Source organism: Citrobacter sp. A316 (genome assembly GCF_002042945.1).
In the GTDB taxonomy this organism is placed as follows: domain Bacteria; phylum Pseudomonadota; class Gammaproteobacteria; order Enterobacterales; family Enterobacteriaceae; genus Citrobacter; species Citrobacter portucalensis.
The window spans coordinates 287,686-345,356 of record NZ_MVFZ01000002.1 but is presented as its reverse complement, the minus strand read 5'-3'; the positions used below and the strand labels follow the sequence as shown (position 1 = coordinate 345,356).

General features: G+C 53.4%; 53 protein-coding genes (1 of these 53 running past the window's edge). 28 read left to right on the top strand and 25 right to left on the bottom strand.

Annotated features, from left to right (window positions below):
- The 4 genes in view from BZK41_RS03675 to BZK41_RS03660 are tightly spaced (each overlapping or abutting the next) and all read right to left on the bottom strand, a layout consistent with a single transcriptional unit that may run on beyond the window.
- Nucleotides 1-666: the 5' portion of an FAD/NAD(P)-binding oxidoreductase gene (locus BZK41_RS03675; RefSeq protein ID WP_079937207.1), read on the bottom strand. The gene continues 591 nt to the left of window position 1, outside the view; the window shows 666 of its 1,257 coding nt (coding positions 1-666); the start codon lies at nt 664-666; the stop codon falls past the left edge of the window.
- Complete coding sequence (locus BZK41_RS03670) at nt 653-907, bottom strand: (2Fe-2S)-binding protein (RefSeq protein WP_079937206.1); 255 nt, start codon at nt 905-907, stop codon at nt 653-655. The genes BZK41_RS03675 and BZK41_RS03670 overlap by 14 nt, the downstream gene beginning before the upstream one ends.
- Nucleotides 904-2,007 carry an FAD-dependent oxidoreductase gene (locus BZK41_RS03665; RefSeq protein ID WP_079937205.1) on the bottom strand — a complete coding sequence of 368 codons (1,104 nt, stop codon included), beginning with the start codon at nt 2,005-2,007 and terminating at the stop codon, nt 904-906. Before BZK41_RS03665 ends, BZK41_RS03670 begins: the two co-directional genes overlap by 4 nt.
- Nucleotides 2,004-2,945: a 4-hydroxyproline epimerase gene (locus BZK41_RS03660; protein ID WP_079937204.1), complete on the bottom strand. Its 942-nt coding sequence runs from the start codon at nt 2,943-2,945 to the stop codon at nt 2,004-2,006. Before BZK41_RS03660 ends, BZK41_RS03665 begins: the two co-directional genes overlap by 4 nt.
- Before the next feature lie 308 nt (nt 2,946-3,253).
- Between BZK41_RS03660 and BZK41_RS03650 the strand changes: the two genes are divergently transcribed.
- The 8 genes from BZK41_RS03650 to tssD all read left to right on the top strand — a co-directional run bounded on the left by BZK41_RS03650 (nt 3,254) and on the right by tssD (nt 11,427).
- Nucleotides 3,254-4,069, top strand: a complete 816-nt coding sequence (locus tag BZK41_RS03650; protein ID WP_008786078.1) for an AraC family transcriptional regulator — start codon at nt 3,254-3,256, stop codon at nt 4,067-4,069.
- A gap of 138 nt (nt 4,070-4,207) precedes the next feature.
- On the top strand, nt 4,208-5,128 hold the full coding sequence (locus BZK41_RS03645; protein WP_003830108.1) for a dihydrodipicolinate synthase family protein: 921 nt from the start codon (nt 4,208-4,210) through the stop codon (nt 5,126-5,128).
- A gap of 14 nt (nt 5,129-5,142) precedes the next feature.
- Complete coding sequence (locus BZK41_RS03640; RefSeq protein WP_079937202.1) at nt 5,143-6,750, top strand: aldehyde dehydrogenase (NADP(+)); 1,608 nt, start codon at nt 5,143-5,145, stop codon at nt 6,748-6,750.
- Nucleotides 6,751-6,761: 11 nt separating this feature from the next.
- Nucleotides 6,762-8,363, top strand: coding sequence for an APC family permease (locus BZK41_RS03635; RefSeq protein ID WP_079937201.1), 1,602 nt, complete (start codon nt 6,762-6,764; stop codon nt 8,361-8,363).
- 11 nt (nt 8,364-8,374) lie between these two features.
- Entirely contained in the window at nt 8,375-9,385 is a 1,011-nt protein-coding gene (locus BZK41_RS03630) for an Ldh family oxidoreductase (protein ID WP_079937200.1), read from the top strand.
- A gap of 768 nt (nt 9,386-10,153) precedes the next feature.
- Nucleotides 10,154-10,603: an STM2901 family protein gene (locus BZK41_RS03620; RefSeq protein ID WP_003830103.1), complete on the top strand. Its 450-nt coding sequence runs from the start codon at nt 10,154-10,156 to the stop codon at nt 10,601-10,603.
- Nucleotides 10,597-10,923: a DUF1493 family protein gene (locus BZK41_RS03615; protein WP_003830102.1), complete on the top strand. Its 327-nt coding sequence runs from the start codon at nt 10,597-10,599 to the stop codon at nt 10,921-10,923. Before BZK41_RS03620 ends, BZK41_RS03615 begins: the two co-directional genes overlap by 7 nt.
- Before the next feature lie 18 nt (nt 10,924-10,941).
- Nucleotides 10,942-11,427 carry a type VI secretion system tube protein TssD gene (gene tssD / locus BZK41_RS03610; RefSeq protein WP_003830101.1) on the top strand — a complete coding sequence of 162 codons (486 nt, stop codon included), beginning with the start codon at nt 10,942-10,944 and terminating at the stop codon, nt 11,425-11,427.
- 55 nt (nt 11,428-11,482) lie between these two features.
- Here tssD and symE read toward each other — a convergent pair whose 3' ends face one another.
- Nucleotides 11,483-11,845, bottom strand: a complete 363-nt coding sequence (gene symE / locus BZK41_RS03605; protein WP_079937199.1) for an endoribonuclease SymE — start codon at nt 11,843-11,845, stop codon at nt 11,483-11,485.
- Between the two features lie 776 nt (nt 11,846-12,621).
- Here symE and BZK41_RS03600 point away from each other — a divergent pair.
- The 3 genes from BZK41_RS03600 (at nt 12,622) to pdxY (ending at nt 16,317) form a co-directional block, all read left to right on the top strand.
- Entirely contained in the window at nt 12,622-13,992 is a 1,371-nt protein-coding gene (locus BZK41_RS03600; RefSeq protein WP_016155590.1) for a tyrosine phenol-lyase, read from the top strand.
- A gap of 190 nt (nt 13,993-14,182) precedes the next feature.
- Entirely contained in the window at nt 14,183-15,448 is a 1,266-nt protein-coding gene (locus BZK41_RS03595; RefSeq protein WP_003830097.1) for an aromatic amino acid transporter, read from the top strand.
- A gap of 11 nt (nt 15,449-15,459) precedes the next feature.
- On the top strand, nt 15,460-16,317 hold the full coding sequence (gene pdxY / locus BZK41_RS03590) for a pyridoxal kinase PdxY (RefSeq protein WP_079937198.1): 858 nt from the start codon (nt 15,460-15,462) through the stop codon (nt 16,315-16,317).
- 500 nt (nt 16,318-16,817) lie between these two features.
- On the opposite strand, the gene BZK41_RS03585 is transcribed toward pdxY, so the two are convergent.
- The gene (locus tag BZK41_RS03585) at nt 16,818-18,371 is read right to left on the bottom strand and encodes an L-lactate permease (protein ID WP_079937197.1); all 1,554 of its coding nucleotides are present in this window, start codon (nt 18,369-18,371) and stop codon (nt 16,818-16,820) included.
- 388 nt (nt 18,372-18,759) lie between these two features.
- Here BZK41_RS03585 and dld point away from each other — a divergent pair, with 388 nt between their 5' ends.
- The 4 genes from dld to BZK41_RS03565 all read left to right on the top strand — a co-directional run bounded on the left by dld (nt 18,760) and on the right by BZK41_RS03565 (nt 23,425).
- Entirely contained in the window at nt 18,760-20,505 is a 1,746-nt protein-coding gene (dld, locus tag BZK41_RS03580) for a D-lactate dehydrogenase (RefSeq protein ID WP_023157191.1), read from the top strand.
- A gap of 74 nt (nt 20,506-20,579) precedes the next feature.
- Entirely contained in the window at nt 20,580-21,299 is a 720-nt protein-coding gene (locus tag BZK41_RS03575) for a (Fe-S)-binding protein (protein ID WP_001102107.1), read from the top strand.
- Nucleotides 21,300-21,309: 10 nt separating this feature from the next.
- Nucleotides 21,310-22,737, top strand: a complete 1,428-nt coding sequence (locus BZK41_RS03570; RefSeq protein WP_003830092.1) for a LutB/LldF family L-lactate oxidation iron-sulfur protein — start codon at nt 21,310-21,312, stop codon at nt 22,735-22,737.
- Entirely contained in the window at nt 22,730-23,425 is a 696-nt protein-coding gene (locus BZK41_RS03565) for a lactate utilization protein C (protein WP_079937196.1), read from the top strand. Before BZK41_RS03570 ends, BZK41_RS03565 begins: the two co-directional genes overlap by 8 nt.
- 49 nt (nt 23,426-23,474) lie before the next feature.
- On the opposite strand, the gene gntP is transcribed toward BZK41_RS03565, so the two are convergent.
- Nucleotides 23,475-24,818 (bottom strand): gluconate permease GntP, encoded by a 1,344-nt coding sequence (gntP, locus tag BZK41_RS03560; RefSeq protein WP_003033260.1) that lies wholly within the window; start codon nt 24,816-24,818, stop codon nt 23,475-23,477.
- Between the two features lie 261 nt (nt 24,819-25,079).
- Here gntP and uxuA point away from each other — a divergent pair, with 261 nt between their 5' ends.
- The 5 genes from uxuA to BZK41_RS03535 all read left to right on the top strand — a co-directional run bounded on the left by uxuA (nt 25,080) and on the right by BZK41_RS03535 (nt 30,806).
- Complete coding sequence (gene uxuA / locus BZK41_RS03555) at nt 25,080-26,264, top strand: mannonate dehydratase (protein WP_079937195.1); 1,185 nt, start codon at nt 25,080-25,082, stop codon at nt 26,262-26,264.
- Between the two features lie 80 nt (nt 26,265-26,344).
- The gene (locus BZK41_RS03550) at nt 26,345-27,820 is read left to right on the top strand and encodes a fructuronate reductase (protein ID WP_079937194.1); all 1,476 of its coding nucleotides are present in this window, start codon (nt 26,345-26,347) and stop codon (nt 27,818-27,820) included.
- 175 nt (nt 27,821-27,995) lie between these two features.
- Nucleotides 27,996-28,769 carry a Uxu operon transcriptional regulator gene (gene uxuR / locus BZK41_RS03545; protein WP_008786090.1) on the top strand — a complete coding sequence of 258 codons (774 nt, stop codon included), beginning with the start codon at nt 27,996-27,998 and terminating at the stop codon, nt 28,767-28,769.
- Between the two features lie 627 nt (nt 28,770-29,396).
- Nucleotides 29,397-29,606 carry a hypothetical protein gene (locus BZK41_RS03540; protein ID WP_079937193.1) on the top strand — a complete coding sequence of 70 codons (210 nt, stop codon included), beginning with the start codon at nt 29,397-29,399 and terminating at the stop codon, nt 29,604-29,606.
- A 192-nt stretch (nt 29,607-29,798) separates the two neighbouring features.
- The gene (locus BZK41_RS03535) at nt 29,799-30,806 is read left to right on the top strand and encodes a porin (RefSeq protein ID WP_079937192.1); all 1,008 of its coding nucleotides are present in this window, start codon (nt 29,799-29,801) and stop codon (nt 30,804-30,806) included.
- 62 nt (nt 30,807-30,868) lie between these two features.
- On the opposite strand, the gene BZK41_RS03530 is transcribed toward BZK41_RS03535, so the two are convergent.
- The 8 genes from BZK41_RS03530 to BZK41_RS03495 form a co-directional block, all read right to left on the bottom strand.
- Nucleotides 30,869-31,270: a hypothetical protein gene (locus tag BZK41_RS03530; RefSeq protein WP_079937191.1), complete on the bottom strand. Its 402-nt coding sequence runs from the start codon at nt 31,268-31,270 to the stop codon at nt 30,869-30,871.
- 191 nt (nt 31,271-31,461) lie between these two features.
- Nucleotides 31,462-32,649 carry an MFS transporter gene (locus tag BZK41_RS03525; protein WP_079937190.1) on the bottom strand — a complete coding sequence of 396 codons (1,188 nt, stop codon included), beginning with the start codon at nt 32,647-32,649 and terminating at the stop codon, nt 31,462-31,464.
- Between the two features lie 94 nt (nt 32,650-32,743).
- Complete coding sequence (locus tag BZK41_RS03520; protein WP_048227158.1) at nt 32,744-32,995, bottom strand: DUF3343 domain-containing protein; 252 nt, start codon at nt 32,993-32,995, stop codon at nt 32,744-32,746.
- Nucleotides 32,992-33,759, bottom strand: a complete 768-nt coding sequence (yjiL, locus tag BZK41_RS03515; protein WP_079937189.1) for a putative 2-hydroxyacyl-CoA dehydratase activator YjiL — start codon at nt 33,757-33,759, stop codon at nt 32,992-32,994. Before yjiL ends, BZK41_RS03520 begins: the two co-directional genes overlap by 4 nt.
- A 9-nt stretch (nt 33,760-33,768) precedes the next feature.
- Nucleotides 33,769-34,920 (bottom strand): double-cubane-cluster-containing anaerobic reductase, encoded by a 1,152-nt coding sequence (locus BZK41_RS03510; protein ID WP_079937188.1) that lies wholly within the window; start codon nt 34,918-34,920, stop codon nt 33,769-33,771.
- Nucleotides 34,921-35,015: 95 nt separating this feature from the next.
- The gene (locus BZK41_RS03505; protein ID WP_003830072.1) at nt 35,016-35,480 is read right to left on the bottom strand and encodes a GNAT family N-acetyltransferase; all 465 of its coding nucleotides are present in this window, start codon (nt 35,478-35,480) and stop codon (nt 35,016-35,018) included.
- A 13-nt stretch (nt 35,481-35,493) separates the two neighbouring features.
- Complete coding sequence (locus BZK41_RS03500) at nt 35,494-36,774, bottom strand: DUF445 domain-containing protein (protein WP_003830070.1); 1,281 nt, start codon at nt 36,772-36,774, stop codon at nt 35,494-35,496.
- 75 nt (nt 36,775-36,849) lie between these two features.
- Entirely contained in the window at nt 36,850-37,776 is a 927-nt protein-coding gene (locus tag BZK41_RS03495) for a LysR family transcriptional regulator (protein ID WP_003845596.1), read from the bottom strand.
- Nucleotides 37,777-37,995: 219 nt separating this feature from the next.
- On the opposite strand from BZK41_RS03495, the gene BZK41_RS03490 reads away from it, so the two are divergent.
- Together BZK41_RS03490 and metC are read left to right on the top strand one after the other, a co-directional pair.
- Nucleotides 37,996-39,228 carry a dicarboxylate/amino acid:cation symporter gene (locus tag BZK41_RS03490; protein WP_003830065.1) on the top strand — a complete coding sequence of 411 codons (1,233 nt, stop codon included), beginning with the start codon at nt 37,996-37,998 and terminating at the stop codon, nt 39,226-39,228.
- 30 nt (nt 39,229-39,258) lie between these two features.
- The gene (gene metC, locus BZK41_RS03485) at nt 39,259-40,449 is read left to right on the top strand and encodes a cystathionine beta-lyase (RefSeq protein ID WP_079937187.1); all 1,191 of its coding nucleotides are present in this window, start codon (nt 39,259-39,261) and stop codon (nt 40,447-40,449) included.
- 79 nt (nt 40,450-40,528) lie between these two features.
- Here metC and mdtM read toward each other — a convergent pair whose 3' ends face one another.
- The 3 genes from mdtM to BZK41_RS03470 all read right to left on the bottom strand — a co-directional run bounded on the left by mdtM (nt 40,529) and on the right by BZK41_RS03470 (nt 43,610).
- Nucleotides 40,529-41,770 (bottom strand): multidrug efflux MFS transporter MdtM, encoded by a 1,242-nt coding sequence (gene mdtM, locus BZK41_RS03480; protein ID WP_079937186.1) that lies wholly within the window; start codon nt 41,768-41,770, stop codon nt 40,529-40,531.
- A 325-nt stretch (nt 41,771-42,095) separates the two neighbouring features.
- Nucleotides 42,096-42,746 (bottom strand): LysE family translocator, encoded by a 651-nt coding sequence (locus BZK41_RS03475; protein WP_079937185.1) that lies wholly within the window; start codon nt 42,744-42,746, stop codon nt 42,096-42,098.
- Nucleotides 42,747-42,794: 48 nt separating this feature from the next.
- The gene (locus BZK41_RS03470; protein WP_079937184.1) at nt 42,795-43,610 is read right to left on the bottom strand and encodes an AraC family transcriptional regulator; all 816 of its coding nucleotides are present in this window, start codon (nt 43,608-43,610) and stop codon (nt 42,795-42,797) included.
- Between the two features lie 230 nt (nt 43,611-43,840).
- Between BZK41_RS03470 and BZK41_RS03460 the strand changes: the two genes are divergently transcribed.
- A complete protein-coding gene (locus BZK41_RS03460; protein WP_079937183.1) occupies nt 43,841-44,767 on the top strand; it encodes an Rpn family recombination-promoting nuclease/putative transposase in 927 nt (308 codons plus the stop codon).
- A 99-nt stretch (nt 44,768-44,866) separates the two neighbouring features.
- Here BZK41_RS03460 and BZK41_RS03455 read toward each other — a convergent pair whose 3' ends face one another.
- Complete coding sequence (locus BZK41_RS03455; protein WP_079937182.1) at nt 44,867-46,279, bottom strand: PLP-dependent aminotransferase family protein; 1,413 nt, start codon at nt 46,277-46,279, stop codon at nt 44,867-44,869.
- 177 nt (nt 46,280-46,456) lie between these two features.
- Here BZK41_RS03455 and BZK41_RS03450 point away from each other — a divergent pair, with 177 nt between their 5' ends.
- The 4 genes from BZK41_RS03450 to BZK41_RS03435 all read left to right on the top strand — a co-directional run bounded on the left by BZK41_RS03450 (nt 46,457) and on the right by BZK41_RS03435 (nt 49,361).
- Nucleotides 46,457-46,621 (top strand): DUF1127 domain-containing protein, encoded by a 165-nt coding sequence (locus tag BZK41_RS03450; RefSeq protein WP_072033891.1) that lies wholly within the window; start codon nt 46,457-46,459, stop codon nt 46,619-46,621.
- A 147-nt stretch (nt 46,622-46,768) separates the two neighbouring features.
- Nucleotides 46,769-47,233: a MarR family transcriptional regulator gene (locus BZK41_RS03445; RefSeq protein WP_079937181.1), complete on the top strand. Its 465-nt coding sequence runs from the start codon at nt 46,769-46,771 to the stop codon at nt 47,231-47,233.
- Nucleotides 47,234-47,239: 6 nt separating this feature from the next.
- A complete protein-coding gene (locus BZK41_RS03440; RefSeq protein WP_079937180.1) occupies nt 47,240-48,307 on the top strand; it encodes an HlyD family secretion protein in 1,068 nt (355 codons plus the stop codon).
- On the top strand, nt 48,297-49,361 hold the full coding sequence (locus tag BZK41_RS03435) for a DUF2955 domain-containing protein (protein ID WP_079937179.1): 1,065 nt from the start codon (nt 48,297-48,299) through the stop codon (nt 49,359-49,361). Before BZK41_RS03440 ends, BZK41_RS03435 begins: the two co-directional genes overlap by 11 nt.
- Before the next feature lie 104 nt (nt 49,362-49,465).
- On the opposite strand, the gene yjiA is transcribed toward BZK41_RS03435, so the two are convergent.
- From yjiA to BZK41_RS03415, 4 genes are all read right to left on the bottom strand, one after another.
- Nucleotides 49,466-50,422: a GTPase gene (gene yjiA, locus BZK41_RS03430; protein WP_079937178.1), complete on the bottom strand. Its 957-nt coding sequence runs from the start codon at nt 50,420-50,422 to the stop codon at nt 49,466-49,468.
- Nucleotides 50,423-50,434: 12 nt separating this feature from the next.
- Complete coding sequence (locus tag BZK41_RS03425; RefSeq protein ID WP_003830038.1) at nt 50,435-50,629, bottom strand: YbdD/YjiX family protein; 195 nt, start codon at nt 50,627-50,629, stop codon at nt 50,435-50,437.
- Between the two features lie 50 nt (nt 50,630-50,679).
- A complete protein-coding gene (gene btsT, locus BZK41_RS03420) occupies nt 50,680-52,830 on the bottom strand; it encodes a pyruvate/proton symporter BtsT (RefSeq protein WP_079937177.1) in 2,151 nt (716 codons plus the stop codon).
- Nucleotides 52,831-53,119: 289 nt separating this feature from the next.
- Complete coding sequence (locus BZK41_RS03415) at nt 53,120-53,662, bottom strand: hypothetical protein (protein WP_003830032.1); 543 nt, start codon at nt 53,660-53,662, stop codon at nt 53,120-53,122.
- A 191-nt stretch (nt 53,663-53,853) separates the two neighbouring features.
- Between BZK41_RS03415 and tsr the strand changes: the two genes are divergently transcribed.
- Complete coding sequence (gene tsr, locus BZK41_RS03410) at nt 53,854-55,515, top strand: methyl-accepting chemotaxis protein (RefSeq protein WP_079937176.1); 1,662 nt, start codon at nt 53,854-53,856, stop codon at nt 55,513-55,515.
- 86 nt (nt 55,516-55,601) lie between these two features.
- Here the strand turns inward: tsr and BZK41_RS03405 are convergent, their stop codons facing one another.
- Nucleotides 55,602-56,117, bottom strand: coding sequence for a GNAT family N-acetyltransferase (locus BZK41_RS03405; protein ID WP_079937175.1), 516 nt, complete (start codon nt 56,115-56,117; stop codon nt 55,602-55,604).
- 52 nt (nt 56,118-56,169) lie between these two features.
- A complete protein-coding gene (locus tag BZK41_RS03400) occupies nt 56,170-57,531 on the bottom strand; it encodes an MFS transporter (protein ID WP_061067180.1) in 1,362 nt (453 codons plus the stop codon).
- Nucleotides 57,532-57,671 lie beyond the last annotated feature (140 nt).

The following is a 57,671-nucleotide window of genomic DNA, read 5'->3' as shown; positions in this document are numbered from 1 at the left end:
TGACTGAAGACAGGGATCACCCTGCGCATGGATGACCTGGCTTGCCGGATGATAACGGGCTGGAAAGAGCTCGCCGAACTGACGCAATTTTTCAGGCCAGCGCCAGAGCCCGGTTGCGAAACGGGTCAGTGCGCTCATCGGTGCCTGTTCGATGATGGCGACGATATTCCCGCCTGCGCGTTTCACCGTACTGGCAACCGCCAGCAGAAGAGGACCGCTGCCTGCAATGACCACGCGTTCCTCCTTGAGCTGCAGGCCGTGTTTTATCTGCGCCTGTAAGCCTCCGGCCCCCGTCACATTGGGTAGTGTCCAGCCGGGAAAAGGCAGCGAGAGTTCTCTGGCGCCGCAGCATAAAATCAGCCGCTGCCAGCGGATTTCGCCGCAGTCGTCTGCGGTTTCGAAGACTACGGAATGTGGGGTGGGGCGAGCAATTAGCCGGGCACCGTTCAGCAGCGTAATGTGGGGATGTTCCGCCACCGCCTGACGAAGCCGTCTGGCGTGCCGGGGGAGTGAGACCTGCGGCCCGTCGCGCCAGATTTGCCCGCCGGGGCGCGGGTTGTCATCAAGGATGATCACCGATTTTCCACAGCGTGCGGCAGCCAGTGCCGCCGACAATCCGGCTGGCCCTGCGCCAAGGATCAGAATCTCACAGTCAACGCTTTGCATGATGGCTCCTTTCAATCACCATTTCGGGCTGGCATTCCGTCTGGCAGGCCAGCACCCGGTGTCCGTTCACCGTGACGCGGCACTCCTGGCAAACACCCATTCCGCAGAAGGGCGCGCGCAGTTGACCGCTCACCGAACGGCGGGTCGCGCCGTTGCCCACCAGGGCCAGTGCTGCGGCAATACTCATTCCGACGGGAACCTCACAGCTCTGGCCGTCGATAATTACGTTCAGGGTCGTCATGCGATGGCCTCCTGCTTGTGCAGGCGAGCGGGGAGCCAGGCGTCCGGGGATACCGCCGGGCGCTCGCCAAGGATCTGGGCGCAAAGTAACTCGGCGGTTGCTGGCGCGGTTGTGACGCCCAGTCCTTCATGCCCCAGCGCCAGCCAGATACCCGGACGTGCAGGATGTGGGCCAATCAGCGGGTTGCCGTCAGCCGATGCCGCCCGAAAACCGCTCCAGCAACGGATGATATTTAGTGTCTCCAGAGAGGGTAAAAAATGGCGTGCTCGCGCCAGCATCTGTGCCAGCAGGGGGAGGTCAACCTCGCGGTCAGTGTTATCAAACTGGCGGGAGGAGCCAATCAGCAACTGTCCGGTGGGGCGTGGCTGAATGTTAAATGCCACTGAGGTGCCGCCTGCATGGGCGCTGGCACCGTATCCCAACTCTACCAGCTGGTGGCTGAGCAAGGGGCCGTAGCGGTCGGTGATCGCCAGCTGACCTTTTTTGGGTCTGAGCCAGTTTTCACCCAGTAGCGTGTTGGCACTCAGACCGCTGGCGATGACGATGGCGCGCGCGCGCAGTCGTTTGCCGCTGTGTAGGGTGACGTAAGGGGCATCAACAGAGAGGGCGCTATCCCGAAGATGCGTTAAATCGGCACCGTTAATAAACCAGCGGGCGACGTTTGGGGCGTAAACTATCCCGTCGCCGGGGACCCACAGCCCGCCAGCGAGTCCGGCGGTGAGCAGCGGTTCGCGTGCGGCAAGCCGATCGCGGGTCTGCATTTCGCTGACAACCTGGTATCGTGCCATCCGTTGTTGCTTTTCTTCTGCCAGCGCAAGCTCTTGCGGCGTTTCCGCCAGCCACAGCGTGCCGCATCCGCGCCAGGCACAGCTTTCCGGCATCCGGGGCGTCAGTTTGCGCCAGCTCTCCAGAGACCAGGCGGAGAGTGCGAGCTCCGCAGGATCGTCATCCATGCACACCAGGTGGCCCATACCCGCCGCCGTCGCGCCTGCATTGCCGTCATCAATCAGCGTGACTCGCTGCCCGCGAGCGGCCAGTTGCCAGGCGCAGGCGGCCCCGATAATCCCGGCACCGATGACGATGACGTCACTTTCGATCACAGAGAGATCCCCCAGCAGAACGGATCTTCAGGATTGAGGATCAGCTTGTTATCACCACAGACCCATGCCTCTCCGCGGATCGTCGGGACGATCTTGTCGCCATGCGGCACGAAATGCGCCGTAAACTCGCTGCCGATGATGCTCGCCTGCCGCCATGATTCTCCGGATTTGAGTTTTCCGTCCTCTGCCAGGCAGGCCAGTTTGGCGCTGGTGCCGGTGCCGCAGGGCGATCGATCCCAGGCTTTACCGGGGCAAAGAACAAAGCTGCGGCTGTCCGCGCGATCATCTTCTGCAAACAGTTCGATATGATCGATAATGCCGTCATGTTCACCACGGATGCCTGCACGATCTAACCCTTCACGGATTGCCCATGCGTACTCCGTCAATTCAGGGATCTTTTCCGGCGAGACCGCGAACGGATGATCGTTGACGAGGAAAAACCAGTTGCCGCCCCAGGCGATATCACCCGTTACCGTACCGTGGACGGTTTCAACCTGTACCTGCTTACGCCAGCGGTAGGCCGGCACGTTTTCGACCGAGACGCTGCCATCTTCATGCAGCGTGGCGGTCACATCGCCCACCGGCGTTTCAATCAGATGTTTACCGGGTTGAATGCGCCCAAGCCATGCCAGCGAGGCAATCAGCCCGATGGTGCCGTGACCGCACATGTTCAGAAAGCCGCAGTTGTTAAAGAAAATGACTCCCGCCGTGGCCTGTGGCGAAACCGGTTCACAGAGCAATGCACCGACCAGCACGTCGTTACCGCGTGGCTCAAGAATAATGGCTTTACGCCAGTCGTCGTAGTCGCGGGAAAAGCGCTCCCGACGCTCGCTCATGCTCCCCGTTCCCAGATCCGGAAAGCCGTCGATGACCAGGCGAGTGGGTTCACCGCCGGTGTGAGAATCAATCACTCTCAGTTCACTGTACTGCGCTGTCATAGGATCTCCGGGAAGTTAATATTTTGTTGCTAAATGCTGACGCAAGCCTTGCGTCCCGGCTTGATCGCTTTCGTCACCGCAAATGACGAAATCAGCATAATGGCCGCCGTCATCGTTAAGTCGTTATCATATTTATTTGTTATTAATCATTTCGTTAGTGGTGTGGTAAACCAAAAAAGGCAACCGCGCCAGTGGCTGGAAAAGGGGAAGTTATAAATCTACGGCAGGATCGCAAAACGCAGTAAGGATGCTTGCTTGGTTAACAAAAAGTTAATAAATATTCAGATCACTAATCGGGAGGAAGCATGATGTCCTGTGTGATTAATGATGTGCGGGCCCCGTCGCCGGTGCCGGAAGTGGCTGAACTTAGCCAGATATGTGAGGGGTTGGCGCGCCAGCGTCCGGACAATATCCAGACATTGCTCCATGCGATGGCATTGATTGCGCCGCTGCTCAATGCCATTCCGAATGTGGTTTTTTTTATCAAAGATGTGCAGGCCCGCTATTTGATGGTCAATATGACCCTGGCACGACGCTGCGGGTTTAAGACGGTGGTTTCTCTGCTGGGTAAAACCTCTGCTGATGTTTTCCCTTCAGCGCTTGGGCTGGGCTATACCGAGCAGGATATGCGGGTGCTGCGCGAAGGGGTAACGCTGCGCGATCAGCTGGAAATGCATCTCTACAACGGTCGTGAACGCGGCTGGTGTTTGACTCAGAAGCTGGCGCTGCGGGATGCGCAGGGCCAGGTCATCGGTATGGCGGGGATTTCACACGACCTGCAGGAAGCGCAGGCGCGTCACCCGGCGTGGCAGCGGCTGGCGATCGTCGACGATCATATCCGCAACCATTATCACCGTCCCATCGCGATGGAAGAACTAACCGCCCTGAGCGGCATGTCGGTGGCGCAAATTGAGCGCTACTGTAAGCGTATTTTTCATCTCACTCCGCGCCAGATGATCCACAAAGTTCGGCTGGAAAAAGCCACCGAACTGCTGGCGGGCGATACGCCGATTACCGATATTGCGTTGCAGTGCGGTTATACCGATCACAGCGCGTTTAGCCGCCAGTTTAAGGCGATGACGGGCTCTACGCCGCGTGATTTTCGCATTACGCTTGCCGGGTAAGACATACTCACTGTGCTAATTTCGTCATCAAAGAGGAAGAAAACCACCAAGCAGTCGGTCGCCTGAAACGTCAATCTGTCAGTGAATATTCACCATTCATTCACTTTCAATTAACAAATTGACGACAAGGAACCGAACATGAGCAAGAAAGCCATTCACTGGAGCGGTGTATTCCCGGCAGTCAGCACCCAGTTTCGTAGCGATTATTCCCTGGATCTGGATGCCACCCACACGGTGATGAAAAACCTGGTCAAGGATGGTGTTTCTGGCCTGGTGGTGTGCGGCAGCGTGGGGGAGAACACCTCTCTGACCACGCAGGAAAAGCTGCAGATCATCGAAGTAGCGAAAGATGCTGCGGGCGGTCAGATCCCGGTCATTGCGGGGGTGGCCGAATTCACCACCGCGTTTGCACAGAAGATGGCGAAAGAGGCAGAGCGCGTGGGCGTCGACGGTATTATGGTGATGCCTGCGCTGGTGTATTCCTCAAAACCGCATGAAACAGCGGCCCACTTCCGCAGTGTGGCTACGGCTACCGACCTGCCTATCATGGTGTACAACAACCCGCCGATTTACAAAAACGACGTGACGCCGGACATCCTGGCGACGCTGGCCGACTGCGACAACATCGTCTGCTTCAAAGACTCCTCCGGCGATACCCGCCGTTTTATCGACTTACGCAACTCCGTTGGCGACCGCTTTGTGCTGTTCGCTGGGCTGGATGATGTGGTGGTCGAGAGCATTGCCGTTGGGGCGGAAGGCTGGATCTCCGGAATGTCGAACGCCTTCCCGCGTGAAGGGGAGACGTTGTTCCGCCTGGCGAAACAACAGCGTTATGAGGAAGCGATGGCGCTTTACCGCTGGTTTATGCCGTTGCTGCATCTGGATGCGCGTCCGGATCTGGTGCAGTGCATCAAGCTTTGTGAAGAATTGCTGGGGCGCGGCAGCGCCATTACCCGTCCACCGCGTCTGGCGCTGGAAGGGGATACCCGTGCGCAAGTGGTGGCGATTGTTGAGAAGGCGCTGGCGACCCGTCCACAGCTGCCGGATGTCGGCCTTTAAGTAAAGGAGTGATGATGACGCTACCTCTCTCTGTTTCGGGTCAGCAGTTTATCGCCGGACGTCGCGTGGCAAGCGGTGAGGCGACGCTGCCAAGCCTGCGTGCCGCTGACGGCAAGCTGACCGGATACCATTTTTACCCGGCCTCTCGTGAGGAGGCCGCCGCCGCGGCGGAGGCGGCTGACCAGGCGTTTCCTGTCTATTCACAGACTGCGCCGGACGTGCGTGCCCGCTTTCTCGACACCCTTGCCGACGAGCTGGATCTGCTCGGTGAGGATTTTTTCGCCATAGCCCACCAGGAAACGGCGCTGCCGCTGGCGCGGTTACAGGGAGAGCGTACCCGTACCAGTAATCAGCTGCGCATGTTTGCCGGGGTGCTGCGTCGGGGTGATGCCTTTGGCGTACGTATTGATACCGCACTCCCTGACCGCCAGCCGCTGCCGCGCCCGGACCTGCGTCAGTATCTGACCGCGCTTGGCCCGGTGGCGGTGTTCGGGGCCAGCAATTTTCCGCTGGCCTTTTCTACGGCAGGGGGCGATACCGCATCCGCGCTGGCGGCGGGTTGCCCGGTGGTAGTTAAGGCCCATCCCGGGCATATGGCGACGGCGGAATTGACTGCACAGGCGATTGTGCGTGCGGTCGCGGCATCTGGCCTGCCTGCGGGCGTTTTTAACATGATTTTCGGTACCGATATTGGCGCGGATCTGGTTCGCCATCCGGCGATTCAGGCGGTGGGCTTTACCGGTTCACTGCGCGGCGGTAAGGCGCTCTGGCAGCTGGCGCAGCAGCGTCCGCAGCCGATCCCCGTCTTTGCGGAAATGTCGGCCATTAACCCGCTGATTATTCTGCCGCAGGCCGTCGCCACACGGGCAGAAACGCTGGCTAACGAGCTGGTGTCCTCTTTCACTTTGGGATGTGGGCAGTTTTGTACCAAGCCGGGGCTGATCCTTGTCTTACGCGGCGAGGGTATGTCCCGCTTCACGCAGTCATTGAAGGACGCGGTTGACCAGGCACCGGTACAGATCATGCTGAATGCCCCGACGCTTGCCCATTTTGAAGATGGTGTCAGCGCGCTTGAGGCACATCCGCATATTCAGCGTTTGGCAGGGTCTGATGAATCGGTCATCGGCTGCGCGCAGGCTCGGCTGTATCAGGCTCCGGCTTCACTGCTGCTGGCACAGGATCCACTGTTACAGCAGGAGGTGTTTGGCCCGCTGGCGGTGTTGGTCGAGGTTGCCGATGAGGCGGAGTTGCAGTCCATTTTGCGCGTGATTCCGGGCCAGTTGACGGCAACCGTGCACGCCGAATCTGATGATGGGCCGCTGGCGCAGCGCCTGCTGCCAGCCCTCACTGAAAAAGCGGGACGCGTTTTGTTTAACGGTTATCCGACCGGCGTTGAGGTCTGTGATGCCATGGTGCACGGCGGTCCGTGGCCTGCCACCACCGATGCTCGCGGTACTTCGGTAGGGACGCAATCCATCGACCGTTTTTTACGCCCGGTATGCCTGCAAAATGTGCCTGCCGCGCTGCTTCCGCCTGCTGTCCAGGATGACAACCCTCTGAACCTGCTGCGCCTGATTAACGGGCAGTGGACCCGGGAAGCCATTTCCCCCTCTGTTGACTAAAGGGCATGACCATGACGATTCACTCTACGCACCAAACACAGGCCCGCGTTGCTGAGGTGGGTAAATTTAAAAAGCAGCTAACGCTAACCGACCTGACGTTTATTGGGCTTGGGGCTATCTTCGGTTCCGGCTGGCTGTTTGCCGCAAGCCATGTAGCATCGATTGCCGGACCTGCGGGCATTGCCTCGTGGGTCATCGGCGGGATTGCCGTTCTGCTGCTGGGGATTGTCTATTGTGAGCTGGGCGCGGCACTGCCTCGTGCCGGGGGGATTATCCGTTATCCGGTTTTTTCCCACGGTGAGTTGATGGGGTATCTGCTTGGATTTATTACGCTGATTGCGTTTTCAAGCCTCATCTCCATAGAGATTGTTGCCGCGCGGCAGTATGCGGCAGCATGGTTCCCGATGCTGACTCAAACTGGCTCAAGCGACCCAACGCTGCTGGGATGGATAGTGCAGTTTTTGCTGCTGTGTTTGTTCTTCGGGCTGAATTACTACAGCGTAAAAACGTTTGCCCGTTCCAATAACATCATCAGTATTCTGAAATTTTTGGTGCCGTTGGCGGTCGTTGTGACGCTATTTACCTTTTTTAAACCTGAGAACCTGCACGTTCAGGGGATTGCACCCTTTGGTATGTCGGGCGTTGAGGCTGCGATTAGCGCCGGTGGGATCATCTTCGCCTACCTGGGGTTGACGCCAATTATTTCGGTGGCGAGTGAAGTAAAGAATCCACAGCGTACCATCCCGGTGGCGCTGATTTTATCCGTGGTGCTGTCGACGATTATTTACGTGCTGTTGCAGTTGGCATTTCTTGGCAGTATTCCGACCGATATGCTGGGTGGCGGCTGGGCAGAGATCAGCAAGCAATTTTCGCTGCCGTACCGGGACATCGCCATTACGCTCGGTATGGGCTGGCTGGCGTTTATGGTGGTGTGCGACGCGATTGTCTCCCCAAGTGGTACCGGCAATATCTACATGAACGCCACGCCGCGCGTGATTTATGGCTGGGCCAAAGCAGGCACCTTCTTTAAGACGTTTACCCACATCGATAAAGAGTCTGGTATTCCGCGTCCGGCGCTGTGGCTGACCTTTGCATTGTCTATCTTCTGGACATTGCCGTTCCCGTCATGGGAACAGTTGATAAGCGTGGTGTCGGCGGCGCTGGTACTGAGCTACGCCATTGCCCCGGTCACGGCGGCGGGGCTACGCCGTAATGCACCGGATTTGCCGCGCCCATTCCGCGTGCGGGCCTTCGGGATTATCGGTCCGGTGTCGTTTGTGATTTCGGCGCTGATTGTATTCTGGTCTGGCTGGGGCACGCTGTCATGGCTGCTGGGGCTGCAGATTGTGATGTTTGTCGTCTATGTACTTTGCAAATCAAAAGTGCCGGTGCATACCGTGAGTCTGGCACAGCAGGTGAAGTCGTCTCTGTGGCTTATCGCCTTCTACGCGCTGATTATGCTCTTCTCCTGGCTGGGCAGTTTTGGGGGCTCAGGGGTGATTGGTCATCCGTGGGATACGGTGGTGGTAGCGGTGATGTCGCTGGGAATTTACTACTGGGGCGAGCGAACCTGTCTGCCGCAGGCTAACTTTACTGGTGATGAAGAAGAGTAAAGGAGTCGGTCATGGAGATGGTAAACCTCTCGTTAACAGAGGCTTATGCGCTGGCATATAAGGTGCTGCGCGGGAACGGATTCAGTGAAGTGCATGCCGTGGCGATCGCGACAAACGTGACCCACGGTGAGCGTGATGGCTGTGCCTCGCATGGTTTGTGGCGGTTGCTGGGGATTGTGGAGACGCGACGTAAAGGAAAGGTGTCACCTGACGCTGAGCCGGTTATCACCGATACCGCGCCGGCCATTGTGAAGGTGGACGCCGGTGGGGCATTTTCCCTGCTGGCATTCGAGCGCGCGCTTCCACTGCTGATAGAAAAGGCGCGCCACAGCGGTATTGCTGCCCTGGCGATTAACCGCTGTGTGCACTTTTCGGCGTTGTTTGCCGACGTTGAGCCGCTCACCGAGGCGGGGCTGGTGGCGCTGGCGACGACACCCAGCCATGCGTGGGTTGCTCCCGCAGGCGGGACGCAGCCGCTTTTTGGCACTAACCCGATAGCATTTGGCTGGCCGCGTGAAGAAAAACCCCCGTTTATCTTCGATATGGCCACCAGTGCAGCGGCACGGGGTGAGATCCAGCTCCATCAACGGGCAGGAAAAGCGGTGCCGGAAGGGTGGGGGATTGACGGTGACGGTCAGGCCACCACCGACGCGCAGGCGATCCTCGACGGTGCGATGTTGACGTTTGGCGGGCATAAAGGGTCGGCACTGGCGGCGATGGTGGAACTGCTTGCCGGACCGCTCATCGGCGATATGACCAGCGCGGAATCGCTGGCGTGGGATAAGGGGGCTGGCGGGTTGCCCTATGGTGGCGAGCTGATTCTGGCCCTGGACCCGGCCCGCTTTCTGGGATGGGAGGCTCCGCAGCATCTGGCACGTGCCGAGAGACTCTTTGCCGATATGCAGTGGCAAGGGGCGCGTTTGCCGGGCGAGCGTCGCTATCTTTCCCGTACGCGTACAACTCGCGACGGTGTGGAAATAGCCCATTCTCTGTTCAAGGATATATCCGCGTTAGTGAAATAATTATCGCGAGAACAGGAGGGATGATGTCCCTCCTGTTATACGTGTATCGTTACATATTCCTTTTTCACACTGTATTTCGAGCGTAAAGTCGCCCTGCCAGGATCTATGCAGAGAGGGAAATCGGGTATGGTGACGGAGAATTCACAGAGTATTAAACATAACTGTTCAGGTAGAATTCGGTAAGCCAGAATTAACATGATTAATCCTTACCATTATTTATACGTAAAGGTAAGTAAATCATAACGATAACCCATATAAAAATGCCAATAATTTTTATGGGCCAGGGTTCAAACAAGGCGAAACAGGCGAGGATTCCTGCGCTCAGCAATGGTCCGGATAATAGGTCAAGTACTCCATCCAATAGACGCATTTTCGTGGGTAAAAACCTGCTTACGATAGAAACGATAATATAAATACTCCCTACGATGATAATAACGGCAAGGGTTTTATCTTGCCATGAATCGAATTAGAACAAGCAAATTAAACATAAGGTAACTACATAACCGCTAAGAGTTATATTTATTATCGGAATAGTAAACTTACTCATATCATTATGCCTCGGTAGTTTTATTTACATTATTGTTATGAATGTTTTCTTTACCAGATATAGCACTCAATCACTACATTATGTCTTCCTGGTACATTACTACTAACGGCATGATATTTATTTTATCTGAAAATAGACTTTATACGGTAGTCATCTTTATTCTTCGTGATTCCCCTGGAGTACGATAAGCAAGCAAATCATTGAGGGAAGAAGGGGGACTGATGGATACAGTAGAGGAACTCAACGGAACATACTTTTATAAAGGGGTCTGTAACATTTCTGCAGGTGAGCTATTTTTCTGGATCTTCCTCGATAAAATTGATGAACAATTTGGGGGAATTAAAGATGTGGTAACAATGTCATGTATCATTCTTGGGTTACCATTGCTGAAAACACGGGGTAAACCATATGGGGCAACACAAGGCACATCAATTGCCTCCAAATATTCTCGTGAGTTTCTTAACGTTACATTGTCCGTCAGGCTTCCTACCATCACCAATGCCAGTATCAAATATTTAAAACCAATGATGACTAACAATCTTGGGGCATTCGTTGGACGAACAATTCCTGTGATTGGTTGGGCATTACTCGCAAGTGATGTCGCCCAAATTGTCTATAAAACGGTGAATACCTACAACACCATTGCCAGAGAGGAAGATCGCGTATGGTGACTGATAACGAGGTATTAGAATTTTTTCGGGGAGAGTTATCTCTCGCGGTAACGTTTACTTTCAAGCCTATCCCGATTGAACTTGATACGCCGCTGCAAGGTTACGCTGAATGGGATGAATTACCGTATGCCATTGAAGATTTTGGAGAGAAATATAACGTTGATGTTTCAGTCATTGATTTCGAGGCCTATTACCCGTGGGAAAGAGAGTCGGTCTATCGAAAGTGGTTTACCAAAGAACCCATCAAACAAGTGTCAAAACCGCTTACTGTGCGTATGTTCGCAGAATCAGCCAGAGCAGGTCACTGGTTATATGATTGATTACAAGGAGTTTTAAAAATGGCTGTACCCGTTCATTTATTTTTAAAAGATGATGGTGGCGCGATGATTCGTGGAGGTTCAGATGTCCGGGGACGTGAAGGCAGTATTGAGCTCCGTGGTCTGACACATAACCTTAGCATTCCAACAGATGGTGCCACCGGGAAGCTAACCGGCACACGCCAACATGGCCCATTTCTATTTGACAAAGAGATCGACTCCTCCAGCCCATACCTTTACAAAGCAGTTGCGACAGGTCAGACACTTCAAAGTGCGGAACTTAAGTTCTATCACATAAACGACGCAGGCCAGGAAGTGGAATATTTTAATACCCTACTTGAAGGTGTAAAAGTTGTATCAGTGACACCAATCGTGCATGACACACGTACGGTAACGGGAACCGGGCATTTGGAAAGCGTACAACTGCGCTATGAAAAAATCACCTGGTGTATTGTAGATGGCAATATTCAATATACCGACGCCTGGAACGAACGTACTACGGCATAACAAAGATGGCGCAATAACCCCTAATAAAGGCGCCACAGGCGCCTCAAGGACACTCTTACCCCTTCAACGTTTTCCCCGCAATCACCGCGATAAACTCCAGCACCTGTTTTTGTTTGCGTGCTGACAGCTTTTCTACTTTGCGCAGCGATTTCATCAGCGCTGACTCTTCGGGCTGGGGCGTTTGGGCGGTGAGCACGATGCAACCTTGCATTACGCGCACATCAACGCGGGTGCCGGTGTCGAATCCGGCGGCTTTCAGCCACTGTCCTTTCATTACAATGGATGGAAACTGGACGTACTTCACCGGCAAACGGCTGTAATCGGGATAACGGCTCGCATATCCCACCTTCAGGCGACGGTTATCTGTGGCGTGCACTTCTGGATCAAACGAAACTGCAATACAATTCGTATCAGTCATGGTGGCTATTCTCGTGAAATAGTTACTGTGATTAGCGATGCGCAGGTGTTGGCGCACCTTCGCATCGCGCTAATAAAACCCCTGTAAATTACGCCAGTAAACTGGGGGAAGTCCAGATGTAAATAAGATGAAATAAGCGCGAATAGCACGCTTTCGGAATAAATAGAAAACGCCTTTACCCCAATAAATCCGGTATTATTCACCGTATAAATCCATTCCCCTCCAGTCCGCCAAATACGGCCATTTCCAGAAAATAGCGCTCCTCTGCATCAGGCCAAAAATGCGATCTAACTCACTGAAGCAAATAGCAAACTCTGAAACAACACCGTTTTGTACACTTTGCTTTACACTTTTAGTGATGTAAATCACAAATATCACTCCGTGAAGTGATCCGACTCTCACAAAATGAGGTGTACTCATTCAGCAATACATTACGATCACAGCCTGGAAAGTTAAGTTTTCAGTATTTCCGCTCTCCGCAGACACACTACGACGAATGGCAAATCGAAACGCAAAAAAAAACTTGTTGAATATTAACGGGTAAAAAAAGGCGTGTGATTTGCATCACTCACATTTACAGCTTTTTAAATTATTGCCAGTGATTAATGTTGACCGGGCTATTTCCATAATCAATCAAATCTTGCATAGTGCCTCCACATTATTTCTCCCCCTGGCTCAGGAGGCGAATAGTTATATTTCATCAGAATTTATTGATGAACCAGGTATGCTTTACTTCACATTAATACGTACATGACCACTGTTACTGGAGAAACAAAATGAATTATCCGGCAGAACCCTTCCGTATTAAAAGCGTTGAAACTGTATCTATGATCCCGCGTGATGAGCGCCTTAAGAAAATGCAAGAAGCGGGTTACAATACTTTCCTGTTAAATTCGAAAGATATTTATATTGACCTGCTGACCGACAGTGGCACCAACGCAATGAGCGACAAGCAGTGGGCCGGAATGATGATGGGTGATGAAGCGTACGCGGGCAGCGAAAACTTCTATCATCTGGAAAGAACCGTGCAGGAACTGTTCGGCTTTAAACATATTGTTCCGACTCACCAGGGCCGCGGCGCAGAAAACTTATTATCACAACTGGCTATTAAACCAGGGCAATATGTTGCTGGTAATATGTATTTCACTACTACCCGTTATCACCAGGAAAAAAATGGTGCGGTGTTTGTCGATATCGTTCGTGACGAAGCGCACGATGCCGGTCTGAATATTGCGTTTAAAGGTGATATCGATCTTAAAAAATTACAAAAGCTGATTGATGAAAAAGGCGCAGAGAATATTGCGTATATTTGCCTGGCAGTGACGGTTAACCTCGCGGGCGGCCAGCCGGTCTCCATGGCGAACATGCGTGCGGTGCGTGAACTGACGGCAGCACACGGCATTAAAGTGTTCTACGACGCTACCCGCTGCGTGGAAAACGCCTACTTTATCAAAGAGCAAGAGCAGGGCTTTGAGAACAAGAGCATCGCCGAGATCGTGCATGAGATGTTCAGCTACGCCGACGGTTGTACCATGAGTGGTAAAAAAGACTGTCTGGTGAACATCGGCGGCTTCCTGTGCATGAACGATGACGAAATGTTCTCTTCTGCCAAAGAGTTAGTCGTGGTGTACGAAGGGATGCCATCTTACGGCGGTCTGGCCGGACGCGACATGGAAGCCATGGCGATTGGCCTGCGTGAAGCCATGCAGTATGAGTACATCGAGCACCGCGTGAAGCAGGTTCGCTACCTGGGCGATAAGCTGAAAGCCGCTGGCGTACCGATTGTTGAACCGGTGGGCGGTCACGCGGTATTCCTCGATGCGCGTCGCTTCTGCGAGCACCTGACGCAAGATGAGTTCCCGGCACAAAGTCTGGCCGCCAGCATCTATGTGGAAACCGGCGTACGCAGTATGGAACGCGGAATTATCTCTGCGGGCCGTAATAACGTGACCGGTGAACACCACAGACCGAAACTGGAAACTGTGCGTCTGACTATTCCACGTCGTGTTTATACTTACGCACATATGGATGTCGTGGCTGACGGTATTATTAAACTTTACCAGCACAAAGAAGATATTCGCGGGCTGAAGTTTATTTACGAGCCGAAGCAGCTGCGTTTCTTTACTGCACGCTTTGATTACATCTAAAAAATAGTTATGGCCCCATCACATGATGGGGCTTTTTTGTATTCTTTTTCCATGAACAGGAAGCCTTTGCGGTGCCCGTTACCGTGACATAACTAAAAAAAAGAAAACCCTGACTCCGACATTTTTATTATCCGCATGATGTACAAATGACAGCTGTAATTATAACGAATAGTCTACAGGAACATTTATCATGGATATTAATGCCATTGAGCGACAGAGTAGTACCCCCGGACTGATTAGCGGAACCATGTTGGTTATCGCAACCGTAGTGGGTGGCGGGATGTTCTCCCTGCCGATTGCGATGGCCGGCGTATGGTTCCCCGGTGCGTCTGTTATTCTTCTGTTTATCGCCATTATGATGTTATTAACCGGTCTGATGCTGGTTGAAGTTAATCTGCATTATGGCGCCGGTGCCAGTTTTAATACCTTTACTCAGGATTTATTAGGCCGTAAGTGGAATATCGTGGTCGGTATCGCTTTCGGCTTTGTGCTGTATATTCTGACCTATGCCTATATTTCCGGATCGTCAGCGGTGATGGCGCAAACCGTGTTCAAATACAGCGGCGTGCGCTTTCCGGCGAATATCTCGGTGGTGATCGTCAGTATGCTGGTCGGCGCGATTGCCTGGTATAGCTCCTTGCTGGTCGGACGTATCACTACCGTGTTGATTATCGGTAAGTTTATTGCGTTCTTTGCTACTTTCTCTGGACTGGTTGGTCATATTGAGGTGGCGAAACTTGTCGACAGCGTGGCGGTGGCGCTGCCCAACTCACAGTACCTGCCTTACATTCTGATGACGCTGCCGTTCTGTATTATCTCGTTTGGTTTTCACGGTAACGTGCCGAGCCTGGTCAAGCTGTATGGCAAGAGTGGGGTCCCGAATATCACGCGTTCGATTATCATCGGTACGCTGTTTGCCCTGCTGCTGTATATCTTCTGGCTGGGCGTCACGATGGGTAACATCAGCCGTTCCGCGTTCCCGCCAATTATCGCCAAAGGCGGCAATATCGATGTGTTTGTCGAGGCCATCAGCGAGCTGTTCACCAGCCGCTATATGGATCTGATCCTGACCTTCTTCGGCAACTTCGCAGTAGCCAGTTCTCTGCTGGCGGCGACGCTTGGCTTGTTCGATTATATCGCCGACCTGTTTCACTTCCCGGATGACGGCATGGGCCGCCTGAAAACCGCGCTGGTGACCTACTTCCCGCCAGCCGCCGTGTGCTTCTTCTTCCCGAACGGTTTTGTGCACGCGATTGGCTACGCCGGTCTGGCCTTTACCATCTGGAGCGTGATCCTGCCGCCGTTCCTGGTAAAAGCCGCGCGGAAACGTTTCCCGACCGCCAGCTATACCGCGCCTTGTAATAACACCGTGCTTAACCTGGTGATTGTCTGCGGAGCGGTTGTCTATCTGACGGTTGTTCTCGACGTATTTGGTCTGCTGCCAACGTTTCGTTAGACGGAGTTAAAATGAAAAACGTGTTGTCTGTTCAGTCGTCAGTCGTTTATGGCTATGCCGGAAATAAAGCCGCTGTGTTGCCGATGCAGCTCTCGGGGATCGATGTCTGGCCGTTTTACACCGTACAGTTTTCCAACCACACCCAGTACGGGATGTGGCAAGGCATGGCGATGCCGCACGGCGAGCTGAGCGCCATCATCAGCGGGCTGGATGATCTGCAAAAGCTGGCGCAATGCGACGCCGTGCTGTCCGGGTATCTCGGGGATAAACGCCATTGTGAAGAGGTGAAGCATGCGGTCACCACCATTCGTCAGCGTAATCCGCAGGCGCTCTATTTTTGCGATCCGGTGATGGGCGATCCGCAAAAAGGCTGCATTGTCGCGCAGGGCGTAGAGTCCTTTTTTGTCGATGACGCCATTCAACTGGCTGACATTATGGGGCCGAATCTCTATGAACTGGGCGTGCTGACGGGCAGACAACTGCGTGGTTTTGATGAGGTGGTGGAAGCAGCGCAGCAGCTGGTGGCGTGGGGTGTGAAGAAGGTACTGGTGAAGCATCTCGGCGACTGTTCGTGGGACAAACAGGCGTTTGAAATGCTGCTGGTGACGCCGGAACAGGCATTACACATTGCCCGACCGCTGTATACCTTTGCCAAAATGCCGGTGGGCGTTGGGGATCTGATTTGCAGCGTGATGCTGGCCTCACTGCTCAATGGTTATGAGGACAAGCTGGCGCTGGAGCGGACTACCAGTGTCGTCGATGCGGTGATGCGACTGACAAAAGAGCATGATTCGTACGAACTGCGGCTGATAGATGCGCGTCACCAGATAATGGATCCGCAGATTCGCTATCAGGCAACGGTGATCTGACGCCGCAAGGAGGCCCTATGTTTCTGACATTGCTGCGGCTTCAGCATCCTTTGGTCTACCGTTTCGCGTGGCTTCGTCTGTGGGTAGCGGTGTTAAGAGCATGCGGTCTGCGTAAGAGAAAGGGGTGAGCATTTTATGCTACTGTCGCTGCCGGATGCGGCTAGCGCCTTATCCGGCCTACAAATGAGCGTGAAACACAGGCCTACAAATGAGTGTGAAACGTAGGCCTGATAAGCGAAGCTCCATCAGGCATAAGTGCCCGGTATTACACGCGGAAGTAGCGTGGTGGAATCAACGCGGAAAAGGCGTCGAACTTCTTCACCATCTTTTTCCAGAACAACATAACAACAATCCTCGATTTGAAACATCGGCGCTATTTTAGTCAGCGCCGACAAATCGTAAAGCCTGTCGCCTTGTTCCGTTCCTGGGGCGGTGTAAACCTTTTTGGTCACTGTGTCGTCAAATACGATTGCCGCGAATTTGACGGGGTTGACAATGGCTTACGCCATAAACCAGTAATAAAAGAGGCCAACCTTTAAGCCGAGGATCACAATGTAGGCGCAGCAGTATTTCATGGTGCCAGACATGATCTGGTTGGCCTGACCGTCCATTTTGGTGGCAGAAACCGCGATGGCGATGCTTTGCGGCGAAATCATTTTCCCCCCGGTAGCGCCAGAGGTATTGGCCGCTGCCAGCCAGTTGGGATCGATATGTAACTTGCTGGCAGCTATGGTTTGCAGCTTGCCGAACAGAATGTTCGAGTTGGTATCGCTGCCGGTAACGAATGTGCCCAGCGCGCCAATTACCGGGGCGAGGAAGACGTACGAGCTGCCGGTCAGATCGACAATCGACTGAGCCAGCGTGGAGATAATCCCGCTGAGATCCATCACCGTGGCCAGCGCGACGATCGCCATAATTGCGACGATAGAGTTTTTAAGCTGGAAAATCGTTTTGATAAATACTTCCAGCATCCCGCGTGCGGACGCTCCCTGAATAAAACCGCCGATAATGGTCGCAAAGATGATCAGCATCCCTGGTGTGGTCACCCATTCAACTTTTAACGCCATTGTTTTGCCGTCAGCCAACGTGAAATGCAGCACCGAAGCCAGTTGGGACGCCGCGCCTTTTATTGTCGGGAACAGCGGCGAACACAGCAGGATAAACACAAAAATAAACAGATAAATAGAGCCAACCCGGAACAACACTTTTGCCGAGCGCGGCGTGGTTTCGCGGGTATGGCTGACCTCAATGCGCCATTCGGGATCGGTTTTCCCTTTGCGCAGGCGACTGACCATCGCCACGGCAAACAGGCTGACCAGGCTACCGGCAAAGGCGGGTAATTCCGCGCCAAGATGGATGGCGACAAAATATTGCGGAACCAGCGTGGAAATGCCGCAAATCAACGTGATCAGAAATACGCCGCGAATGGCTTTCAGGCCGCCGCCAATAATGCAGACAATGACAAACGGCAGCAGGATATTAAACAACGCGAGCTGCAGAATAATAGTTCCGCCTAAGGTATAAACCGGCAGATTAACCTGCTCTGCCAGAATAGAAACCGGGATCCCAACCGCGCCAAATGCGGTCGGAACGGTATTTGCCACGAGAGAGGCAATCGCCGCCTTCAACGGGTTGAATCCCAGCGCAATGAGAATGCCGATCGGAATAGCGACCGCTGTGCCATAGCCCGCCGCGGCTTCAAGAAATCCACCAAAACACCATGAAATCAGCAGCACCTGAATACGCTTATCTTCGCTAATGCTGGCGAGAATATCGCGCAGAATATCCAGCGCTTTGGTCGCCTGCATGACGTTATAACTGAAGATAGCGCCGAGGATAACAATTACGATCGGCCATAGTCCCTTCAGTGCGCCATAGCCTATCGCGGCTTTCAGATTCTGTACGGGCATCTCCCAGAATATTGCCGATAGTGCAGCGGTGAATACCAAAGAGATCAGTACGGAATAATGGATGGGCATTTTTAATTTCAGTATTAAAAATACCATCAGCAGCAAAGGAGAGAGTGCCAGAGCAAACATTAAATATTCGTGCATTACAATTCCCGATTTACTTTTTTAGACTTAACTATATTTAGGGGGAAGGAAGCTACCTTAATAATAAAATAAAAAATGCAAACTGAATCGCTTCAGTGAAATAAAGTCACAAAGGTTAATAATTGTATAAATAATGTTATTTTTTTATTAAATATGAATAACCACTAAATATAATAATACCCATTAGAGTTAATCATTAATAGGTATGAAACGGTCTTTGCAATAAATGAAATAAGCGTTTTGGCATCCAGTAAAAGAACGGAGTATGAATTATGTGGTAGTGGTAATTTCATTAAAAAAATGTGAGCGGTGCCGAAAGAAATAAAATGGGGTATTGCATGTGGATATTGATTGAGGGAATATTCTGTTTTGTCATACAAATGAACTTATGGCCATTTTCACTGGCCCTGATATAAGGAGCGGAGAGCCGCCCTCCATGAAACATACTGATAATAAGACCTTTTTGACAACTCTTACCCAATTGGTTGGCCCTGCTCATATCCTCACCGAACCGTCAAAAACTGCGCGTTACCGTAAGGGTTTTCGCTCGGGTCAGGGTGATGCTCTGGCGGTGGTTATCCCCGGCTCTTTGCTTGAACTCTGGAAAGTCCTTAGCGCCTGCGTTGAGGCCGATAAAATAATCCTGATGCAGGCGTCGAACACTGGCCTGACTGAGGGTTCGACGCCCAATGGTAATGATTACGACCGCGAGATCGTCATTATCAGCACGCTGCGGCTGGACAGTCTGCATGTGCTGGATGAGGGTAAGCAGGTGCTGGCTTATCCGGGCACCACGCTGTATTCGCTGGAAAAGGCGCTGAAACCGTTTGGCCGTGAGCCGCATTCGGTGATTGGCTCTTCGTGCATCGGCGCGTCGGTTATCGGCGGTATCTGTAATAACTCCGGCGGTTCTCTGGTCCAGCGTGGCCCGGCTTATACCGAGATGTCGCTGTTTGCCCGTATTGATGAACAGGGACGCTTGCAGCTGGTCAATCACCTCGGCATTGAGCTAGGTCAGACGCCAGAGCAAATCCTTGCCCGGCTGGATAACAATGCGATTGAAGCCGTGCTCGTCAACCATGACGGGCGTCACGCGCACGATCACGACTATGTTAGCCGCGTGCGGGACATCAATGCCGACACGCCAGCACGTTACAACGCTGACCCGGATCGCCTGTTTGAATCCTCTGGCTGCGCGGGCAAGTTAGCGGTGTTTGCCGTACGTCTGGATACCTTTGAAGCCGAGAAGAACCAGCAGGTCTTTTATATCGGTACCAATCAGACTGATGTCCTGACTGAGATTCGCCGCCACATCCTGGCGAATTTTACAAACCTGCCGGTTGCTGGGGAGTATATGCACCGCGATATCTATGATATTGCAGAGAAATACAGCAAAGATACCTTCCTGATGATCGACAAACTTGGCACGGACAAAATGCCGTTCTTCTTCAACCTGAAGGGGCGTACCGAGGCCATACTTGAGAAGGTGAAGATCTTTCGCCCGCACTTTACCGACCGCGCGATGCAGGCTTTTAGCCATCTGTTCCCGAGCCATCTCCCGGCGCGGATGAAGACCTGGCGCGATAACTATGAACACCATCTGATGTTGAAAATGTCCGGCGAGGGTGTGGCCGAAGCCCAGGCATGGTTAACGGACTATTTTAAATCGGCCGAGGGCGCGTTCTTTACCTGTACCGCGGAAGAGGGCAGTAAGGCGTTTCTGCATCGTTTTGCCGCCGCGGGTGCTGCCATTCGTTATCAGGCCGTTCATTCTGACGAGGTTGAGGATATTCTCGCGCTGGATATTGCATTACGCCGCAATGATACCGAATGGTATGAGCATTTACCGGCGGAAATTGACAGTCAGTTGGTGCATAAACTCTATTACGGCCATTTTATGTGCCATGTATTCCATCAGGATTATATCGTTAAAAAAGGCGTAGATGCCCACGCGTTAAAAGAACAGATGCTGGAATTACTGCGCCAACGCGGAGCGCAATATCCGGCGGAACACAATGTCGGCCATCTGTATAAAGCGCCGGAAAATTTGGCACGTTTTTATCAGGAAAATGATCCGACCAACACTATGAACCCAGGTATTGGTAAAACCAGCAAACATAAAAACTGGGCATGAAATACGACTGAACTTTTGCTTGATATCGCGATATCAAGCGCAATAAACAGAAATGAAGCAATGGAGTAGTTATTGTGAATGTAAATTTCTTTGTTACCTGTATTGGTGACGCACTGAAATCACGGATGGCACGAGACTCCGTATTGCTGCTGGAAAAACTGGGTTGTCGCGTTAATTTCCCCGAGAAGCAAGGGTGTTGCGGTCAGCCAGCCATCAACAGCGGTTACATCAAAGAGGCGATCCCCGGGATGAAAAACCTGATCGCCGCGCTGGAAGACAACGACGATCCGATTATCTCCCCGGCGGGCTCCTGCACCTACGCGGTTAAAAGCTACCCGACGTATCTGGCCGATGAACCGGAATGGGCGCTGCGTGCTGAGAAAGTTTCCGCGCGTATGCAGGATCTCACCTCCTTTATCGTCAACAAACTGGGCGTGGTGGACGTTGGTGCCAGCCTGCAGGGGCGCGCTGTGTATCATCCTTCCTGTAGCCTGACCCGCAAACTGGGGGTGAAGGAAGAGCCGCTCACGCTGCTGAAAAACGTGCGCGGACTGGAGCTGTTGACGTTTGCCGATCAGGACACCTGCTGCGGCTTTGGCGGAACGTTCTCGGTCAAGATGGCCGAGATATCCGGTGAGATGGTGAAAGAGAAAGTCTTACATCTGATGGATGCAAAGCCGGAATATTTGATTGGCGCAGACGTCAGCTGCCTGCTGAACATTGGCGGCCGACTGCAACGGGAAGGCCAGCCGGTCAAAGTGATGCATATTGCTGAAGTGCTGATGAGCCGCTGAGGGGAAAGAGATGTCGATAAAAACCAGCGATGTAGAATTTAAACTGCGCATTCGTCAGCAGATAGAAGATCCGATCATGCGTAAAGCCGTGGCTAATGCGCAGGAGCGTATCGGCGCAAATCGGCAAAAAATGGTTGATGAGTTAGGCCACTGGGAAGACTGGCGCGATCGCGCCAGCCAGATCCGCGATCACGTTCTGAGCAACCTCGATGCTTACCTGTATCAACTCTCCGAGAAAGTGACGGAAAACGGCGGGCACGTCTATTTCGCCAAAACCAAAGAAGATGCCACTCGCTACATTTTGCAGGTTGCGCAAAGTAAAAATGCGCAGAAGGTGGTGAAGTCCAAGTCGATGGTGACCGAAGAGATCGGCGTCAACCATGTGCTGCAGGATGCTGGAATCCAGGTGATCGAAACCGATCTCGGGGAATATATCCTGCAACTGGATCAGGATCCGCCTTCGCACGTCGTGGTCCCGGCGATTCATAAAGATCGCTATCAGATCCGCCGCGTGTTGAATGAACGTCTGGGGTATGACGGCCCGGAAACCCCGGAAGCCATGACCTTGTTCATTCGTCAGAAGATCCGTGAGGATTTCCTCAGTGCTGAAATCGGCATCACCGGCTGTAACTTTGCCGTGGCGGAAACCGGCTCGGTGTGTCTGGTGACTAACGAAGGCAACGCACGCATGTGCACCACGCTGCCGAAAACGCACATTGCGGTGATGGGCATGGAACGTATCGCACCGACCTTTGCCGAGGTAGATGTGCTGATCACCATGCTGGCGCGTAGCGCCGTGGGTGCACGTCTGACGGGCTACAATACCTGGCTGACCGGCCCGCGCGAGGCGGATAACGTTGACGGACCGGAAGAGTTCCATCTGGTGATTGTCGATAACGGTCGCTCGCAGGTGCTGGGCTCAGAGTTTCGCGATGTGCTGCGCTGCATCCGCTGCGGAGCCTGTATGAACACCTGTCCGGCATACCGCCACATCGGCGGACACGGCTATGGCTCTATCTATCCTGGACCTATCGGCGCGGTGATTTCTCCGCTGCTCGGCGGCTATAAAGATTTTAAAGACCTGCCGTACGCCTGTTCTTTATGCACGGCCTGTGACAGCGTCTGCCCGGTGCGCATTCCTCTGTCAAAACTAATCCTGCGTCATCGCCGGGTGATGGCCGAGGAGGGCATTACCCCGAAAGCTGAGCGACGGGCGATCAAAATGTTCGCTTATGCCAATAGCCATCCGGGGCTGTGGAAAGTGGGGATGATGGCGGGCGCGCATGCGGCGAGCTGGTTTATCAATGGCGGCAAAACCCCGCTCAAGGTTGGCGCGATTGGTGACTGGATGGAGGCGCGCGACCTGCCTGATGCTGACGGCGAGAGCTTCCGTAGCTGGTTTAAAAAACATCAGGCGCAGGAGAAAAAGAATGGATAACCGTACCGCGTTTTTAAACACCATCGCTCAGGCGCTGGGTCGCCCGCTGCGTTTCGAACCGCAAGCGGATGCCGCGCCGGTTAACAACTATGCCAACGAGCGCCTGACCGAACTTAGCCCGCAGCAGCGCTGCGATGCGTTCATCCAGTTCGCCAGCGAAGTGATGCTGGCTCGATGCGAGCTGACTCGCGAGGACCAGGCCGCAGACGCGGCGTTACGCCTGTGTGAAGAATTGGGTCGACAGCCAGTGGTGTTGAGCGGCGACAGTCGGCTGGTGGATCTGGGTATCACCGAACGCTTGCAGCAGGAATGCAACGCCGTGGTTTGGGATCCAGCGCGAGGTAGCGAAAATATTACCCAGGCCGAACAGGCGAAAGTCGGCGTGGTGTATGCCGAATATGGCCTGACGGAGTCCGGCGGCGTGGTGCTGTTTTCCGCGCCCGAGCGTGGGCGTTCCTTGAGCCTGTTGCCAGAGTCCTCGATTTTCGTGCTGCGTAAAAGCTCCATTCTGCCGCGCGTGGCGCAGCTGGCAGAAAAACTGCATCAGAAAGCACAGGCCGGTGAGCGTATGCCATCGTGCATTAATATCATCAGTGGACCCAGCTCGACGGCGGATATTGAACTTATCAAGGTGGTTGGGGTACATGGCCCGGTGAAGGCGGTGTATCTGATTATTGAGGATTGTTGAGACAGGATGGAAAACCGCTCTGGCGCTGTGGGCCAGAGCGGTATCAACGTTATGCAATCATGCTGATGATCAACACGATAATCAGGCCAACCACGGAGTTCACCAACTCCAGCAGACCCCAGGTTTTCAGCGTATCCTTCACCGACAGGTCAAAGTAGCCTTTGAACAGCCAGAACGAAGCATCGTTAATATGGGTCAGGGTGTTGGAGCCCGCCGCCGTTGCCAGTACCAGCAACGCCGGGTCGACGCCGACCAGTTGACCGGTTGCCGGGTCGAGGATCGCTGCGCTAATAATCCCCGCCGCCGTCATGGCTGAGACCACGCCCTGACCCGTTGCCAGACGAATCAGTACGGTTATCAACCACGCCATGATGTACGGAGAAATATTGCCGTGCGACATCAGCATGCCGATGGTATCGCCGATGCCGGTATCGATAATGGTTTGCTTCAGTACGCCGCCTGCGCCGATGATCAGAATCACCATGGCGATGCTTTTCACCGCGTTTTCAAAGGCATTCATCACCCACTGCATGTCGTGACCGCGTGCGGTACCGAACAGCACGAAGGCGACAACCATGGCGATAAACATCGCAATCGGCGAGGAGCCTAAGAAGTTAACCACTTCCCACGCCTGCGTCCCTTTCACCAGCCAGATGTTGGCGATGGTGGTGGAGATCATGATGATCGCCGGGATTAGCGGCACCAGGATAGAAACACCGAAGGACGGCAGGTTGTTCTGGTCAACCGGTACGTCGGCTTTCATGAATGACGGCGTTGGACGATCGAGGTTGCCGAGGAATTTCGGCAGGATAAGCCCGGCGCAGATCACGCTCGGAATGGTCACCAGGATACCGTAGATGTAAACCATGCCCATGTCAGCGCCGTAGGCGTTAACCAGCGCGACCGGACCCGGCTGCGGTGGGAACAGTGAGTGGGCGGTGGTGGCGGCGGCAACGGCAGGAATCGCCAGCTTGAGGAACGGAATCTTCGCTTCCGCGGCAATGACGATCACCAGCGGTGCCAGCATAATAAACGCCACTTCATAGAACATCGCCAGACCGAAGATCAGACCAATAATGATCACCGACAGCTGCACATAACGTAGACCGAGTCGCGCCAGCAGCGTATGGGCAATCTGATGCGCCGCGCCGGAGTCAACCATCAGCTTACCGATGACTGCCCCGAATACCACGATAATCGCCAGCTCACCCAGCGTGCTGCCAAAACCGGATTTCATGGTGTGCAGTAGCTCCATTAAATCCATTCCCGCCAGCATACCGACCGAGAGTGCCGCCAGCAGCAGGGCGACCATCGAGTTTATTTTGAATCTTAAATTGAGCACCAGCATCAGGCCGATGCCGAATACAACCCACAGAATATTGAGAACGTGCATATAACGTCTACCTTACTTTGGTTGAACCATTATGATTTTGGTTGAGATGTTACATATATTGGTCAACCTATGATGCGATGAATGTCACATTGCGTTACATGTTTACATTAATACTGGCTTGCATGGCCGTAAAAAGGCGATCTAATCAGCAGGTATCGTGATTTGGTTAACCAATTTGGCGCTTTAGGTTGACATGTAATACCAAAAGGAGGAATTTATGTGCCATATCGTCGAGTCCATAACGTAAACGAGGAATAAAACATGGAACAGACATGGCGCTGGTATGGTCCTAACGATCCGGTCACCTTAGCGGATGTACGTCAGGCGGGTGCAACGGGCGTTGTTACCGCCTTGCACCATATCCCGAACGGGGAAGTGTGGACGGTTGATGAGATCCTAAAACGCAAAGCCATTATTGAGCAGGCGGGCCTGGTATGGTCGGTCGTCGAAAGCGTACCGATCCACGAAGACATTAAAACCCGTTCCGGCAACTATCAGCAGTGGATTGCCAACTACCAGCAAAGTCTGCGTAACCTGGCCCAGTGCGGCATTCGTACCGTGTGCTACAACTTTATGCCGGTTCTCGACTGGACCCGTACCGACCTGGAATACGTCCTGCCGGACGGCTCCAAAGCGCTGCGTTTCGATCAAATTGAATTTGCCGCCTTTGAGCTGCATATCCTCAAACGCCCGGGTGCGGAAGCGGACTACACCGCCGAAGAGATTGCGCAGGCGAATGAACGCTTCACCACCATGAGCGAAGAAGACAAAGCACGTCTGACTCGCAATATCATCGCCGGGTTGCCTGGCGCGGAAGAGGGCTACACACTCGACCAGTTCCGCCAGCATCTTGAACGCTATAAGGATATTGATAAAGCTGCGCTGCGTGAGAACTTTGCCGTCTTCCTGAAGGCGATTATTCCGGTAGCAGAAGAAGTGGGTGTGCGTATGGCGGTACACCCGGACGATCCGCCGCGCCCAATCCTTGGCCTGCCACGCATTGTTTCCACCGTGGAAGATATGCAGTGGATGGTCGATACGGTCAACAGCATGGCGAACGGTTTCACCATGTGTACCGGTTCGTACGGCGTACGTGCGGACAACGACCTGGTCGATATGATCAAACAGTTTGGCCCGCGCATTTACTTCACCCATTTGCGCTCCACGCTGCGTGAAGATAACCCGAAAACCTTCCATGAAGCGGCGCATCTTAACGGCGACGTCGACATGTACGAAGTGGTGAAAGCGATCGTTGAGGAAGAGCAGCGCCGTAAAGCCGAGGGCAAAGAGGATCTGATCCCTATGCGCCCGGACCACGGTCACCAGATGCTTGACGACCTGAAAAAGAAAACCAACCCAGGTTACTCCGCGATTGGTCGCCTGAAAGGCCTGGCGGAAGTGCGTGGCGTTGAGATGGCTATCCAGCGCGCTTTCTTTAGCAGCTAAAGCAGTGTTGCCGGTCGCCTGTCTGGCCGGCTTTTTTCTTTTCTCTCCGTTGGTCTTTCCGACGGGATCTGGAGTTCACGATGACAACGACAATTGCCAATAGCAACCTGCCGGTTGCACGCCCCGCATGGGACAGCTCTCGTCTGCAATCCCGCATTGTTCACCTGGGATGCGGCGCTTTTCACCGCGCGCATCAGGCGCTGTACACCCACCATCTGCTGGAAACCACCGACAGCGACTGGGGTATCTGTGAAGTTAACCTGATGCCGGGTAATGACTGCATACTGATTGAAAACCTGCGCAAGCAGCAATTGCTGTATACCGTGGCGGAAAAAGGCGCGGACAACACCGTGCTGAAAGTGATCGGCTCGATGAAAGAAGCGTTGCACCCGGATCTTGACGGTTGTGACGGTATTTTACAGGCTATGGCGCGCCCGCAGACGGCAATTGTCTCGCTGACGGTCACGGAAAAAGGCTACTGCACCGATGCCGCCAGCGGCCAGTTAGATCTCAATAACCCGCTGATTAAACACGATCTGGCGAATCCGGCCGCGCCGAAATCGGCGATTGGTTACATCGTACAGGCGCTGCATCTGCGTCGTGAGCAGGGGCTGGCGGCCTTTACCGTGATGTCCTGCGATAACGTGCGCGAAAATGGCCATGTGGCGAAAGTTGCGGTGCTGGGCCTGGCGCAGGCGCGCGACCCGCAGCTGGCGCAGTGGATTGAAGCGAACGCCACTTTCCCATGCACCATGGTCGACCGCATTGTTCCGGCGGCGACGCCAGAAACGTTGCAAGAGATTGCCGACCAGTTGGGCGTTTACGATCCGTGCGCTATCGCCTGCGAGCCGTTCCGCCAGTGGGTGATTGAAGACAACTTTGTTAACGGTCGCCCTGACTGGGACAAAGTCGGCGCGCAGTTCGTTGCCGACGTAGTACCGTTTGAAATGATGAAACTGCGCATGCTCAACGGCAGCCACTCTTTCCTCGCTTACCTGGGCTACCTCGGCGGCTATGAAACTATCGCCGATACCATGACCAATCCGGCGTACCGCAAAGCGGCGTTTGCGCTGATGATGCAGGAGCAAGCGCCGACGCTGTCGATGCCGGAAGGTACCGATCTCAACGCCTATGCGACGCTGCTGATCGAGCGTTTCAGCAACCCGTCTCTGCGCCACCGTACCTGGCAGATTGCGATGGACGGCAGCCAGAAACTGCCGCAGCGCCTGCTGGATCCGGTGCGTCTGCATCTGCAAAACGGCAGCGGCTGGCGCCACCTGGCGCTGGGCATCGCGGGCTGGATGCGCTACACCCACGGTGTGGATGAACATGGGCAGGTCATTGATGTTGTCGACCCGATGCAGGCTGAATTCCAGCGCATTAACCAACAGTTCCAGGGAGCCGAACGGGTGACGGCGCTGCTGGGGTTAAGCGGCATTTTTGGTCACGATCTGGCGGAAAACGCCGATTTTGTGGAAACGATTATCGCGGTGTATCAACAGCTGTGTGAACACGGCGCACGCGAGTGCGTTGCAGCGTTAAGCGCTGACGCATAACCTCCCAGGTATGACGGGTCAATCAAAATACTAATTTGGTTGACCCGTTTTCTGTTTTTGGCTTCCCGCAAATGCTATAGTTCAGGCGAAAAAACGTTATTGGTAGGCCGGATAAGGTGTGCGCAGCCATCCAGCCTCCGGATTCTGAATTGACGCATCTGACGGACATAACACGATGAAATCGAACACTTCTCAGCAAAGACCCTACCAGGAAGTGGGTGCAATGATCCGCGATCTGATTGTCCAGACGCCGTACCAGCCCGGTGAGCGTTTGCCGCCGGAACGTGAAATCGCCGAGAGACTCAATGTTACTCGCACCGTGGTGCGCGAAGCGTTAATCATGCTGGAAATTAAAGGTCTGGTGGACGTGCGTCGTGGCGCCGGAATCTACGTGCTCGACAATGCAGAAGCTCAGACTATCGACAGTTCGGATGTGAATCATTGCAATGATGCTGGCCCGTTTGAGCTGCTCCAGGCGCGACAGTTGCTGGAAAGCAACATCGCAGAATTTGCCGCGCTGCAGGCCACCCGCGAAGATATCGTCAAAATGCGCCAGGCGTTGCAACTGGAAGAGCGGGAGCTGGCTTCCAGTGAACCCAACGGTTCTGAAAGCGGTGACATGCAGTTCCATCTCGCTATCGCCGAGGCCACGCATAACAGCATGCTGGTGGAGCTGTTCCGCCAGTCATGGCAGTGGCGCGAGAACAACCCGATGTGGATCCAGCTTCATAGCCATCTCGATGATACCCACTATCGTAAAGAGTGGATGGGCGACCATAAACAGATCCTGGCGGCGTTAATCAAAAAGGACGCTCGCGCGGCCAAGCTGGCGATGTGGCAGCATCTGGAAAACGTCAAACAGCGCCTGCTGGAGTTTTCAAATGTTGATGACATCGACTTCGATGGCTATCTGTTTGACTCCTGGCCGTTGGATAAAGTTAACGCCTGATTTTACCACCTCTCACGCGGGCTGTTCCGGCCCGCTCGGCATTGCATAACAACCTTTCTTTTCACGTCTTAAACCTCATGTAAAAAATGGTTTCCATAGTCTTCAATGATCATTTTTTTCGCCGCTCCTGTGTGATGTAAATTGATTTTCATCAATTAAAAACAACTTATTTTTGCTTGCGAAAAAATGCACTATTTACCTTATTTTTACCTTTTTGTGCTTATTTTTAGACAATACAGGTCTGTATTAAGTGAGAATCAAAGTGATTTCCGCTGCAGATAGTGCAGGGCCGCCTGGCATAACAGCGCATAAAAACAGGTGGTTTGCGTAAAAGTAGACATTAATAACGGCATGTAACCCATTGTCTGTAGTGATGTTTTGATTGTGTATCATTATTAATGTGAATGATTCGTGGCTTTTTAATCATATGAATAAAAACGGATATATGTAAAGCTAACATTACACATTATTCTATAATCAAGTTATCTTTCATTTGAAATAACGTTCCAGTTTTTTGTTCTTTATTAACAGTTTCATTACTATTGTGACTGTATTTTGCCGTTGACATGTTTTTACACTGACTGCATATTTCATCGCCATAAGCGTGTTTGCGTTCAGGAGATGACTATGCCCTCTCGAGATTACCCTGATATCCGAAAAGCCAGGGGAACCCGATCAAAAGATATGGTTCTATTAAGTGCCCGTGTCGATACTTCTCTATGGGAATATGTTCGGACACTGGCATTTGAAACCCGTAAAAGTAAACAAGATATTATTGCCGAGGCATTAATGTTGCATCGCTCTATTAATGAGAGCACAAACGAAGAACCTAAGTAATTACTCTCTGTTCGGGTTTTATTTAAAACCCAAGTTGAAATATGTCTTGCCACTTCATTATTACCTTTATTGGTATATTTTTTCGGTGTGTTATTGGTGTTTCCCCTTATCTGGAGGGGACTTTTTTATGTGGGCATTCCGCCTTCATAACAAAGTTGATAGCAAAATTCACAATTAAAAGTGAGTAACAACATGAAAAAGACAGTAGTGGCATTAGCTGTAATGGCATTAGGGGTAACCTCCGTTCATGCAGCGGAAATTTATAATAAAGATGGCAACAAACTGGATCTGTACGGCAAAGTAAAAGCGGTCCATTCATGGACTGACGGCACCGATGCCGATGGTACCTACGCGCGTCTGGGTTTTCGCGGTGAGACACAAATCAACGATCAACTGACCGGTTATGGCCAATTTGAAAGTCAGTTTGATGCCTCTAAAGCAGAAGGTTCTCAGAATGGCGTTAATACACGTCTGGCGTTTGCTGGCCTGGATTATGGCCATGACGTTAGTTTTGACTACGGTCGTAACTACGGTATCGCTTACGACGTGGGAGCTTACACTGACACTCTTTCAGAGTTCGGCGGTGACTCCTTTGAAAATACTGACCGCTTCCTTACTACACGCACTTCTGGCGTTGCAACACTCCGTACCAAAAATCTGTTTGGTGCCGTTGATGGTCTGAGCGTTGGCGCGCAATATCAGGGTCAGGATGATACCAATAAGGATCCGACGAAACAGCACGGTAATGGCTACGGCTTCTCGCTGGGCTATGACAATATTGCAGATTCTGGCGTATCTGCCATTGCGGCCTACACAACCAGCGCGGTGACTGCTCAGCAGAAAAAAAATGGCTGGGATGGCGAAAACGCAGAGTTCTGGGGCGCTGGCCTGAAATATGATGCTAACGCTATCTACGTTGCAACCATGTACGGTGAGTCCCACAACCTGATTCAGGATGCGGACAAAGCTGAGCACTTTGAAGCCATGGCAGCGTATGTGTTTGATTTCGGTCTGCGTCCGAACGTGGCTTACGTCCACGCGCGTGACAACAACAATAATGACCTGACCGAATACGTAGCGCTGGGTACGGATTACTACTTCAACAAAAACATGGTTGCTGATGTGGGTTACAAAATTAACCTGCTCGATGGCGCTGACGGCGACAACCAGGTTGTTGCGGGTCTGACCTATCAGTTCTAAGTTTTTTGTTCTGCTATGCAAAAGGCGTCTTGTTTAAGACGCCTTTTTTACCTCTGCGGTGTTTAAACCGGCTGACTCTCTTTCATCTGTACACCGCGAAACAGCCATTGCCAGATGCCCACTTTTACCCATGCAACCACGCAGAGGATCAGATAGAAAAGTGGATTATGCGTAATGGTAACGCGCATGACTTCCATTAAATCCACATGCAAATTTCCGGCAATGGCCATATTGATAACAAAAATAGAGGCTACCGCGCTGGCCAGTAAAATAAATATGGCCTGTAGCTTGGTTATCTCCGGTAACCTGCCAGAAGCCCATTGCCATAAGAAAGTCGTTGTTAACAGGAAGATAATAAACAATCCTAGTGCCCCAAACAGGCCAAAGTCTTTATAATCCTTTAGCGTGCCAATTAAACCTGCCAAAATAATTAACCCCAGTAGTATTTTTTTAAACCACGACATGTACTTTTCCCGACGATGGTGTTGATGTTGAATTAATATGTCCATTTTTACGCATTTTAAATTGAGTTTATAAATGAACAGCCGGGAATTATAATTTGTCTGAAAGGTAATTACCGATTATTTGCGGTTTATTAAATGTTGACATTTAATTGCGGACTAATCCGAATATACCTTCTTTAAAAGGTTGCCGGTTATACTTTTTTGGGCGAGGCGAAACGTTGTTTGTATAATTGCGTGAGGCTGATAAGTGCCGCAATAAACAACGCGACGGCGCCGCACACCGTGGCGTTAACGATCGCCTGTGCGCCGCTTCCCAGCAGGCTGGTTAATAGCGGACCAAGTATTTGCCCAATGCCGTAAGTCAGAGTGACCAGACCCAGCAGATTAATATTGCGCGGTACGCTAAGTTGTCTGGCAAGCGGCATCACCAGTGAGGTGGTTCCCATAAACGTTGCGCCAAACCCCATGCTGCTTATCACCAGCAGCAGTAAGGAGCCGCTGGCGAGCGTCATGACCACGCAGGCGCTTTGAATCAGCAAATTCGCCGTCAGGCATTGCAATACTCCCCAGCGTCGGGCGGCCCACAGCCAGGCGAAACACCCCGGAATTATCGATATGCCGACCAGCGACCAGAGATGGGCAGTCAGCAGCGGCGATCCGGCGCTTTTCGCCATCAGCGGCAGGTAGGTGGCGACAATGATGTAGCCAAACCCGGCCAGCCCGTACAGCAGCGCCAGCAGCCACCAGGACATAGGCTGATGCTCTGTTTTTACCGGGGCCGCGGCGGGGGGCACGTGGTCGCGAGATGGCAGGAGTATAACCAGTAGCACAAAGAACAGAGCCGAGGCTGCCGCCGCGCCCAGCCAGAGCGTGTGCGATGAAAGCGCAAAATGCAGACCGCTAATGACATATTCATTGCCCAGCAAAATGCCTGCACCAACGCCGGAGAACAATGCCGCGATCACGAAGGGATGCCGGGTATGATGCAGAACGATCATTGAGCCAAAGATCATCATACCGGCACTGGCGACGCCCGCCAGAAAGCGGATCAGCATCACCAGCGCGGGCTGCGTAAAGCTGGCCATCGCCAGAATCAGCCCTGCGGTAGCGAGCGCGGACGTTAGCAACATCGGGCGTAAGCGTGAAGGAAGATGGAAGAGCCCGAAGGAGAAAAGTAGGCTTCCTGCCAGATACCCGGCGTAGTTGGCGCTGGCAATCCAGGAGAGTTGGTCAAACGTAAATTGACCTTCCAACAGCAGCACCGGCAGCATTGGCGTATACAGAAAGCGCCCAATTCCCATACCCAGCGTTAAGACCAGCATGCCAAAAAGCGCGACGCTGATGGCATGACGATTTGAATCTGGGCTTCCCTGGGACATACGGACTCTCATTTCGCGCTGTTAGCTGATAATTGTTATATTACATGCGTAAATGATAATGAAAAGTAAAATAAAACTAAGTCCCCTGGTACGTTCAGGAAGGGGGAAAAGTGGCAAGGCAGCGCCAGCCTCCGTTTTCAAGACGGTAGATAGATTCGGTATGACCCGGAATTATCCACTCATCCTCCTTGCCAGCAACGCAGTCGATGTAAATACATAGCCCGCAGCCACCGCGTAGCTCACGGGGAATATCTGCCACCCGAAAGCACATACCCGCAGCCTGTAGCGCTTTACGCGTTTTGATGACGCCGAGGGTAGAATGAAACAGGAACAGTGCTTCCTTCACTTACGTTTCCCCTGACGCTGGCCTATTAACGCGGCCCCAATCGCCCCGGCAAACTGCGCATCGGGATGCGTGTGTACGGGAATGCCAATGTGGCCTTCAAGCATACGGGCAAAGGCGTGACAGTGGCTTACCCCCCCGGTAAATAACAGTGGAGCCTGCCCTGAAAGCCGCCCGATGAAATTCGCGCTGCGTCGGGCCATCGCGTTGATCACTCCCGCTAAAATTGCCTCCGGCGCGACACCCGCAGAGCGCAGGCTGATGACCTCCGACTCGGCAAAAACCGTACACATGCTGGTGATGGCATGTGGTTCGACGCCAGCGGTAATCGCATCTAACTGCTCTACGCTGGCGCCGAGCGTACGCGAGATGACTTCCAGAAATCGTCCGGTCCCGGCCGCACATTTGTCGTTCATTAAGAAATCGCTGAGGTTGCCATCATCATCTAACTGGATGACTTTACTGTCCTGGCCGCCGATATCAATCACTGTGCGGGTGCCGGGAGCCAGCAAGCGCGCTCCCAGCCCGTGACAGGAAATTTCAGTGACCTGTTTGTCGGCATAATCCACAAGCTGCCGTCCGTAGCCAGTGAGGGTTAAAAATGGTCTATCGTCCAGCCCCGCCTGCAGCGTTTCCCATGCCTGCGCGATCGCTTCGGCAGGGCGAAATGGCGTTGGGCAGAGGAAGCGACGTCTGATGACGTTCCTTTCCAGCAAAATACCTTTAGTCGCCGTGGAGCCGGAATCGATCCCTATTGAGTATGTCATCCCTGTTCCTCACAACATTTCAATGAACGCGGCGACACGAGTGCTAAGTTGGCCGATATCCGCGCTGGAGTAGTCGGTTTCAATAGCGATATAGGGAATGTTGTGCTGTTGGCGGACGTGGCGTTTGATGGCGAGTGATTCAACGGCGTAAGTGTGACAAGCCTGTAAAATGACATCGACGACGCCGTCAGCCTGGTACTCTTCAACCATTTGGCTGAGCATTTGCAGACGTTGATCGTTAGGGGAAATACATGAGCAGCCTATGGCGAGGTATTTATCGGTCAGAGCGTCGTAGACGTCGCCAGTTTCCTCCACGCACTGTTCAGTGGCTTTCGCACCGGTACAGTTTTCATAACCCACCACCCAACCGCCGTTTTCTTCAATGGCACGAACCACTTTTTCTGCCGCGCCGCCGATGGGGCAGCCGGTTATCAGTATGCGTGGACGCGACGCCAGACGTTTCCCGGCCTGCCATTCCTGATGTACCCGCTCGGCCATGCTATTAAGCTCGTCGATCAGTGCTTCTTTATCAAAGCGGAAGGTTGCACCGTAGACGACTTTCAGAATGTCACTGCCGCTGAGGGCGGGTGGGTTGAGCTGACCAACGCGGTAGAAGTTCGCCAGTGCACGACGTTCCTGGTTTTTGAGAATGACGGCTTCACGTAGCGCGGCTTCGGTAATCGGGGTGCCAAAACGGGCTTCGATTGCCTGCTGCAGACGCAGGATCTCGGCTTTCCACAGCGCCCGCGAAGCCGCATCACTGGCGCTGTTGGGCAGTTGCATCACATGTACCGCTTTAAATTCAGCCATGTACTCGTACATCTTCTTTTTACCATCGCAGGTCGTTTCGCCCACCACCAGGTCAGAGAAGTAGAAGTACGGACATTTATCAGTTTTACCAAACCCGTAGCTGCTTTTGATCAGCGGACACAGGTTACGTGGCAGATCTTTTTCGGCTTCTTCAATGGTTTCATCAGAGGTTGAGCATAGCGAAACGACGACCGCACCTGCCGCCATCGCTATCTCCTGCGGCATAAAGGTGCAATAGGTCCCAACGAGCGGGATACCCTGCTCTTTAAGATCCATTACGGTGAGAAAACCTTTCTGACGTGCGTCGGAGAATTGATTAAAAATGGCGGGTAAATCGGTGATTAGCGACATGATTTTCCTTCCCCGTAACACGGGAGACAGTAAAAAGACGTCGCATTATAACCATGCAATTTATCTGGCTTTATTGATGTACAACAATTGTGCGCTTACAGATTACGACTGTAGACCCGTGAGACTTCCCCCCACGGATGATAGCCCGGCCCGTCAAAGTAAAATCCCGCTTTCTCGTATAAACCTTCCAGGTCAGTACACAAATGGAGCTGCATAAAGCCTAGCTGTTTAGCCTGCTGCGCAATATGTTCAATCAGGCGAAATGCCAGACCGTGACCACGATAGCGAGGATCGACATAGAGCGCGCATAGCCACGGCCACAGTTCGCCGCGACTGATAAAATCATTAGTGATCAATCCGGCGCAGCCAACGATGCTGTCGCCGTCCTGCAGCCAGTACCACTGCGGTAGCGGGTTCTTTGCGCCAATGCAACGATGCAGCGCATCTTCGTATACCTTCACGGAGTCTTCTGAGGCCCATTGTTGCTGAAAGTAAGCGGTGACCTCGTGCAGTTTTTCCGGTGTTTCGCGCAGGGAAAAAATGCGGATGTTCATCGTCATTGAATTTTTCTCCTTAAAAATTCGCCAGCGTCAGCAGGGAAGGAATTTGCGACAACAGATATAACACCAGCCCAATAGAACCGCCAACCAGCGTGCCGTTGACGCGGATAAACTGCAAATCTTTACCGATGTTCAGCTCGATTTGCTGCGACATATCGCGTGCATCCCAGCTTTTCACCGTGTCGCTAATATGGCGCGTCAGGAAGGTGGCGAATTCTGGCGCCACTTTATGTGCGGCCTGCTCCAGATGCCCATTCAGTGAGGCGCGCAGGGCGCTGTCGGCTACCAGCGTTTCGCCGAACCACTGCCCGGCGCTGGCGATGCGCTGCTTCACGCGGGAATCATCGGCGTTAATGTCGGTTTTCACCCACTGGCGCAGGTCTGCCCACAGCTCGCCAAGATAACGGTTGAAGGCTTCATCTTCCTTCAGATAGCTTTTCAGGCTTTCGGCCCGCACGGCCATCTCCGGATCGTGTTTGAGTTTATCGATGAGCTTAAATGTGGCGCGATCGAAGGCATGGCGGATCTGATGCGCGCGATCGTGGCTGATGTCATCCAGCAAGGAGTTAACGGCATCAGACACCAGCTCGGCGCTGTGCTCGCCCAGCCATTCGGTCGGCAGGATTTTTGCTTTCAGCGGATGTTCGGTTTCCAGCCAGTGCACTACCTGTCGGGCGATAAACGCCCGCGAGCTGTCGCGCTGGAGCAGGGCGATCAGTTGGGCGATCAGCGTGTCGAGCAGCACCTGATGGCGATTGTTTTTGGTCATGCTTTCCAGCATCAGCGCACTGGTACCGGAGAGATCGACCTTGTCTATGGCCTTGTGCACCGCCCGTTTGATCAGCCGTTGAATGCGCGAGTCGTCGGTCAGTTCGAGAAAACCGCTCATGATCTGCAACAGATGCTGGCCAATTCGCTGGGCGTTTTCCGGCTGGCTGAACCAGTTGCCGATCAACAGCGCCGGTTCATGGCGGCGGATCAGCGCGACCAGCGACTGGGTATCAAGAAATTTTTCCTGCACAAATTGCCCGAGATTCTCGCCGATCCGATCCTTATTGCGCGGGATAATCGCCGTGTGCTGCGAGATAAACGGGATCGGCACCCGGCGAAAAAGCGCCACCACGGCAAACCAGTCCGCCAGCGCGCCGACCATCGCCGCTTCGGCGATCGCTTTGATCCCCAGCACCCAAAAGTTAGGCGGCAGAAACAGCGTGATGACGAAGGTCGCGGCGGCAATCAGCAGTAATGAGAGCGCCAGTCGCTTGGCGCGTTTGAGTTCAGCAATTTTATTCATAGGCTTAAGGATAGAGCCAGACGGGGGGATCGCGCAAAAAATGTGGAGCGCCTCCCATTTTCAGGTGGGCTGGGCTTACTCAGGGATCCAGTTGTCCCAGGCGGGCAAGGGTCCGAGTTCCGCCACCAGAAAATCGATAAACGATCGTACCTTCGGATTGCTGTACTTGCTGGGAAAGTACAGCGCATACAGGGCGTGAGTTTCACAGGTGATGGTGCCGTCGAGCATCAGCGGCGTTATCTCTTCTTTTTGAATATGATCGCCAATCAGATAGGTGGGCAAATACGCCACTCCCTGATCTTCTAACACTGACTTCAGCAATACCAGGCTGCTGTTGGCCTGGATCGGCATATGCAGTTTCAACTGATGCAGACGATCCTGTTCATCCGCCACTTTCAGTACCGGCGTGAGGCCTGGATAAACCAGACAATCATGATCCACCAGATCGCTTCGACGCTGGGGCATGCCTTTTTTGGCGAGGTAGCCGGGTGAGGCACAGTACGCCCAGCGAACAGGCACCAGCTTGCGCATCGCATAGTTCTGCGGCGGTGCGGTGGAGATGCGCAGGGCGATGTCGAAATCCGTTTCGTTCAGATTCACGAAGTTATCGTTGAGATCGATATACAGATTCACATCCGGAAACTGGGAGCGATATTTATCTACCAGGTTCACCAGCCGGGAATAACCAAACGCAATTGAGCAGGTTATGCGTAATTCACCCTGCGGGCTGTGGTAATAACCTGAAGTGGTATTCAGCGTTTCATCGAATTCTTTCAAAAGCTTATTAGCGCGATTGAAGAGATATTGCCCGGCGTCGGTCAGGGTAATACTGCGGGTGGTGCGTTTAATTAATGTCGTGCCCAGCGTGTCTTCCATCGCGGCCAGACTTTTGCTGACCGCAGACGGCGATACGTTGAGCTGCGCCGCGGCTTCTGACAATCCTCCGCAGTCGACGATTTTAGTAAAAAACTCCAGATGCTTGAGTGAAATCGGCGTACTCATAGTTTCCTTTAATTCACAAGTGATTTGCAAAAACGGTACGAATAGGCCGTTACATTCGCGTTTTAAACATGCAACTATTGAATCACAGGAAACAACTTGCTGGCAAAATGAAAAAATAACAACTTAGGTGAGTTACGTCACAAAATAAAAGGAGGCGAAACGGAAACTCATCACATTGTGAATTTAATCTCATTAATTATTATTCTAAAGGTACCGATTATGTGGTCACGACTCGAACCCTACAAATCGTCGATTATTTTATTAGTTGCTCTGGTGATTGGCGGCTTATTAGGTATTTATGCCCCATCGTTTGCAAGTAAACTCCAGCCAATAGGTCAGATATTCCTGAACCTGTTATTTATGATTATTGTGCCGCTGGTGGGGATCAGCGTCATGTCTTCGATCGCCAGTATGACCGACCTGAAAAGGCTGGGGCGTATTATGGCGATAATCTTTATTGTTTCGATCGCAATGGCCTTTATTCCAGCCGCCGGGATCGTTGCGTTGGCGCTATGGTATAACCCGGCGCAGGGCGTCACTATCGATCTCTCGCAGTCGGTGCAGGCGGGCAGCGGCAAGATGGATTTTGTCAGTATGATCACCACCAGCGACTTTATCGGACTGTTTTCTAAGTCCAACATTCTGGCGCTGATCGTAATGGCGATCATCGCCGGTGTGGCGATTGGTCAGTCGGATCAGGCCGGTAAACGCATTGCGTCGCTGCTGGAAGATGCCAATACCGTGATCATGAAGATCGTCTCGATCATTATGAAGGTCGCGCCGATTGGTCTGGGCTGCTACTTCGCCGCCACCATGGCCAGTCAGGACTCTGCACTATTATTAACCTTTGCCCGCGCCATCGGCCTGTTTATGGTTGCCACGCTGGTCTATTTTGTTTTTGGCTCGATTCTCTATTCGTATATTGGCGGCGGTATTCCGGCGGTCAAAGCCTTCTGGCGTAACGCAATTGAACCGTCTGCGACCGCGCTGGGGACCTGCTCTTCGCTGGGGACGCTCCCGGTGACGCTGCGTGCCGGTAAGGCGATGGGGATCAACCCGGAAATCGTTGATGTCTCCATTCCGCTGCTGGTTAACCTCAACAAGGGCGGCGTGGCGATGATTGCCGCGCTAAAAATTGTCTTTATCTATTCCGTGCTGGGCATGGAATTCACCACCGAAACTTTCTTCCTGACGATGCTGATTGCGGTGCTCTCCGCCATTATCGTTGGTGGCGTGCCGGGCGGGGCGTTCCTCGGTGAAATCTTTATCGTCACCACGCTGGGCCTGCCGATGGAAGCAATCCCGATGCTGGTGGTGCTTGGCACCATTACCGATGCGCCGGCCACACTGATTAACGTTATCCATGATTTGAATGCGGCGCAGATTGTTGAACGGTTCGCTGGAAAAAAGCAGACCAACACTGAAATAAACTCTACTGCTGCGGTGGTATAGGTTTCACACGGATTAAGAACAGGAGATGTTATGAAAGACGCAATGAAACTTGAAACGCACCTGGTTGTTGCCGGTCGCGATAAACGCTACACCCAGGGAGCGGTGAATCCGGTTATCCAACGTGCCTCTTCACTGGTATTTGATACCGTGAAGGACAAGAAATTTGCCACCGCTAATCGCGCGAACGGCGAGCTGTTTTACGGCCGTCGCGGAACCTATACCCACTTTGCTTTCCAGAAGGCAATGAGCGAACTGGAAGGCGGTGTTGGCTGCGCGTTGTACCCATGTGGTGCTGCGGCGGTGACCAATGCGATTCTGGCGTTTGTTCAGGGGGGCGATCATATTCTGATGACGGGTGCGGCCTATGAGCCAACCCAGGATTTTTGCAATAAGATCCTGAGCAAATTCAACGTGGAAACAACGTATTACGATCCGCTGATTGGCGCTGGCATTGTCGATCTTCTGCGGCCAGAAACGAAGGTAGTATTCCTTGAGTCACCAAGTTCTATCACGATGGAAGTTCAGGACGTGCCGGGGATGGTGAAGGCTATTCGCGCGGTGAATCCGGAGATTGTCATTATGATCGACAACACCTGGGCGGCGGGCGTGCTGTTCAAAGCGCTGGATTATGGTGTGGATATTTCCATTCAGGCGGGAACGAAGTACACCATCGGCCATTCGGACGCCATGCTGGGCACGGCGGTGTCCAACGCCCGTTGTTGGGATCGTCTGCGCGAGAACTCCTATCTGATGGGGCAAACGCTGGACGCCGATACGGCCTACAACGGCAGCCGCGGATTGCGCACCCTGGCGGTACGCCTTAAGCAGCATCAGGAGAGTAGTATCCATATTGCCCGCTGGCTGTCGGCAAGGCCGGAAGTGGCGCGGGTGAATCATCCGGCATTACCGGAATGTCCAGGCCATGAGTATTTTCAGCGTGATTTTACCGGGAGCTCAGGCCTGTTCTCGTTTGTGCTGAAAAAGAGACTGACCGACGAACAGATGGCGAATTTCCTCGATAATTTCTCACTGTTCCATATGGCCTATTCGTGGGGCGGATTTGAGTCGCTCATTCTGGCGAACCAGCCGGAAGAGCTAAATAGCATTCGCCCGGCTGGAGAGGTGGATTTCAGCGGCACGCTGGTCAGGGTGCATATCGGCCTTGAGGATATCGACGACCTGATTGCCGATCTGGACGCGGGATTTGCACGCATTGCGTAAGGTGAGGTGATCGTAGCCGGATGCGGCGCAAATGCTTATCCGGCCTACATAGTTGTCGTAGGCCGGATAAGCGGGCAGGTTAGTTTTCAGTGGCTAACGTCGTTGCCTCATGCTGACGTACACGTTTGAGTAAGCCTGCCAGCGTGAACACGACAGCGATCCCCGCTGCAACCGCCAGCAGATGAAACGAAACCCTGCCGCTGTTAAACCATAGCCAGCGTCCAATTTCGACAGCAACCGCCATCACCGTCAGGATCACCATATTGAGAGACGCCGAGACCGTACCTTTAGGTAAGTTGTTGGAAAACAGCGTAAAGCGGAACAGCGTCGGGAAGATCATCCCAATACCAAACGCATACAGGCTGGTCCCCAGTACCGACCACAGCCAGACGTGCGGCCACAGTAAATTGCCGACAATCAGCACCGCCAGCCCGCTCATCTGTATAGGTACGGCCCGCCAGATAAAGCGTGGTCGGGTCGGATCTTTCACGAAACGAACCACCACCATATTAGCGACGATCACTGCGCCGAACACCGGAGCCTGTGCCCAGGCAAACTCCGATGTGCTCATACCGCCTGCGTCGATCAGAATAACCGGCGAGACCGCCACCCAGCTCATCATCGGGATATAGCTTAACGCCAGCGTGGCAGCGCCAAACAGGAACACCCGGTTGCGGAAAACGTCGCGGAAATCACGCAGTACGCCGCGCGCGCTGAACGGCACCGCACCGCGCTGGACGGTTTCCGGCATGGCTAACGTTAACCCAATCAGGGCGATAAGCCCCATGACGGCAATGATGGCAAACAAGATCTTCCAGTGTACAAAGTGCATCAGCGCCGCCCCGGAAAGCGGGCCGATAACCGGTGCAACGAGCACAATGGAAGTGATTATCGCCATTAACTTAATGGCCTTCGTTTGCCCAAACGCCTCCTGTACCGTGACATAGCCTACGGTCGCGATAAAGCAGATGCTGGTGCCCTGCACAAATCGGGCGACCAGAAATTGCGTCATTGAGGTAGTGAACAGCGTGGCAGCGCAGGCGAGGGTAAAGATTAACGCCCCCGCAATCAGCACCGGTCGACGGCCAATTCGGTCGGAAAGCGGCCCCAGCAGCCATTGCAGCGCCATGCCGCCAGCCAGATAGAGGCTCACCGCAGCGGGTGCCAGGCTGACATCGGCATTGAAATCACGTACTACATTGATGATGCCGGGCTGGATCAGGTCCGTCGACAGATAGGCGGCGAAGTCATATAAAATCAACGCGACAGGAAAAAATAGCGTTGTGGCGCGTTGGGAGAAAAACGCGAGAATCCGTTGCATAAAACAGCTCCTTGTCGGGAGAAAACCCTCAACGGGAATAGCGAAATTCAATACCGTCTTTGAGACGTCAGACCGATGACAGAAAAAAAGCAGACTGCAAATGTACTGAATTTCATGTAATCAAAAACGCTGTCTGCGCGAAGCGCAAACAGAAGATACGTTCACTGACGCGGGGTCAGAAAACGTAACGATTACAGGTAACAATCAGCACATCGCACCTCGGGAAGAGTAAGTTGAACGGGTAATAACCTTCCGCAGTGTAATGCGGATTGGATATTAATTAAACGAGTTTATCCGGTTTATGTGCAGAAAATCGCCCTGCAAATCAGACTACGATGCTCTGCAAAAACCGCAGCGCGATGGCACAACCGAAGATAATTAATACCCCCCCAGCAATACGCTCTACCCATAATATTCCTCTGGTTAAGCGCCGCTGGATCTGCGGTAAACCGATGAACATCACGATCAGCAGATCCCAGCACAGCACCACGCTGGTCATCCAGATCCCGCTCATGGTTTGTTGCAGCAGCGTCACCGACGGACCGAGCAGGGCGGTCATCAGCGCCAGATAGAACAGCGCATTTTTTGGGTTGAGCAGTGACGAACCCAATCCCAGCAGCAGCTGTTTACCAAATCCTGGACAGGTAGACTGGGCATCTGCTCCGGTCAGCGTTTGCGGGCGGCTGCGTATCAGCAGGCTGCCAATCCACAACAAATAGAGCGCGCCCAGCAGCTCAATAATGGTAAACAACAGGGGAAGCTGGCGCAGGATCCCCCAACCGATAATTGCCAGCAGGATATACAGCCCGTTGCCTAAAGCGATCCCCACGCACAGCCCGGCGCTGCCGCGCATCCGGTATCGTACGGCGTAACCGACCAGTAAAAAGAAGTCCGGCCCGGGGCTAAGCAATGCGACGAAATGCGCCAGCGCCAGCGCGGGAAAAGCAGACGGAAAAAGTTCAGCAAGCAGTGACATAGCAACCTCAGAGAATGAATCTGAGATAACCGTACGCCTGACACAGCGTTAATTATTGTCTGATATTGATCGTCCCAACGCGTACTGGCGCGGTGTGGCGGCGGTGTAGCGAACAAAGGTGCGATGGAAATGGCTCTGGTCGGCAAACCCGCTCTGGTAGCCGACATCGGCAATTTCGTCCCCGGCCCGCAGCCGCTGGCGAGCATAGTCAATCCGTATGATATTCAGATAACTTCCTGGCGTCAGCCCGGTGTCCTGCTTAAAGGTACGGATCAACGTCTCTTTACGCATGTGGCACTCATGTGCCAGCTCATCGAGTGAGGGCGGTGCGAGCAGGCTGGATTGCAACCGTTCGCACAGATATTGGCTGGTGGCGCTTAGGTTTTCTGGTGTGACCGACTGCAACGGCAGCGAGTGAAGCAATGCTTGCGCGGCATCCGTTATTTGCGCGGTTTGCCGTTGCGGCATGAGCGCCACAAGGTGCATATAACGCTGGAATAATTGCGCATCGCGGATAACGGGATCACGCGTGCAAAGCAGCTGATTGGTGTTCTGCGCAGGCAGATTAGCAAGACACCAGCGGACATCAAGATAAAGCATGTGATAGCTGCGAAACTGTCCGTTAACTGGATTACAGCTGTGAGGTGCCAGCGGCGGGATCACAATCAGATCGCCCACCTGCAGATGGTATTCCTTGCCATCACACAGGCAGCACGTTTCCCCCTCGAGAATTGCCCCAATCGATAGCTGAGAGTGGTGATGCCGCTTATAGGCCTGCTGACTTTGCCAGGTGCTGCGTAGTTCCAGCCACGGCAACTGCTCATCACGCCAGAACGATTGTGGAATATCTCGGGTATGCGTCACATCGTGTCCTCCCTGAAGGTGATGATTTGTTATAGCACAGGCCGGGTGGTGAAAAAGTGGGAATGTGCAGTGAGATGGCGATTCTGCGTGACGTGTTCCAGACAAATGCAGATGTTACATAAGGACGTTGATATCCCGGAAATTGCCTCGCAAAGAGAGAAAGTTGCAGGTGAGGGGACGGTTTTACGGCGCTACAGTCACGGCATCTTATTTCCAGGTGATGGATCGCCATGAACAAAGCTCCCACTTCCACTCCGCACGATGCGGTTTTTAAAACGTTTTTACGCCACCCTGAGACTGCTCGGGATTTCCTACAAATACATCTTCCCGCTTCGCTGCGCGAGCTTTGCGATCTTCAGACGCTTAAACTCGAGTCAGACAGTTTCATTGAAGAGGATTTACGTGCGTATTATTCCGATGTGCTGTGGTCGGTGAAAACGACGGATGGGGATGGATATATTTACGTGGTGATTGAACACCAAAGCACACCGGATGCGCATATGGCATTCAGACTGATGCGTTATGCAGTAGCGGCCATGCAGAAACATTTAGATGCCGGGCATCAGCAATTGCCGCTGGTGGTGCCGATGCTGTTCTATCACGGCGCTAAAAGCCCGTACCCTTATTCACTGTGCTGGCTGGATGAGTTTGCCAACCCGAAGCTGGCTCGTAAGCTGTATGCTGCGGCGTTTCCGCTGGTGGATATTACGGTCATACCGGATGACGAAATTGTGCAGCATCGACGTATGGCGCTGCTGGAGTTAATCCAAAAACATATCCGTCAGCGCGATCTTATGGGGCTGGTTGAGCAAATTGTTTCCCTGCTACTTACCGGACTGACTAATGACAGCCAGATAAAGACACTGTTTAATTATATTTTACGAACTGGCGATGCACCTCGATTCAGTGAGTTTATTCGCGGGGTTGCCGAACGTTCACCGCAGCACAAGGAGCATTTGATGACGATCGCGGACAGATTGCATGAGGCAGGATTTCAAAAAGGATGGCTTGAAGGTAAGCAGGAAGGTAAACAAGAAGGCAAAAAAGAAGGCAAAAAAGAAGGCAAACAGGAAGGGCTAATAAAGGGACGACGTGATGAGGCGCTACGAATTGCCCGCACCATGCTGGCAGATGGCATTGATATCAGCACGGTGTAAAAAATTACCCGACTTTCCGTTGAAGATATTCAGGGCGTAAGCCATTAGAAATGACTTAAACCGTGCAATCGCCTGCCCGAAAGCATCGGCTGGTCCGGTTTACTCTATCGCCGTTTTTACCGCTTCGCCGAGCTTTTGCATCACTTCCCGATGCTTCTCATTTGGCGGCAACGCACAATTGATGCGCACGCAGTTGCGATACTTTCCGGATGCGGAGAACAGCGAACCCGGCGCAACCTGGATTTTGAGGCGACAGAGCTGCTTAGCGACACAGACCATATCGACCTGGAGCGGCAGCTCGACCCACAGCATAAAGCCGCCTTTCGGACGGGTGACGCAGATCCCGCAGGGGAAGTATTCCCGTACCCAGCAGGTGTAGATCTCCATATTACGCTGATAAATCTGGCGCATACGCCGGATATGCCGATGATAATGACCTTCGCGCACAAAGGAAGCCGCTGCCAGTTGCGTAGCGGGAACGTTAGTTCCAATGACGGCGTACTTCATGTGCAGCAGTTTGTTGTAATAGCGACCGGGCACCACCCAACCCACCCGCAGACCGGGGGCGACGGATTTGGTAAATGAACTGCAGAGTATTACCCGACCGTCGCTGTCCCAGGAGTGTATCGTGCGCGGGCGCGGATACTCTGTGGCCAGCTCGCCATACACATCGTCTTCAAAAATCACAATATCGTGCCGTTGGGCGAGGGCGAGCACCGCCCGTTTACGCGCATCCGGCATAATGAATCCGAGCGGGTTGTTACAGTTGGGAACCAGCAGCACACCTTTGATCGGCCACTGATCCAGCGCCAGCTCCAGCGCTTCAATACTGATCCCGGTATCCGGATCGGTTGGGATCTCAATCACCTTGATCCCTAAGCCGCGCAGTAGCTGCATCGTGCCGTAGTAGGCCGGTGATTCAACGGCGACAATATCTCCGGGCTGGCAGACCGTCAGCAGCGCCAGCGACATCCCGCACTGACTGCCGCTGGTGATCACAATATCGTCTGCATTGACCACTGAACCGCCATCCAGCATCAGCCGTGCAATCTGCTGACGCAGTTCACGGCATCCGGATATTTCATCGTAGCCCAGTATCGCGCGCAGATTATGCTGCGCCACGCGGCTGAGCTCACGCCACAGCGGCTTCAGGCTCGGTTGATCAATGTCGGGTACGCCGCTGCTAAACGGGATTATCGATTTGTCCGCGTTGCCCTTTAGCATATCCAGCACCTGATCCCACTGGGTGATTTCGACCGGACGCTGCACCGGGCGCGACATCGGTGGCACGGGTGGCTGCGCTTTTTGTGGCGCGACAAAATAACCGGAACGCGGCTGGGGCGTGATCAACTGGCGCTGTTCCAGCGTCTGATACGCCTGCTGGACGGTGCTGATGCTGACCCCGTGCTCCTGGCTCAGGCTACGTACCGAGGGCAGTTTTTCGCCATGGCGATACAGCCCTTGCTCAATGCGTTCGGCCAGCAGGTTGGCCAGATGTTGGTAACGCGTCATGCTGTATCCCTCATGGGTACCATACAGATTAAAAAACCAGTACAGATTGGCGTGAAAAAAGCGATGCAGAACTCTTTTTAACCAATCTGTATGTTAAATAAAAGTACTTTGTGAGTCTGTATTGTTTTGGACCAGATCCGTGAAGATAGAGCCTCTGGCAAGGTGGGGAGGCAAGGTATGGAATTTCACGAGAATAAAGCAAAACAGTCGTTTATTGGGTTTGTACTGATCTGGCGGGCATACAAGGCGTGGCGGCTGCGAGCGCAAACGCGGCGTGTATTGCAACAGATGAGCGACGAGCGGCTGCGGGACGTCGGGCTGCGACGCGATCAGGTGGAGTGATTTTCTTTCATCGACAGAGGCTGGGGGTTATCGCCCCGGCCTCTTTTACATTCACGATATTTATCAATTCATGCTTCTGGTTAGTCCGTTTCTTGATACTTACCCTGATAAGTATTATTTTCTCTTTAGCGATGAGAGGAAAGTAAGATGACTGAAGATGAACTGTTTGCCCGCCGCCCGATGGGGATGCGCATGGCAATGGTGGTGCGCCAGTGGCGGGCCATTATTGATGCTGCCATCACCGATACTGGCCTGACGCAGTCCAGCTGGACGGTACTGATGCAGCTGTATCAACTGGGAGACAACGTCTCGGTTAGCGAACTGGCACAAATGCAGGGCATTGAACTGCCGCCGCTGATGCGCACTCTCTCGCAGCTGGAAAAGCAGGGCTATCTGCTGCGTTCTACATCGCCTTATGACAAACGCATCCGCCTGCTAACGCTGACTGCGCAAGGCCGCTCAAGGCTTGAAGAACTAAACCGGGTGATTGATAACTATCAACATCGCGTCACCTGCACCATTCCTGAAGCGGAGCTTGCCTCCTTCAGCGCGACCTTAAATCAACTCGCCTGCAATTTGCGGACAATCCGCGAAGAAGACAATCAACACTAAAAAACTATGATGACCCCAGAACAAAAATTTGCCCGTTGGGTAAGGGTGAGTATTGCCGCTTTCCTGGTAATATTCGCCTGGTTTATCGTTGCCGATATCTGGATCCCGCTGACGCCGGATTCCACGGTGATGCGTGTGGTAACACCCGTTTCCTCACGCGTTTCCGGCTACGTCTCGCAGGTGCATGTACACAATAATAGCCAGGTGAAGAAGGGCGATTTGCTGTACGAACTGGATCCGACGCCATTTATCAATAAGGTCGAGGCGGCGCAAATTGCCCTTGAGCAGGCGAAGCTGAGCAATCAACAGCTGGATGCACAGATTGCCTCTGCCCGCGCCAACCTGCGCACCGCGCAATTCAACGCTCACAACGATAAGACCACCTTAGACCGCTATCAGCGCCTGAGTGCCATGCAGAACGTCTCACAATCCGATCTCGACAAGGTGCGCACCGCCTGGCAAACCAGCGAGCAGTCGGTGGCGGCGCTGAATGCCAGTATTCAGAACCTGCTGATCCAGCGCGGCGAGCGCGATGACAAGCGTAACGTGACGCTGCAAAAATACCGTAACGCGCTGGAAGAGGCGCAACTGAACCTCGGCTGGAGCAAAGTGTATGCCCAGACCGACGGTACGGTGAGCAATCTCCAGCTTAGCCCCGGACTGTATGCCACCGCCGCCACGCCGCTGCTGGCGTTGGTCAGCCATCAGACCGATATCGTGGCTGACTTTCGCGAGAAAAGTCTGCGCCACACTCGGGTTGATACCGATGCCGCCGTAGTTTTTGACGCCATGCCGGGCAAGGTTTTCTCTGCCCGCGTCACCAGCAGCGATGCCGGTATTCTTGCGGGTCAGGAACAGGTTAACGGCCAGTTGTCGCAACCGGAACAGTCCACCCGTTGGGTGCGCGATGCTCAGCGTATGCGCATTCATGTGGCGCTGAACGAACCGCTCGACACGCCGTTACCGACCGGGGCGCGCGCCACGGTACAGCTGTATAACAGCGAAGGGATGTTCGCCCGCACCTTTGCCGGGGCGCAGATCCACCTCGTCAGCTGGCTGCATTATGTCTATTAACACGCTGGCCCATGTCTTTACGCCGCACGGGAATATTGTCTACACCGCCAATGATTTTCGCCAGACCCTGCGTATCTCCATTGCCGGGACAATCGCGCTGAGTATCTCGACATTCTACAATGTGCAGTACGGCGTATTTTTTGTGGTTTATCCGCTGATGTTGCTGTCGCTGGTGCCGGTGTTCAACCGCCATGTGGCAAAACAGTTCGTGTTCAGCGCGGCGGTGAACTGCGTCGAAATGGTGCTGATTGTCGGCTATCTTTCACAGTGGCCGCTGGTTATGACACTGGTGGTGTTCGGCCTGTATGTGATGCGTTTTCGTTTTATGAGCAAAGGCCCGCTGTTTCTGCTCGGCTCGATGGGCGTGGTGTGCCAGAGCACGATGCTCAACTTTATGAGTTATCCCACCACCAACTGGCATACGCTGATGTTCTCCAATATGGAAGCCTGCGTAATGGCGGTGGCGCTGAGCGCGCTGCTGCATTATCTGATTCCGGACGTGGAACCCCGCCAGCCACCGCCGCGCATTGAGAAAGATGCCGCCCGGGTGCGCCATGAATCGCTGCTTTCCGGTACGGTGGCGACGATGATTTTTGTGGTCTTCCAGATCTGCGATTTGAGTGATTCGCTGTCGGCGCTGATGGCAGGCATTTTGATCCTGTTTCCGATGCACTACCGCGGCGCGGTGATTAGCTCGATCTGGCGCGTGGTCGGGGTGGTGCTTGCCTGCCTGTATATTCTGCTGGTGCAGCTGCTTATCTATGATTTCAGCAACCACATGGTGCTGATGATGCCGCTGATTGGCCTCGGGCTGGCGTTCAGCGCCCGCCTGCACGTAATGGAAAAAGTCGGGGCGGGCGTGGGTTTTGCCAGTATCACTACCATCGGCATTATGTTTGGCCAGAACCTGCACCCGGATCTGGACCTGGTATTCAGCGATCTGTACCGCATCACCTCTGTCACCGTCGCGCTGGTGGCAACGCTCACCATGGTATTTCTGGTGCATCGGGTGTTGAACTGCTTTGCCGCGACGAGGTTTGTGATTACCGAGTGAGTGGGGGGGAAGTGCCGAATGGCGGCTGCGCCTTATCCGGCCTACGGGAAAGTGCCATTTGTAGGCCCGGTAAGCGTAGCGCCACCGGGCAATTCAGCAGGGGGTTACTTCTTCAATCCCGCAAACGCGGCTCGGATCTCGTCTTCCGGCAAATTAATGCCGATAAACACCAGCTGGCTGTGCGGTTGTTCGTCGCCCCACGGGCGGTCCCAGTCGGCGCTGTACAGGCGCTGGACGCCCTGGAACAGCAGGCGGTTTGGCTCGCCTTCAATCCACAGCATACCTTTGTAGCGCAGTAGCTTCTCGGCGGATTCCAGCAGCAGGTTTTCCATCACTCGCGACACGTCGCTGATGTTGACCGGGTAATCCAGCTCGACGACGATCGAGGAGATATCGTTTTGCTTGTCGGCGATAAAGTGGAAGCGCGGTTTGGCGCTGACCACGTTCTCTTCCAGCATAAAACCGTTGGTATCGAACAGCAGGGAGAGGTCGATATCGCCATGCGTCACGGTATACACCGGGGCGCGGGCGTTGATGCGCACCAGGCGCTCACGCAGTTTTTCGCTTTCTCCCGCGACGTCGGTTTTGGTCAGCAGGATGCGGTCGGCATAGCCCACCTGCGACTGGGCGATGGTGAACTGGTTCATCTGCTCGTCGGCATGTACCGCGTCAACCAGCGCAATTACGCCGTCCAGCAGGTAGCGTTCGCAAATCTCTTCATGGGAGAAAAAGGTCTGAATAATCGGGCCGGGGTCGGCCATGCCGGTGCACTCGATCACCAGACGGTCGAAATTGATGGTGCCTTTGTCGAGGTTGTCGAGCAGGTCTAACAGTGCGTCTTCCAGCTCACTGGAGCGGGTACAGCAAATGCAGCCGTTGGTCAGAGTTTTGATCTGCGTAGCGCGATCGCCAATCAGCTGATCGTCCACCGAGACTTCGCCGAATTCGTTTTCGATAACGGCAATCTTGTAACCGTGCTGCTCGTTGAGAATATGGCGCAGTAGGGTGGTTTTACCCGCGCCAAGAAAACCGGTGAGTAGGGTAACTGCAATCGGGGTCATTCACTTCTCCTTCTAACAGCAACTGCTTCCGCCGCTACCGTAGCGGGCTTCCTGGCGCTCGCGGAAGAATTCTTCGTAGGTCATGTAAGGCTTATCGGGATGGTTGGTCTTCATGTGCTCGACATAGTTGTCGTAGTCCGGAATGCCAATCAGCATCTTCGCCGCCTGACCGAGATATTTTTTTGCCTGACCTAAAGTACCAAACATAAACAATCCTGATAAGCGAAAAGCCCCGCCGGAGCGGGGCTGAATACATCTTAGTGGTGTGAAGAGGTCTTCACGCCGCCTTCCGGCACCGGTACATACGGTGTCTCTTTATCAGAGCGACCGTCGATGGCGCGGGCTTTCTGCCAGGTACGGAACCCGTAGAAAATGATGCTGTACACCACCACCAGGAACAGAATACTCAGACCTGCGTTGGTGTAGTTGTTGACGACGATGTGGTTCATGTTGGCAATCTGCTGAGCGGTCAGTTCGCCGCCGTTAGCAATCTTCTCTTTGTACTGATTCGCCATGAAGAAGAAGCCTTCCATCTGCGGGTTGGTGCTGAACAGTTTCAGACCCAGCGCCCAGGTGGTACAGATAAGCAGCCATACTGCCGGAACAACGGTAACCCAGATGTATTTGGTGCGCTGCATTTTAACCAGCACCACGGTGCCCAGCACCAGTGCCACGGCAGCCAGCATCTGGTTAGAGATACCGAACAGCGGCCACAGGCTCTTAACGCCGCCCAGCGGGTCAACAACGCCTTGATACAGCAGGTAACCCCACAGGCCTACGCAGCCCGCAGTACCTACAACGCCTGCAACCAGGGAGTCGGTTTTCTTCAGGAACGGCACGAAGTTACCCAGTAAATCCTGCAGCATAAAGCGGCCAGAACGGGTACCGGCATCCAGTGCGGTCAGGATGAACAGCGCTTCAAACAGAATACCGAAGTGGTACCAGAAGCCCATATCAGCCATCGGCAGCACTTTGTGGAATACGTGAGCGATACCCACAGCCAGCGTCGGTGCGCCACCTGCACGGTTCAGAACGGACGGTTCACCGATGTCTTTCGCGGTTTGCAGGATCTGCTCAGGCGAAATGACGAAGCCCCAGGAGCTGACGGTCGCTGCCGCATGTGCGGTAACATCTTTCAGCTGCGCCATAATCAGCGGTGCGTTTTCGCCGCTCATTTCATGCAGGTTCGGCATGGTGATGCCAAGTCCTGCAGGCGGGGTGTTCATCGCGAAGTACAGACCCGGTTCGATGATAGACGCGGCAACCAGCGCCATAATTGCGACGAAGGATTCCATCAGCATCGCGCCGTAACCGATAAAGCGCGCATCGGTTTCACAGGCCAGCAGCTTCGGTGTGGTACCGGAAGCAATCAGCGCGTGGAAGCCTGATACCGCACCACATGCGATGGTGATGAACAGGAACGGGAACAGAGCGCCTTTCCACAGCGGACCGGTACCATCAACGTACTGCGTCATCGCCGGCATTTTCAGTTCCGGGTTGAGGATAACAATCCCCACCGCCAGACCGACGATAACGCCGATTTTCAGGAAGGTAGCCAGATAGTCACGCGGAGCGAGGATCAGCCATACCGGCAGCAGCGCAGAGATAAACGCGTAACCGATCAGGGTAAAGGTAATGGTGGTGTCTTTAAAGGTCAGCGCCGGGCCCCAGTACGGGTCATGCGCAATCACGCCGCCGAAGTAGATAGAAGCAACCAGCAGCACAATACCAATCACCGACACTTCACCCACACGTCCTGGTCGCAAGAATCGCATGTAGATCCCCATGAACAACGCGATAGGTACGGTTGAGCAGACGGTGAACACACCCCACGGGCTTTCCGCCAGCGCTTTTACCACGATCAGCGCCAGTACTGCGAGGATGATGATCATGATTAAGAAGCAGCCGAACAGCGCAATGGTTCCCGGGATCGGGCCCATCTCTTCTTTGATCATCTCACCCAGAGATGCGCCGTTACGGCGGGAAGAGATAAACAGCACCATGAAGTCCTGCACCGCACCGGCCAGCACGACGCCTGCCAACAGCCACAGCGTACCGGGCAGGTAGCCCATCTGCGCAGCCAGTACCGGCCCAACCAGCGGACCTGCACCTGCGATAGCGGCAAAGTGGTGGCCAAACAATACGTTACGGTTGGTTGGAACGTAGTTCAGACCGTCATTGTTGATGACCGCTGGCGTAGCACGCGTTGGGTCAAGTTTCATCACCTTTTGGGCGATGTACAGGCTGTAGTAACGATAGGCCACCAGATAAACAGAAACTGAGGCGACCACGATCCACAGGGCACTAATGTGTTCACCCCGACGTAATGCCACTACCGAGAGGCAGAATGCACCGATGATTCCGAGAATCACCCAGGGTATGTGCTTGAATATCTTTTTCGTATCCATAGTAAAACCTGGTATCTAATTAATAATTGGCCGAAGCCGCGTGGGTTTGATCTTGTGTTTGAGGAGGTTATTTGACTGCTATGTTGGGGGGATCTTGCCAGAGAATTACGCGCGTAAAGTAAGGTAAATAAGTGAGCGGTTGTATGTCAGCTTAAGCGGTCCCAAGTGTCAGTGAGCGGTAAGCGGTAGGGGTTAACGGGGATATTTATGTGATTGAGATCACGGCATTATAGCGTTTGCCTGTCTACATGCCGTGTTTTCCCACTGACAAAGCACCTCACTGAGAGACTCAGATTACGATATAACAGTAAGGCGTATGTTCGATGTCTCTGAGCAACACATGTTTCTTACGTGATTTAGTCAGGTAATATTTTTCATCCAGATAGTAGTCAATGAGTTCATCGAGGCGCTCTTTATCTATGCGGGGCGTTACCCCCAGCGTCCAGAAGCTACGCAGCTCTAATTCCGAACGTTTGATTTTTGCGCTTTTAACCAAATCAGCAATCATATTTCTGACGCAGCTTGTCGGATCCTGGTTCTGTTTGAGTTCAAGCGCAATGTAGCTATCCTGCGTCCAGCCTTTTTTCCGCAACAAGAAATCTGCACGCACTGACAAACGCTGTGGGTTTTTCCGGAGATCGCAAGCAAGAGTTTGTTCACGCCACCATTCATGACCCGTCGAAGCCAGCAGATTGGCAAATTCTATCTGCATCCAGACTTCCCAACCGGAGATGTTGTACTGATCGATGATATTGAGCTTTTGGCGAATATCTTCACGTTCAAAAAAGTGGTGTGCGAGGGTGGATAGGTGATCAAAATCGCGATTTAACATAGAAGCATCCTTTCCTTCAAAAACCGGAATCCTACACCTAAGACGTAATGGAACGACTAATTTTTTGCGTAATTTGTCATAGGGAACGGTATTTAATGTGAAAACGATAATTCTGTGGCAATTGCTGGCACCATAAAGTTTTCTCTTTCCAGGCCGAAAACCAGAGTATCTGTCTAGCGGAAAGAGAAAACATGTTAAAACGAATGAAGATTGTTACCAGCTTACTGCTGGTATTGGCGCTATTTGGCCTTTTACAGCTCGCCTCAGGCGGCTTGTTTTTTAACTCACTTAAGAATGACAAAGAGAACTTTACCGTTCTGCAAACCATTCGCCAGCAACAGTCTGCGCTGAACGCCACCTGGGTTGAGCTGCTGCAAACGCGTAACACCCTGAACCGGGCAGGCATTCGCTACATGATGGATCAGAGCAATATCGGTAGCGGCGCGACCGTTGCCGAGCTGATGCAGGTGGCGAGTACGGCGCTGAAGCTGACGGAAAAAAACTGGGCGATTTACGAGTCTCTCCCGCGCGATCCGCGCCAAAGCGAAGCCGCTTTCCAGGAGATTAACCGCACCTATGACATCTATCACGGCGCGCTGGCGGAGCTGATCCAGTTACTGGGTGACGGGAAGATCAACGCATTCTTTGATCAACCGACGCAGAGTTATCAGGATGGTTTTGAGAAGCAGTATATCAATTACATGCAGCAGAACGATCGCCTGTATGACATCGCGGTGGAAGATAACAACAGTTCTTACAGCCAGGCGATGTGGGTGTTGGTTTGTGTGCTGATTACCGTACTGGCGGCGATTATTGCGGTCTGGTTTGGTATCAAACTGACCCTTATCTCTCCAATGAACCGTCTGATCGACAGCATTCGTCATATCGCCAGCGGCGATTTGGTGAAGCGTATTGAAGTGGAAGGTTCCAACGAGATTGGACAGCTGGCGGAAAGCCTGCGCCATATGCAGGGTGAGCTGATGAATACCGTGGGTGACGTGCGTAACGGTGCTAACGCGATTTACAGCGGGGCCAGCGAGATTGCGATGGGCAATAACGATCTCTCCTCGCGTACCGAACAGCAGGCTGCATCTCTGGAAGAAACCGCAGCCAGCATGGAACAGCTGACGGCGACCGTGAAGCAGAACGCCGAAAACGCGCGTCAGGCCAGCCATCTGGCGCTGAGTGCTTCTGAAACCGCGCAGAAAGGCGGCAAAGTAGTGGATAACGTGGTGCAAACCATGCGCGACATCGCATCCAGCTCGCAGAAAATCGCCGACATTATCAGCGTCATCGACGGCATTGCCTTCCAGACTAACATTCTGGCGCTCAACGCCGCGGTAGAAGCGGCACGTGCGGGCGAGCAGGGCCGTGGATTTGCGGTAGTTGCGGGTGAAGTACGTAACCTGGCCCAGCGTAGTGCGCAGGCCGCGCGCGAGATCAAGAGCCTGATTGAAGACTCGGTCAGCCGTGTGGATGTGGGTTCAACGTTGGTTGAAAGCGCCGGTGAAACCATGGATGAGATCGTCAATGCGGTAACCCGCGTGACCGATATCATGGGTGAAATCGCCTCTGCTTCTGATGAACAGAGCCGCGGTATTGACCAGGTTGGTTTGGCCGTTGCCGAGATGGATCGCGTGACGCAGCAGAACGCCTCGCTGGTGGAAGAATCTGCTGCCGCCGCTGCGGCGCTGGAAGAACAGGCCAGCCGTCTGACTCAGGCCGTTGCCGTGTTCCGTATTCAGCATGACCAACAGCGTGCGCGTGACGTCGCGGCCGTTAAACCGGTTTCAACGGTCCAGCCGCGTAAAGCCGCGGTAACGGATGCCGGGGATAACTGGGAAACGTTCTAAACCTGTGATGCCGGATAGCGCTGTCGCTTATCCGGCCTGTGGGGAATGTTACGTAGGCCCGATAAGGCGTAGCCGCCATCGGGCAATTAGCGCAACATCAGGCGCATGGCGCAGCGCGATTCATATGCCAGTCCATGCGCCGCTTCCTCTTCTCTTTTCTGGCGCAACGTTGCAGGCAGCGTCTCGTCAGCCAGCATTTCAAAACCCAGTCGCGCGTACCATGGCGCATTCCACGGCACATCGCGGAAAGTAGTCAGCGTGAGCGACGTATAACCTTTCGCGCGCGCCTGTTCGGCAACATACTCAATCAATCTGCGGCCAATTCCTTTCCCCTGCCACTCCAGATGCAGCGACAGTTCAGCAATAAATAGTGATGACCCCAGCGTTTCGGCAACCAAAAAACCGACCGGAAGCGCATCGACCTGCGCCAGCCAGCTCATGCCTGCGGCGGCAAATGCCTGATGTTGGGCAAGCGATATAATCTGGTCGTCAGCAATCCACGCCAGTTCGGGGATGAGTAAAAAACGTTGCCCCGCAGATCGTTCGATGGCGGGAAGAGCGGCAGTGTCTGCCAGAGTAGTAGCGCGCAAGGTGATGTTCATACGAGGAGCATAACATGCCCGATAAACGCGGTGTTATCGGGCATCTGGAGGATTAATCTTTACGCGGATCGCTGATGGGCTGGCGAACCAGGAAGATGTAGGCGAGGGCGCCCACCATGGTGACGCAGCCGCAGATGATCAGCGCCAGGCGGAAAGAGTTGGTGGTATCAACAATAAAACCGGTGACGATCGGTGCGAACGACGCGCAGATAAAGCTGGCAAAGTTCTGGATACTGCCCACGGAAGCGGTCATACGTGAGGCGACGGCGACGTGGATCAGGCCCCAGCACGAGGTACCGGCGAAGTGGATACAGAACAGAGCCATACCGATCAGTAACACGGCGGCCATCGACGTTGTGGCCTGTGGCACGACGAAGGTGAAGGCTGCGGAGCAGAACATCCCGGCGATAATACAGATCTTACGGCTCTTAATCGGCGCCATACCGCCTTTCACCAGCCAGTCAGTGACAAAACCGTTAATCAACATGCCGGCTGCGCCAAACAGGAATGGGATCGCCGCCATTAATCCGGTGCTTTTTAAATCCAGGTTGTAGGAGGTTTGCAGGTAGCCCGGCAGCCAGGCCAGATATAACCATGCGGTGTAGTTGATGCCGCTAAAGCCCAGCATCATGCCCCACATGGTACGGTTGCGGAACAGGCTGCGCCATTCGGCAAAGCTCAGCGGATCGCGGCGGGCATTGACGCTGCCAGCGTTCAGGTACGCTTGTTCCGTGGCGCTCAGCTCAATTTGCTCGCGGTTGCGATACAGCATGTACCAGCCGATGGCGAGGAAAATACCCAGCACGCCAATGGTGATGAACATCCAGCGCCAACCCATTACCAGCATCATAGCAGCCAGAATCGGCGGGCTAATGGCAACGCCGATGGTGGAGGCGGCGTTGAATAATCCCATCGGGCGGCCGCGCTCTTTGATGTTAAACCAGTCGTTGATGACCTTTACGCCGCACGGGTTCATTGGCGCTTCGCCGATCCCCATCCCGATACGCACCAACACAAACTGGGTGAAGCTGTGCACCATGCCGGACATCGCCTGAAACAGCGACCAGAAGAACATCCCCAGCCCCAGCATAATGCGCGGACCTTTGCGATCCAGTAGCGGGCCGCAGGGCAGTTGCGCAATGCCGTAAGCGAGAGAAAATACCGACAGCAGCACGCCGATTTGCGTGGCGCTCAGACCCAGTTCTTCACGAATCGTTAAGTTGGCGACCGACAGAGAACTGCGGTCGAGATAATTAATTACCGCAGCCAAAAATAATAAAATCATGGCTGTGGTCTGAATACGTTTTATTCGGCTACTGCGTTGCACCATGCCCTCAGGCGGAACATTAATATCCGCAGATGACGACGTGCCAAACGAAGAACTTGGGTCGAGGGTAATATTATTTTTTTCCACGCCGGACTCCTGAACCTCAATAATTTATTTTTTACACAGCAGGACTGTGCAGTATTGAAAAAATACCAGTGATGAATCAATTTACTCATCACCGCTCACAAAAGTTTTTAATGCAGTCGACTTAGCGTGAGCATAGGCAA

What these genes read in the sequence shown, in the direction of transcription:
- BZK41_RS03670 (WP_079937206.1), bottom strand. Translation starts at nt 907, where the DNA reads ATGACGACCCTGAACGTAATTATCGACGGCCAGAGCTGTGAGGTTCCC.
- BZK41_RS03660 (WP_079937204.1), bottom strand. Translation starts at nt 2,945, where the DNA reads ATGACAGCGCAGTACAGTGAACTGAGAGTGATTGATTCTCACACCGGC.
- BZK41_RS03650 (WP_008786078.1), top strand. Translation starts at nt 3,254, where the DNA reads ATGTCCTGTGTGATTAATGATGTGCGGGCCCCGTCGCCGGTGCCGGAA.
- BZK41_RS03645 (WP_003830108.1), top strand. Translation starts at nt 4,208, where the DNA reads ATGAGCAAGAAAGCCATTCACTGGAGCGGTGTATTCCCGGCAGTCAGC.
- BZK41_RS03640 (WP_079937202.1), top strand. Translation starts at nt 5,143, where the DNA reads ATGACGCTACCTCTCTCTGTTTCGGGTCAGCAGTTTATCGCCGGACGT.
- BZK41_RS03635 (WP_079937201.1), top strand. Translation starts at nt 6,762, where the DNA reads ATGACGATTCACTCTACGCACCAAACACAGGCCCGCGTTGCTGAGGTG.
- BZK41_RS03630 (WP_079937200.1), top strand. Translation starts at nt 8,375, where the DNA reads ATGGAGATGGTAAACCTCTCGTTAACAGAGGCTTATGCGCTGGCATAT.
- BZK41_RS03620 (WP_003830103.1), top strand. Translation starts at nt 10,154, where the DNA reads ATGGATACAGTAGAGGAACTCAACGGAACATACTTTTATAAAGGGGTC.
- BZK41_RS03615 (WP_003830102.1), top strand. Translation starts at nt 10,597, where the DNA reads ATGGTGACTGATAACGAGGTATTAGAATTTTTTCGGGGAGAGTTATCT.
- tssD (WP_003830101.1), top strand. Translation starts at nt 10,942, where the DNA reads ATGGCTGTACCCGTTCATTTATTTTTAAAAGATGATGGTGGCGCGATG.
- symE (WP_079937199.1), bottom strand. Translation starts at nt 11,845, where the DNA reads ATGACTGATACGAATTGTATTGCAGTTTCGTTTGATCCAGAAGTGCAC.
- BZK41_RS03600 (WP_016155590.1), top strand. Translation starts at nt 12,622, where the DNA reads ATGAATTATCCGGCAGAACCCTTCCGTATTAAAAGCGTTGAAACTGTA.
- BZK41_RS03595 (WP_003830097.1), top strand. Translation starts at nt 14,183, where the DNA reads ATGGATATTAATGCCATTGAGCGACAGAGTAGTACCCCCGGACTGATT.
- pdxY (WP_079937198.1), top strand. Translation starts at nt 15,460, where the DNA reads ATGAAAAACGTGTTGTCTGTTCAGTCGTCAGTCGTTTATGGCTATGCC.
- BZK41_RS03585 (WP_079937197.1), bottom strand. Translation starts at nt 18,371, where the DNA reads ATGCACGAATATTTAATGTTTGCTCTGGCACTCTCTCCTTTGCTGCTG.
- dld (WP_023157191.1), top strand. Translation starts at nt 18,760, where the DNA reads ATGGCCATTTTCACTGGCCCTGATATAAGGAGCGGAGAGCCGCCCTCC.
- BZK41_RS03570 (WP_003830092.1), top strand. Translation starts at nt 21,310, where the DNA reads ATGTCGATAAAAACCAGCGATGTAGAATTTAAACTGCGCATTCGTCAG.
- BZK41_RS03565 (WP_079937196.1), top strand. Translation starts at nt 22,730, where the DNA reads ATGGATAACCGTACCGCGTTTTTAAACACCATCGCTCAGGCGCTGGGT.
- gntP (WP_003033260.1), bottom strand. Translation starts at nt 24,818, where the DNA reads ATGCACGTTCTCAATATTCTGTGGGTTGTATTCGGCATCGGCCTGATG.
- uxuA (WP_079937195.1), top strand. Translation starts at nt 25,080, where the DNA reads ATGGAACAGACATGGCGCTGGTATGGTCCTAACGATCCGGTCACCTTA.
- BZK41_RS03550 (WP_079937194.1), top strand. Translation starts at nt 26,345, where the DNA reads ATGACAACGACAATTGCCAATAGCAACCTGCCGGTTGCACGCCCCGCA.
- uxuR (WP_008786090.1), top strand. Translation starts at nt 27,996, where the DNA reads ATGAAATCGAACACTTCTCAGCAAAGACCCTACCAGGAAGTGGGTGCA.
- BZK41_RS03540 (WP_079937193.1), top strand. Translation starts at nt 29,397, where the DNA reads ATGCCCTCTCGAGATTACCCTGATATCCGAAAAGCCAGGGGAACCCGA.
- BZK41_RS03535 (WP_079937192.1), top strand. Translation starts at nt 29,799, where the DNA reads ATGAAAAAGACAGTAGTGGCATTAGCTGTAATGGCATTAGGGGTAACC.
- BZK41_RS03530 (WP_079937191.1), bottom strand. Translation starts at nt 31,270, where the DNA reads ATGTCGTGGTTTAAAAAAATACTACTGGGGTTAATTATTTTGGCAGGT.
- BZK41_RS03525 (WP_079937190.1), bottom strand. Translation starts at nt 32,649, where the DNA reads ATGTCCCAGGGAAGCCCAGATTCAAATCGTCATGCCATCAGCGTCGCG.
- yjiL (WP_079937189.1), bottom strand. Translation starts at nt 33,759, where the DNA reads ATGACATACTCAATAGGGATCGATTCCGGCTCCACGGCGACTAAAGGT.
- BZK41_RS03510 (WP_079937188.1), bottom strand. Translation starts at nt 34,920, where the DNA reads ATGTCGCTAATCACCGATTTACCCGCCATTTTTAATCAATTCTCCGAC.
- BZK41_RS03505 (WP_003830072.1), bottom strand. Translation starts at nt 35,480, where the DNA reads ATGACGATGAACATCCGCATTTTTTCCCTGCGCGAAACACCGGAAAAA.
- BZK41_RS03500 (WP_003830070.1), bottom strand. Translation starts at nt 36,774, where the DNA reads ATGAATAAAATTGCTGAACTCAAACGCGCCAAGCGACTGGCGCTCTCA.
- BZK41_RS03495 (WP_003845596.1), bottom strand. Translation starts at nt 37,776, where the DNA reads ATGAGTACGCCGATTTCACTCAAGCATCTGGAGTTTTTTACTAAAATC.
- BZK41_RS03490 (WP_003830065.1), top strand. Translation starts at nt 37,996, where the DNA reads ATGTGGTCACGACTCGAACCCTACAAATCGTCGATTATTTTATTAGTT.
- metC (WP_079937187.1), top strand. Translation starts at nt 39,259, where the DNA reads ATGAAAGACGCAATGAAACTTGAAACGCACCTGGTTGTTGCCGGTCGC.
- mdtM (WP_079937186.1), bottom strand. Translation starts at nt 41,770, where the DNA reads ATGCAACGGATTCTCGCGTTTTTCTCCCAACGCGCCACAACGCTATTT.
- BZK41_RS03475 (WP_079937185.1), bottom strand. Translation starts at nt 42,746, where the DNA reads ATGTCACTGCTTGCTGAACTTTTTCCGTCTGCTTTTCCCGCGCTGGCG.
- BZK41_RS03460 (WP_079937183.1), top strand. Translation starts at nt 43,841, where the DNA reads ATGAACAAAGCTCCCACTTCCACTCCGCACGATGCGGTTTTTAAAACG.
- BZK41_RS03455 (WP_079937182.1), bottom strand. Translation starts at nt 46,279, where the DNA reads ATGACGCGTTACCAACATCTGGCCAACCTGCTGGCCGAACGCATTGAG.
- BZK41_RS03450 (WP_072033891.1), top strand. Translation starts at nt 46,457, where the DNA reads ATGGAATTTCACGAGAATAAAGCAAAACAGTCGTTTATTGGGTTTGTA.
- BZK41_RS03445 (WP_079937181.1), top strand. Translation starts at nt 46,769, where the DNA reads ATGACTGAAGATGAACTGTTTGCCCGCCGCCCGATGGGGATGCGCATG.
- BZK41_RS03440 (WP_079937180.1), top strand. Translation starts at nt 47,240, where the DNA reads ATGATGACCCCAGAACAAAAATTTGCCCGTTGGGTAAGGGTGAGTATT.
- BZK41_RS03435 (WP_079937179.1), top strand. Translation starts at nt 48,297, where the DNA reads ATGTCTATTAACACGCTGGCCCATGTCTTTACGCCGCACGGGAATATT.
- yjiA (WP_079937178.1), bottom strand. Translation starts at nt 50,422, where the DNA reads ATGACCCCGATTGCAGTTACCCTACTCACCGGTTTTCTTGGCGCGGGT.
- BZK41_RS03425 (WP_003830038.1), bottom strand. Translation starts at nt 50,629, where the DNA reads ATGTTTGGTACTTTAGGTCAGGCAAAAAAATATCTCGGTCAGGCGGCG.
- btsT (WP_079937177.1), bottom strand. Translation starts at nt 52,830, where the DNA reads ATGGATACGAAAAAGATATTCAAGCACATACCCTGGGTGATTCTCGGA.
- BZK41_RS03415 (WP_003830032.1), bottom strand. Translation starts at nt 53,662, where the DNA reads ATGTTAAATCGCGATTTTGATCACCTATCCACCCTCGCACACCACTTT.
- tsr (WP_079937176.1), top strand. Translation starts at nt 53,854, where the DNA reads ATGTTAAAACGAATGAAGATTGTTACCAGCTTACTGCTGGTATTGGCG.
- BZK41_RS03405 (WP_079937175.1), bottom strand. Translation starts at nt 56,117, where the DNA reads ATGAACATCACCTTGCGCGCTACTACTCTGGCAGACACTGCCGCTCTT.